Here is a 57,671-nt window from a genome sequence, read left to right as displayed (position 1 = left end):
TGCTTTGGAGTCTTTGTTTTGTGCCTTCTGAATAAGAAATACCATCAGAAAGGTAATGATTGTGGTTCCGGTATTGATGACAAGCTGCCAGGTTTCCGAATAATCAAAAAAAGGTCCTGAAACGGCCCACACCACTACCACGAGAACCGCCCCGCCAAAAGCATAGGCACTTCCTGTAAATTTGACAGCCCAGTTTGAAAATTTTTCAAAAAAATTATTTTTACTCCGACTCATAGCTAAGTTCTTTGTTATAATAAATGTATAAAATTAACCTGAACTGAACTAATAGAATCTTAAGATTAAAATTGAATCTGCAACACACAAGATCGTCATCTTATTCCAATGTACTTTTGAGATATTCTCGTCCCTACTCTATTTCATTTTCCTGAACCTGTGCCACCAGATCAGAAATCCTGTAATGGGCAAGGAACAACCAATAAGCGATATGATAAAGTAGAAAATAATACTTGGCAATCCCATAATTTCTCCCGTATGTAAAGGTTTTGCCAAAGCAGTAAACTGTTTGTTGAGAGGTTTATCTGAAAATACTTCTTTGGTCTTAAACACACCCGTTTTATCAAAAGTAACTTCATCGGGAAGCATCATTCCCAAAAGATTTTGAGTATTGGTTTTAATAACAACATATCGGGGATTATCTTTATTAGGCAGTTCAATACTGGTAACGGCGGAATAAGGCAAGTGCTCATCTGCAAGCTTTAAAATCTTATCAATAGATGCGGCTGTTGAATTTTTAAGATTTTTCTTTTCATCCTGCTTCTGGAGCATATCTTCCAAAAGTCCTCCGAAAGCATCATCACCGTTCTCTTTTTCTTTTGAAATTTGATCTATTGAAGATCCTCCGAGACTGATAATAAGAGCGTTTTTCACCCATGGATAGGTAATATACAGCCCCGTAACCGCAATAAAGAAAAGCATGAGAAAAGTATAAAAACCAAGGGTATTATGAAGGTCATGATTGACGCGTTGAAATTTCGCTTTCCACATAACAGTAAGTCCCTGTTTCAAAAACTTCAGCTTTTTGGGAAGCCAAAGAACAAAGCCAGAGATCAGCAATATGCAAAACATCAGTACCGATGCTCCGACAATTTGTCGTCCTGCATTTCCCATCATCAGGTTTCGGTGAAGATCGAGAACGATTTCAAAAAAACGGTTTGACCCAACTTCCGGCTGGCCGAGGATCTGCCCTGAGTACTGGTTATAGTAAACACTTTTATCCAACTGACGTTCCCGATATCCCAATACATAACTTCTGCTTTTCTCTACGGGAATAAGCAGCGAGGTAAGTTCTTTATTCTGCTGTAATAATTCAGATTGAATCTGATCGGGATTTTTGACCGTAGCAGATGACGGAGTAATATACACTTTATCTCTGTTGTTGAAATCCGTGATCTGGTTTTTAAAGGCATATAAACAACCCGTAACGCACATGATGAAGACGATGATACTTGATAAAAGCCCAAGCCAAAGATGCATGATCCACATCACATATTTGAGCAGGGTTTCGTTTTTTCTTCTTTTTCTGTAAAGGCTTCTCAACAGATTTCTCATACGTGTTATATAGCAAAAACATTAAGATCTTTTACGATCTTAATGTTCTTTAAATTAAAATTAATATGAATGTTTATAATTATTTTCTTCCTTTGAACTGAACATCTTTTACAATTTCTTCGAATTTTGTATAATGTTCCGGTGCCAGAGCTTTCTGAATAGCAGCTTTTCTCTGAGCATCAAATTTTTCCCAGTATTCTTTTGCTAAATCATTATTTCCGTGGTATACATCATGAGCATCATTGAATGCTTTTTCAAAGGCATCATTGGCAGCATTCACTACTTTGAATTCATCTTCTGAAAGCTGAGCTTCTGCCTTTATTCTTTCCAGTAATGCATTGTCATATCTTGGTCTTTTTCTTGAATTTTCATCAACAAATTTGTTGAATTTTTCCATTTGAGGACCATCCAGAACTTTTGCCATTTCAATAGACTGCTGGGCTCTCAGTTCTTCGTTTTTGATTCCCAATGCAACGCGGTCCATATTACCACCCTGTGCTTTCGCGGCCTGGAAATTCTGTTCCTGAAGATCCTGATATTTTTTGGTAATCTCATCAAAACTTTTGGTTTGATCAGGAGTAAGCTGAACTTCCGTTTTAAACTGGTTGTAATCTATTCCTTTCTTTTTATCTCCGGAACATGAGATGATAACCGCTCCAAGAGCAAATGCTAAGATGAATCCTTTTATGTTTTTCATAATACATGATTTTGTTGGTTAGAATTTATAGTTTACCTGTACGGCAAAGTTTCTTGGCTGGATCTGATCAATATATCCTCCTCTGAAGTAAGAGTTATATCCTACGGAATCAAAGATATTGTTAAAGAATCCTCTTAACCCTACTCCATTCTTGAAAGTATATCCTATCTGAGCATCTACCGTTGTATAATCCGGCATATTGAAAGGTCTTTCATCCGGCTGTGTTCCGTTAACGTGTCCATTATCTATTACAGTCTTCTGTTTGTAGTCATCTACCGGTCTTGTTCCTACATAGTAGATTCCTGCTCCAATATCGAATCCTTGAAGAACTCCGGTATTAAATTTATAATTCAACCATGCATTGGCAGAGTTTTTAGGGGTGTTGATTGGCGCTGAACCATTCACAAAGGAAGGACTGTCCTGATACTGCGCATCTACATAAGCCCAACCCGTCATTACCTGAAGGTTTGGAAGGATCTTACCAATTAATTCAATCTCCATTCCTTTTCTTTTCAGTTCTCCGGCTAAAGCGTATTTCCCTGTTCCCTGTCCGTTATTTCCAACAAGTTCATAAGAAAGGTTATCGGTATTAATACTGAAGAAAGTAACGTTAAATCTTAATCTCTCATTAAGCCAGTCTGATTTGATTCCAGCTTCCCACTGTTTGGTTGTAGAAGCTCCCACAGTTCCTCCGGATGCCAATGGGTTATTAGAACTTCTTAAAGCAGTAGTACTTGTATAAGATCCGAAAATATTCATGTTTTCAATAGGTGAAATCATAATTCCCAATGATGGATTCCATGCAAAGTCTCTTTCCTTATCAGAACCAATCAATCTACTGTAACGAAGTCCTAAGTGTGCTTTAAAATACTTATTGAAAGTAATAACATCCTGCGCCATTAATCCCATGGTAGGAGCTACGGCATTCACGGCACTTGCTGTGGATAAATCTATGTTCTTACCGACAGGAAGAATATTGTTGATGTCATTCAAAACATTGATCTGATCAACATCTACAGCTTTATATGAAGTTGTTGTTACATTAGACTCTTTCCAGTCGAAACCTACCTGGAATGTATGCTTCATAAATCCAGTCATTACATCAGATCCCATGAAGTCGAATTGAAATACTTTATTTAAATCTTCTCTATCGGATCTCGTTAATGTTCTGTTACGGAATTCTGTTGGGTTATCTCTCTTTAAAGGGGCCAGTGCTGCACCTACTATTTCAGATTGATATGAAGAACTCATAAAGGCAGCTCTCAACTTTAGTTTTTCCGTAAGTTTTCTGGTAGCTGTTGTTGAGAAATTGAAGGTTTCAATTTTCGCATTGTCTGTTGAAAAACCTAGGAATTTTCTTCCCGGCATATTATAGATTGCTTCAACATCACCTTTTGCCAGGTTTACTGTTCCTCTATCTGGAGTAGTATTGTTATGCATATAATCCATCTCCACAACAATTTCAGTTTTATCATCCGGACGAATAGCAATGGATGGATTTACATAAATACGGTCTGTATTCACAAATCTTCTGAAGCTGTTATTGCTCTGATAAGCTCCGTTTACTCTGATGGCAATTTTCCCCTGCGAATCTAAAACTCTCTGGAAATCTACAGTAGGTCTGTAAAAATCCCAGCTCCCGTATCTGAATCCTACATTGGTCTGATTGATAAATTTAGGAACTTTGGTCACCACATTGATCACTCCACCTGCAGATCCAAGCCCATCTCCAATACCTTGGGTAACGGCTGCAGAACCTTTAATCACCTGGATGCTTTCTACTCCCTGCATATCGGTAAGCATTGCTCCGGTACGGAAGTCAGAATCCATCTGAACTCCGTTTTTCAAAACAGGAACTCCTCTGTACCCTCTGATAGACATACTTTCTCTTATACCACCATAACTACCAAACTGAGTAACTCCCGGAACGTTTTTCGCAACGTCGGTTACTGTTAATCCTCCCAAATCCTCAATTACTTTGTAAGAAATTACTGAGATACTCTGGATCTGGTCTCTGGGTTTCAATGGCAGTCTTGTAATGGCTTCAAGACCTTCCGGCTGTTTCTTTCTTTCACCGAATAATTCCACTTCATCAATTTTTTTGTGCTTAATTGAGTCGTTTGTTTTCTGTGCGTTTGCAAGAACCCCACCTAATAACAGCAGAGAAAAGGATACTACTTTATTCATCTGATAATTTTTTGCAAAATTATTATTTTTATTAATTCTAAATAAATAATATAAGGTGACATATCTCACCTTATGTAGAACTATAATATCAGATTAAAAAGAGATCCCTGGATATGATTAAAGAAAATAATAATAATGTAAAGATCGTTATGGTAAAAGAACCAAAAGTGTTTTATGGGATTAAGATTAAAAACACAAAAAAAGCAGTTACTGAGACCTCCTTTTCTATTAATATCTAATCAATTTGGTAAGATCATTAGGATTGTTTGTTTTCTTCAAAAATTCTTGTACTCCTTGAGTGAGGCCTTTGAACTGCTCAATATAAGTAACTTTCGTTCCCAGCCTCGAGTACGAATACCATTCACTGTGAAACGCGGAATTTGTATGGACCTCCAGAAATACTGCTCTCCTTCGTCAACCAGGCAGTCAAATCCCTTTCCTCAAAATCAGGGGTCGCTTTTTGCAGTGTATATCCAAAGATTTCATATTTCCAGAATTTAACATGTTTGGGATTAACATTTTATTTTATCCGTACGATCATCTGTTGAATCCGTCTAGTATTGCAATTCATAAATAACACGATGGGTCTGCACATTGGCAATCACTCACAGCAGAATACATAATGCATATTTATAATAGTAGTATGCATTATATATATTATAGGCAAAAAAAAACCTCCCTGTAGAAAGGAGGAATACTATTGTATGTTATTTTCGTTAATGCAAAGGATACTTAACCACTTTATCAATTTCGATAGGATTGTTTTCTTTGAGCATCATTTTTCTTCTTTCGTCAGACATTCCTTTCAGCTGATCTATACTTTTTACCTGTACTCCTAAAACATAAAATGTATTGTCCGGATTGGTATTTGATTTAAATGCTTCTGCAATGTCATGTAAAGGATCGTTGTAGAGTTCCAGTTGTTTTTTTGCAATGATCTTCTCAGTCACAGGAATAGGCTTCTTTCCAAGAAAACTCTCTAAAAACGGGGTTTCATAGGTATTCGGAAACTTCATACTTTTTGCCAGTTTGAAAAGATAATTATTACGAGTATCTTCTATTTCAAAGATCAGCCCCGGAAGTCCACGGAACTTGTATGGTCCTTCGCTCAGATTGATGTCTTTGCAGAACCAAGCGATCCATATCCTCCCTCCAAAAGTGGTTGTTGCTTTCTGTAACTTATATTGTCCATCAACTTTTGTATCATTCAGAAGTGTCCAATTTATTTTATCTGTGGATTTTAAAGAAAAGAAATCATTCATCAAAATCAATGAAGTGTTTTCAAAAGAATTTTTCTTCCTGATAATGGCAGGAAGGTCATCATCCCATCTTACCCTTTTCTGGCCGCGAACAATATTCAGTGAATCAGTTTGAATATAAGAATAAGGGTAAAATTTGACATCATTGGGATTGACATCCAGGGCCATATTGGCTTTGGTAAAATCTTGAGCCAATGAATCTTTTTTATATTGAAATTGATAAATAAAACGATGTGTCTGGGCACTGAATAGTAAAGGAAATAATAAAAGGATCAGTTTATTCATGAAATTAGTTTATCCAAAAGTATCAATAAAGTTTGGATCTGCCCCCATATATTCATCCTTTTCTGAAAAACTAAAAAAAAATCCGCCCCAAAAAGGGGCGGATTGTATAATCATTGCAAAGTATGCAGTTATCACACTTTAATTTCAACGTCTACTCCTGAAGGAAGCTCTAATTTCATTAGGGCATCAACAGTTTTAGAAGAAGAAGAGTAGATATCCATTAGTCTCTTGTGAGCTGATAATTGGAACTGCTCTCTTGCTTTCTTGTTTACGTGCGGAGATCTCAACACTGTGAAGATTCTCTTATTCGTTGGCAATGGAATTGGACCGTTTACAACAGCACCAGTAGCCTTTACCGTTTTTACGATCTTCTCAGCAGACTTGTCTACCAAGTTGTAATCGTAAGATTTTAGTTTTATTCTGATTCTTTGTGACATTTCTTTAATTTAAAAATTAACCTTTTGCTTTAGCTATGATTTCTTCAGCAACGTTTTGTGGAGTAGCTTGGTACTTCTCTAATTCCATAGAAGAAGTAGCTCTTCCTGATGAAAGTGTTCTTAGAGTAGTTACATATCCAAACATTTCAGAAAGTGGAACAGAACCTTTGATTACAACAGCTCCATTTTTCTCTTCCTGACCACTGATAGTACCTCTTCTCTTGTTAAGGTCACCAATGATGTTACCCATATATTCTTCTGGAGTTACAACTTCCAGTTTCATAATAGGCTCCATAATTACTGGTTTAGCAGCACGTCCCGCTTCTTTAAATCCTAATTTAGCAGCCATTTCGAAAGAAAGTGCATCAGAATCCACCGCGTGGAAAGATCCGTCTTTAAGAATAACTTTAATACCTTCAACTTCGAAACCAGCCAAAGGACCGTTCTTCATTGCAGCTTTAAATCCTTTTTCAATTGCAGGAACAAATTCTCTAGGAACGTTACCACCTTTGATCTCATTGATGAATTCTAAACCAATTTTACCTTCGTCTGCAGGTCCTAGTTCAAATACAATGTCAGCAAATTTACCTTTACCACCAGATTGTTTTTTGTAAACTTCTCTGTGTTGAGCAACTTTTGTTAAGTTTTCTTTGTACTCTACCTGAGGTTGTCCTTGGTTTACTTCAACCTTGAATTCTCTCTTCATACGGTCTACAATGATATCTAAGTGAAGCTCACCCATACCAGAGATGATCGTTTGTCCAGAAGCCTCGTCAGTTCTTACCGTAAACGTTGGATCTTCTTCAGCCAATTTAGCTAGAGCGTTACCCATTTTATCCTGGTCAGCTTTAGTTTTTGGCTCAACAGCAATACCAATTACCGGATCAGGGAAAACCATCGATTCAAGAACGATTGGGTTTTTCTCGTCACACATAGTATCACCAGTTTTGATAGATTTGAATCCTACCGCTGCACCAATATCACCAGCTTCAATATATTCTACTGGGTTTTGTTTGTTAGCGTGCATCTGATAGATTCTAGAGATTCTTTCTTTATCTCCTGAACGAGTGTTCAAGATATAAGAACCTGCATCTAGTCTTCCAGAGTAAGCTCTGAAGAATGCTAATCTTCCCACGAATGGGTCAGTAGCGATCTTAAATGCTAATGCAGAGAAAGGCTCATCTACAGATGGTTTTCTTGTGATTTCAGCATCAGTTCTTGGGTCAGTACCTTTGATATCATCTTTATCCAATGGAGATGGCAAGTATTTACATACTGCATCTAGCATGAACTGTACTCCTTTATTTTTGAATGAAGAACCACAAGTCATTGGGATAATAGATAAATCGATAGTAGCAGCTCTCAATGCAGCATTGATTTCCTCTTCTGTAATTGAATCTGGATCTTCGAAGAATTTCTCCATCAAAGTTTCGTCATACTCAGAAACAGCTTCTACTAATTTCTCTCTATATTCAAGAACTTCATCCTTCATATCTTCCGGAATTGGAACTACCTCGAAAGTAGCACCTTGTCCAGCCTCATCCCAGATGATCGCTCTGTTTTTAATTAAGTCAACAACACCTTTGAAATCTTCTTCAGCACCGATTGGTAAAACGATTGGAACTGCGTTAGATCCTAACATATCTTTAACCTGGTTTACCACGTTAAGGAAGTCAGCACCTTGTCTGTCCATTTTGTTTACAAATCCCATTCTTGCAACTTTGTAGTTGTCAGCAAGTCTCCAGTTTGTTTCAGACTGAGGCTCTACTCCATCTACAGCAGAGAATAAGAATACCAATCCATCCAATACTCTTAAAGATCTGTTTACTTCTACAGTGAAGTCAACGTGTCCCGGTGTATCGATGATGTTGAAGTGATAAGGTTTAGTGTCTGCAACAGGTTTTCCTTGATCAGTTGGAAAGTTCCAAGAACAAGTAGTTGCAGCAGAAGTAATAGTAATACCTCTTTCTGCTTCCTGCTCCATCCAGTCCATTGTAGAAGCACCATCGTGAACTTCTCCGATTTTGTGGTTTACCCCTGTATAGAATAAGATTCTTTCTGTAGTAGTAGTCTTACCAGCATCAATGTGAGCGGCAATACCAATATTTCTTGTAAATTTAAGATCTCTACTCATTTCTAATTAGAATTTAAAGTGTGAGAAAGCTTTGTTAGCTTCCGCCATTTTGTGAGTATCAGATTTCTTTTTGAAAGCAGCACCTTCTTCTCTTGAAGCAGCTACAACTTCATTAGCTAATTTCAAAGCCATAGACTTATCATTTCTCTTTTTAGAGTAGCTAATTAACCATTTCATTGCCATAGAAATCTTTCTATCAGCTCTGATTGGCATAGGAATCTGGAAGTTAGCTCCACCTACTCTTCTAGAACGTACTTCTACGTGAGGCATTACATTTGTAAGTGCATCTTTCCAGATTTCAAGTGCAGTTTTTTCACTGTCTCCTTTTTTAGTTTCTACGATATCTAATGCATCATAGAAAATTTTGAATGCGATAGACTTCTTACCGTCTAGCATTAGGTTATTAACAAATCTTGTTACCAATTGATCATTAAACTTCGGATCTGGTAACAACGGTCTTTTTTTCGCTTTTGTCTTTCTCATTGCTTTTGTACCTTATTTAATGATTATTTTTTCTTTCCTTTTGCAGGAGCTGCAGCAGCTTGTCCTGGTTTAGGTCTCTTAGCTCCGTACTTAGATCTTCTCTGTGTTCTTCCGTTTACACCTGCAGTGTCTAATGCACCTCTTACGATGTGGTAACGTACTCCCGGTAGGTCTTTCACCCTTCCGCCTCTTACCAATACTATCGAGTGCTCTTGAAGATTATGTCCTTCGCCCGGGATGTAGGCGTTAACTTCTTTACCGTTAGAAAGTCTTACCCTTGCTACTTTTCTAAGTGCAGAGTTAGGTTTCTTAGGTGTAGTAGTATATACTCTCGTACATACACCACGTCTTTGTGGACAAGAATCAAGGGCAGCCGATTTGCTCTTCTTGGCAAGCGTGGCTCTTCCTTTTCTTACTAATTGTTGAATAGTAGGCATTTAATTGCTTTTTATTTTAGGGTGCAAAAATAAGAATATTTTTTTAATCTGCAAACACTTATATAAAAATTAAAATCAAACACTTACATCTCAAAAACGATCTCTTGGCATTGTAGAATGAAAGAATACAATACAGATGCGGAATTGTTCATCGAAGACATTATATTTTACAGCTTAAAATTTGAATATTAAATATTTATGAAATTCAAAAAAAATAAAAATAGGTACTGTTTAAATTGGCTCTAACTTCTTTTCTATACTTCCAAACTATTTTAAAAAAGTTTTCCATAGTTATCATCTATCAATAAAGCAGGGAGTTCGGCACGATATTTCGTAACTTTGAGATACACAAAAGATCAACTTATAAGATTGCCTTTACAAACCCTCAACAGCAAAGCACTACAATATGGCAATTGTAAACGACCTTAAAAAATAAATATATACATATGAAAAACGCTAGTATTATCGGACTAAAAGAAGCCGACTGCAAAAAAATCTCAGAAAAACTCAATGTACTTTTAGCAAACTATTCTATCTTCTATCAGAATACAAGAGGTTCACATTGGAACATCAAAGGAGAACAGTTTTTCACACTTCACCCGAAGTTTGAAGAACTTTATAACAGCCTTGTTCTGAAGATAGATGAAATTGCGGAAAGAATTCTTACTCTAGGAGCGATACCAGCCCACAACTATTCTGATTATCTAAAGGTAGCCACAATTAAAGAAAGTAAAGAAGTAACGGATGGCACAAAAAGTGTGGAACAAATCCTAAGTTCATTCAAAGTAGTGATTGATCTTCAAAGAGAATTATTGGATGTTACCGATGAAGCAGGAGACGAAGGTACCAACTCTCAAATGAGCGACTATATTACAGAACAGGAGAAAGAAGTTTGGATGTACAACTCTTACCTTGGAAAATAACTCAACAAAAGCATTGAAATATTTCAAAAAAATCGCCTTACATTTAGGCGATTTTTATTTTTTATTTTTATATTTGCGTTAAAATTACACATATCATGAACAACGTAAGACTGAACTCAATACTAGACAACGATTTCTATAAAATAACCATGCAGAATGCTGTGGTAAAATTATTTCCAAGTTCTATTGTAAAATACGAATTTATCAACCGGGGAAAACATCACTTTCCGGAAGGTTTTGATGTCGCGCTAAGAGAAGCCGTTAACAAAATGGCAGAGCTTAAACTTACAAAAGACGAGAAAAAATTCATGGCCAGAACCTGTCCTTATATAGATCTTCCTTATCTGGATTTTTTAGAAGGATATCATTATGATCCGTCTGAAGTAAAGATTCATCAGGAAGGAGGTGATCTTTCTGTGAGTGTGGAAGGACTTTGGTACAGAACAATACTTTGGGAAGTTCCGCTATTAGCACTTATCAGCGAACTGCATTATGAAATGAATCATATGGAAAGAGATTCTAATGAGGTCGTAATGAGTAAAACGATTGAGAAAGCAGATTCATTAGGCCGTTTGGGAGTTAATTTTGCAGAATTCGGAACCAGAAGAAGACATTCTTATAAGGTACAGAATCTGGTAATGGAAGCTTTAACACAGAAAAAAGATTCAACGTTTATCGGAAGCTCAAATGTACATTTCGCCATGAAATACGGAGTAAAACCAATAGGAACCCACGCTCATGAATGGTTTATGTTCCATGCTGCAGAATATGGATTCAAAATGGCCAACGAAATGGCTCTGGAACACTGGGTAGATGTATATAGGGGTGATTTGGGAGTAGCTCTTTCTGATACATATACTACGGATGTTTTCTTCCAGCAGTTTGATAAAAAATTCGCTAAACTTTTTGACGGTGTTCGTCATGACAGCGGAGATCCGTTAGAATTTGCAGACAAAACGATTGCTCATTACCAAAATAATGGCATCAACCCAATGTTTAAATATATCATTTTCTCAGATGCCCTTAATCTTGAAAAGGTAGAAGAAATTACCAACTATTGCAGAGGGAAAATAGGAATCTCTTTCGGAATAGGCACCAATCTTACCAACGATGTAGGTTTGAAGCCAATGAATATCGTTATGAAACTGATCGGAGTACAGGCACCTAATAAAGAATGGATACCAACCGTAAAATTATCTGATGAACATGGCAAATATACCGGTGATCCAAAAATGATAGAACTCGCTAAAGAATTTTTAAGAATAAAAGATTAACACCAAAACCGATGAAAAAATTAATAATGCTTTGCACAATCCCTCTTTCTCTTGTCTCATGTGTTGTTTACCAGAAAGGTGAAGATGGTAAACCTGGTACTCCTGGAAAAAATGCAGTCTCGGAAACCTCATCAAAGACGGCTGAAGTAAAAAACAGTACACAATCAAAAGCTGGCTGATTCTGTAGGCGCAGATCAGTATGGTATGAAGGCTTATACTATTGTTGTGCTCACAACAGGAGCAACAAAAATTAAATATAAAACCAAAATGAATGCTCTCATAAAAGGTCAGTTAGAGTATATCGGAAAATTGGCTGATGAAGGAAAGCCTTTAAACACGGTTTAACTCTACCTGTTCAACCCCTAATAAAGCAGCACCTCTTAAAAATTCCAAAAACGCTAAATATTATTTAAAACTAATCTAAAATAGACAAATTATTGACCATCAAATCGATTTTTCCTTATTAATTTGGCCATAACGAAGAATATTATTATATTGGTAAAATAAAAACTTTACCTTATGAAAAAATTACTATTCTTGAGCTCAATGGTACTCGCTACTATGGGCAGCGCACAAATTTTAGTCAATGAGAGTTTTGAAAATGCAACCTATCCCGGCTTTGTAATCAGCGGTGGTTATACTGATCTATCAGGGGGCACAGCAGGAACTTACATTGGCAGCACATGTGATGGAAATGTATTTATTGGTGCAGAGTCATATGGCTCCAGTGTTTCAAACAGAACAATCAATCTGGTGTATACCAAACCTGCCGGCATTACTGCTAACGGAAAAAAAATTGATGTTTCTTTTGTTTATACTACCCAGGCTTATGATGCAAACAGTCTTATTGGAGGTACTATTACTGTTGCCTATTCTAAAGATGGTGGTACTACTTATACCACAGTAGGCTCTCCTATTACTTTAACAAGTGCAGCACAAACCTGTGTTCCATTTGCAGGAACGATCCCTGAAAGTGATAACGTTAACGGAAATTTCATGCTAAGAATACAGACCGTGGGAACAACCGGTACTAATTATGATTTCTACAGCTTTATCGATAATGTTAAAATTAAACAGGAAGTAACAGCAATACCAACCTGCGCCACAATAAGCAGCCCGACAACCGGAACAACCGGAGCTTCAGTACGCCAACAGATTACCTGGGCAGCTGTTCCTGGTGCAGAATCTTATAAAGTTAAAATCGGAACAACTTCAGGAGCTTCAAACGTTTATTCCGGAAATACCTATAATACCTTCTATGTTCCTACATCGTCAAGTGCTTTCCCTGCAAACGCTACTCTTTACGCAACAATTACTCCAACAAATGCATTAGGAGATGCAACAGGATGCCAGGAAATATCTTTCACTACAGGAGCTAATCCTTATACTCCATATTGTGGACCACTTCTTTCGAAATTGGGAACATATCCTATCTCCAATGTTGTTTTCAGTGATATGACCAATTCATCTAGTGCAGTAATCACTACGGCACCTACAGACGGTCAGGAAATTTTCACCAATAAAGTGGCAAACGTTGTAAGAGGAACAGCTTATCCTATCACATTAACAGGAACTTCTGTAGGAACCAACAACCGTTTCGGATTTACTGTATTTATCGACTGGAATCAGAATGGAAGTTTTGCCGATGCAGGTGAATCTTACTTTGTAACTTCAGATTTTGCAGGAGGTACAGGTACTCCATTAACAGTTAATAAGAGCATTACAGTGCCTGCTACTGCAGCATTAGGAAATACAAGAATGAGAATTAAATATCATTTCAATAGTTCAACTACTTCGGTAAGAGCAGAGTTATCTGATCCTTGTGCTGATCTTAACCAAGGGCAGGCTGAAGATTATACGATTAATGTTCAAAGTACATTGGGCACATCCGATGTAGAGCTGAATAAGAAAGCGAATATCTCTATTTACCCTAATCCGTTCAAAGATATCCTTACTATTTCCGATATTAAAGGTGTGAAATCTATCATAGTAAGTGACGTTTCAGGAAGACAGTTAAAAACACTGAAAGCGAGCAATGAACTTAACCTTTCTGATCTGAACTCAGGTCTTTACCTAATCAATCTTCATATGGAAGATGGTAGTGTAAAATCACTGAAAGCAGTTAAGAAATAATATATTTTACATACATTTGATCTTTGATATTAAAGCGGTAGTTCCTTGACTACCGCTTTTGTTATATATTTAAGGTAAAAATAGCTTAATTCATATCATGAAAATCCTGCCATCTTTACTAATTATTCTTTTACTCACTATCGTAAGCTGTGGTAACCAACAGAATAAATTCAATATTGAAACAATTAAGAAGGATAAAGATGTCACCGAAGACATAGAACAGTTAAAAAAGCTATACACTCCTGGACTTTTATATACTGATAAAAATTATGAAGTATGGAAAAGCTGTTCTGGAGAATGGGGCGGAACAGTTTATTTTAAAAGTAAGGAATCAGGAAAAATTTACTACTCCAAAGCAGATTGTCCTATTTCTATAAACAAAATTGGTCATAAATATTATATCTCTACCTCTACGGCAGATGAATTGGGAGGGTCAAACATTTTGGAAATAGATGATCCAAGCAAGATGGAGGTAACTTATAAAATACCCGTGTATCATCCTGGAGTTATTACCAGAGAATATGAAGCTCACACATTAAAAGGGACAAAAAAAATAGTTGACTCTACTGGAATTTCGATAATGTCAAGTTTTGTTTATGATGAACAACTGTACTCTTTTGTACACGATTATAAGACGGGACAAAACATGATTTCGGAAGTGAGAAATCATAAATTTCATACAATACAGAAAATCGATAGTGACTTGTTCTCTCACGACCCTATCATAATACAGGAATCAGATCATCAGAAAATATTCCTACAGCATCCAAAACCTATAATTCTTGAAGTCATTGGTAAGACAATCAAGGTTAATTTATTTAAAGAGAAAAGACAAAATCTATAAGTCATCATACAACATTCTATATACCAAATATTTACATACATAATTTCAGTAAAAATATCAGTCAAAAGAATTATTTTAATTATCTTAGCATAAACAAACTTATACAATTCATTATAAGCAAGTTACAACACCATAATTAAAATTAATACTATGAAAAAAAACATTGAAAAACTTTCAAGAACAGACTTGAAGAATGTATTCGGAGGAACCCTTTATCCGGCAGAATGTCCCGGAGGATGCCATGGTGAAGGCATGATCAGATGTCCGGACGGCACCACTACAATGACTAATTTTATATGCATGGGAGGAAGCTGCCAACCGGCGGCAATGTGCAAACCATTGGTTCTTGAACCTTTTCCAGATCCGATTATAATCACTCCATAATCTGATGAATAACAAATAAAGTGAGCCTTCCAGCTCACTTTTTCAATACCTTTAAGTAAACAAAAACCATCATGAAAACTATTGAAGCTGTCTTGAAAAGGCTGGATGAAATTATCCTTTGGTGTAAGGAAAATAAAAGTCCCGCAGGCTATTTCGCATGTACTTACAGGATCATGACCGAACAGGTACTGAAAGGTATTCAGCAAAAGAAATTTGAAGACAACCCAAGAATGACTATACTTGATATTGCTTTTGCCCAACGGTATCTTCAGGCTTGGGAAAACTATAACAAAGGGATAAAATGTACCAATTCATGGTATATCGCCTTCGAGACAGCGAAAAACAAAAACGTACTGATCCTTCAACACCTATTTCTGGGCATGAATGCGCATATTAATCTGGATCTTGGAGTTTCTGCCGCCTCTATCATGCCCTACCGGAAAATAAATCCATTGAAAAAAGATTTTGAAAACATTAATAACATTATCGCCTCTATCAATCAAAGTGTACAGGATTCTCTGAACAAAATCTGCTATCCTGTGGATCTGATCGATCAGCTCTCGAATGGCAATGATAATGCAATATTGGATTTTGCAATCTCCAAAGCGAGAGACACTTCCTGGACAACCGCCGTCATCACCTCCAATACTCCTATTTTCTTGAGAGACTCCGTTATTGGCATTGTAGATTATGCTGCCGCAAAGGTAGCAAGCCAAATAGCAAATCCTAAAATTCTCACTCTTACCCTTTTAAAAGAGCTTAAAAAATGCGAAAGCAGTGACGTCGTGAAAAATATCGAAACATTAGAAGCTACAAAAAAGGCTTAATATAAAAAGGCCGGGATCTTCCTCACGGATCCCGGCCTCATAATGAACAAAATAAAAGAAACTATAAGGTTTCCTTATGCTTTTTTACGATAGGCATAATGGAAAACAATTGGTAATATTGTAAAAGACAACAACATACAGATGATTAATCCTCCTACAATCATAATGGCTAATGGTTTTTGAATTTCCGAGCCCATTCCGTTGGACATTGCCGCAGGAAGAAGCCCCATAGATCCCATCAGAGCAATCATCACAACCGGACGAATTCTACTTCGTACTCCCTCAGCGATAGATTCTTTAAGAGACAGCCTGTTTTGCAGATTTTCTTTCATAACCCCTATCAGAACGATACCATCAATTGTTGCTACTCCAAAGAGGATAATAAAACCGATCCCCGCAGAAATCCCGAAAATGGTTCCTGTGAACCAAAGGGATATAAACCCTCCAATAAATGCAAATGCTAATGTTATAGAAGAGATCAGCGTATCTTTCACATTTCCGAAGTTGAAATACAGCAGCATCAGAATAAGAACCAGGGAAATAGGTACTACCATGGCCAATTGTTTTGCCGCTCTTTCTTTACTTTCAAACTCTCCTGCCCATGTCATTTTGTGGCTTTTTGGGAGTTTTACCTCTCTATCTACTTTTTCTTTCGCTTCTTTGATGGTGCTTCCCAGATCTCGTCCTTCTATATTGAATCCTACTCCAATGTATCGGCTATTACCTTCGCGATAAATAAACGAGGGACCTGTATGATAATCAATAGTTGCAATTTCTTTCAATGGTACTTTTTTATTATCCTGGGTTGGGATCAGAATATTGCCCATTTTTTCAGGAGTGTCGCGGTATTGCTTTTCAAATCTAAGCATGACATCAAACATTCTTTCTTCTTCATAAAACTTGGTCGCCGCCTGGCCACCGATGGTCATTTCAATCACCGCCTGAGCATCTGCCATAGAAACACCATATTTTGCCATTTTGGAATCATGGAGCTGAATTCTCAGTTCCGGAAGTCCTATATTTTTAAAGACATTCACATCTGAAATTCCCGGTACTGTTCTTATCGAATTGGCTACCTGATTGGCATAATTTTCAAGTTCAAAAAGATTATTTCCAAAAATCTTGATTACCAAAGGCGCTTTTACTCCTGCCACATATTCTTCCACATTATCCTGTATTGGCTGGCTGAACCCAAAGTTGATTCCCGGATATTTTTCCAGAGAGACTCTCATCTCTTCAAGAAGCTCTTCTTTGGATATTTTTTTCTTCCATTCGTTTTCCGGTTTCAGCTGAATATTGAATTCGATGTTAAAGAAACCTGTAGGGTCTGTTCCATCATTGGGACGGCCTGTTTGAGTCATGACAAATTTTACTTCATCATATTTCATTAAGATCTCCTTCATTTCTTTGGTAAGCCGAACCGATTCATCCAGATTGACACTGTTAGGAAGTGTAGCACGTACATAGATCGCTCCTTCGTTCAGCTTTGGTAAAAATTCTGATCCGTAATTGGAAAATCTCCATCCGCAGATTGCCAGCAATGCTACAAAGCCAATGATAAATCCTTTTTTATGACGGTCACTGAATTCATAAATTCTATAAATATTGACTCTGAAAAATCTTGAAATAAAGTTTTCTTTTTCCTCAATATTTTTGGTCAGCAACAGTTTACACATAGCCGGCACATAGGTAAGACTTAAAATCAATGAACCTAGTAATGCATATCCCAATGTAAATGCCAGAGGAGAGAACATTTTTCCTTCAACCTTCTGGAAAGAGAAAATTGGCATCAGGGCAACAATAAGAATCAGTAAGGCAAAGAAAATGTAACTCGCTACACTTCCTGCGCTTTTCTTAATGATTCCCAGCTTTGATATTTTATTAAATCTCTGTAGTCCTATTTTTTTCGCTTTAATCTCGAGGGCGACAAATACATGTTCTACAATAACAAGCGTTCCTTCCAGGAGAAGACCAAAGTCCAGAGCTCCCATAGAGATCAGGTTGGCCGGCAATCCCTGAATTTTAAGCATAATAATAGCAAAAAGAAAAGCTAAAGGAATAACGGATGCCACAATAAATGTAGTCCTCCAGTTATAAAGGAAAATAAATACAATGATTGAAACCAGTATTACTCCTTCAATAAGGTTTTTGGAAACGGTATGAACGGTTGTATTCACCAGTTCTGTACGGTCAATAATCGGTACAATCTGAACATCTCCCGGAAGTTCTCCCCCATTAAGTTCTTCAATCCTGTCTTTCAGTCTTGCAATTACTTCACTTGGGTTTTCACCACGAAGCATGATCACAATTCCTTCTACGACATCATTTTCTTTGTTGTATCCTACCTGTCCCAGTCTAGGTTTAGCAGAGACTTTCACTTCAGCAACGTGCTTCACCAAAATCGGGGTGGAACCTTTTACTTCAATCTGAATGTTCTCAATATCTTCTTTTTTCTCTAAAAGACCAATCCCCCTCACTACATAAGCCTGATCACCTTTTGCTACTACATCACCTCCTACATTAATATTACTCTTCGAAACCGCTTCATACACATCCAGGGGGGAAAGGTCGTAATTGTGTAATTCTGTAGGGTTAATTTTTATTTCATAAGTTTTTTCTTCACCTCCAAAGCTCACTACGTCTGCTACTCCGGGAACGGCAAGCAACTCTCTTTCTACCACCCAATCCTGAATGGAGGTCACTTCCTTGATTGGTAATTTGCTTTTAATAATATATCGGTAAATTTCTCCTGTAGCACCGGACGGAGGTTCTATACTGTATTCTGCTCCATTGGGGAGACTTACATTTCCTAATTTATTGGCCGCATATTGCTGGGCATAAAAATCATTGACATGATCATCAAAAATCACTGTAACCACCGAAAGTCCAAATAAGGAGATAGATCTCACCGACGTTTTGTTCGGAATCGAATTCATCTCTTTAGAGATCGGTAATGTGACAAATTTTTCTATTTCTTCGGCACTTCTCCCCGGCCACTGGGTAATTACCCTTACTCTTGTATTGGTAACATCCGGAAATGCTTCAATGGGAGTGTGAATATAAGAGTAGATTCCTCCGGCCAACAAAAGAAAAGTTCCCAGAAGAACAATCAATGAGTTTTTTAGAGAGAAGGAAACTATATTCTGAACAAACTTTCGCATTACTTCTTGGCGTTATTTAATTGATTTTTCAGATTCTCATAGATCAGTAATCCGTTGGATGCAATAACATTTTCACCTGCTTTCAGATTCCCTTCTACATAAATATGCTGGCTGTTGGATGCAATTTCCGTTACTGGTCTTATCTCAAGTTCACAGTCTTTTTTGTACACCACAACATAGCTTTGATTGTTATCAAAGATCATTGCTTTGGCAGGAATGGCAAGAGCGGTTTTATTTTGTGAATTGATAGGCAGCACTACATCGGCAGACATTCCCGGTCTTAGCTTCATTCCATTATTATCCATGATAATTTTGGCTTTCAAAACCCTTTCATTTTCATTGAACACCTGCGAAATATTATTGATTTTTCCTGAAAAACTTTCATCCGGATAAGCAAGCGTTTTCACCACTACAGGCTGATCTACATAAACGTTTCTCATATTGGTAGCATATACATTCGCCATCACCCATACTTTCTCCAGGTTGGAAATAGTAAAAAGCTGATCACCTCCGGCCGTAACAGGCATTCCTTTGGAAACATTCTTAGAGATGACATAACCGTCTGCTGGGGCTTTAATCTGAATGGTACTTCCTCCCGCCGAATACAGCTGCATATTTTTATGGGTTTTGGAAATATTAGACTGCAAAATGGTAACTTCTGAGCGGGCTTCCTGAAGGTCCTTCTGAGAAGCAATATCATCTTTATACATAGCCTCTACAGAAGCCAATTTTCTTTTTGCTACTGCCAACTGAGCCTGCAATGTCTGTGTATCATCCTGCATTTCGTTGACAGCGGTACTTTTTACAGTAGCCAACACCTGTCCTTTTTTCACATAGTCTCCCAAAGAAAAATAGGTATCGGTTACCACTCCATCCACAAGACTTACGAAAGGAACCGTTTTATCCGAATTACTTTCCACCTCTCCTGTAAGGGTGATGCTTTCTTCAATGGGAAGCATTTCCGCTTTTACGAGTTTAATATCTTTTTTGAGTTCTTTGCTGATGCAGTAGCCCTTTTCCGTTGGGTTATTCTGTTCTTTCTCTTTACAACCTGTAAGAGCCATCAAAGCAGAGAAATAAATTACAGCAATGTATCGGGTAGTATTTTTGTTCATATCTTATAAATCTTGTCCTACAACATACTGCAGGTTTTCATAGTATTGATTGAGTTCTTTCTTAGTATCGAGGATGATCATTTTATTTCCGATGTAAGTATCCAGGAAGTCCATATATTCCAGCATACTGAGGTTTCTCAGTCTGAAGTTCTTCTCATGGCTAATCAGTAAATTATCCAGCGTAGATTCATAATTTTCATCTATATCTTCTGAAACCTTCTGGGTTCTGATATAGTTTCTAAAGACAGAAATAATTTCATTTTCCGACTTCAGCATATTTTTTCGGGTTTCATTTTTGCTTTTCTCTATTTCGAGCTTTGCATCCTGAATATTTCCTTTATTGCGGTCAAAAATGGGAAGATCAAGAGAAACTCCAAGCCCGACGAAATCTTTCATAATGTTTCCACCGCGATCATATCCTATTGAAAAGGCAAGATCCGGAGTCTTCATAGCATTCTGAATTTCCAGGTTTTTGGCAGCATGCTTTTCTTTGTTTTTGGAGATCAGGATGTCCGGACGATTTTCTTTAGCTTTCTCCAGCCATTGAGTAAGTTCTACCTCTGAAAGTTGCTTTTCCGGCATTACAAGAGGATCGGAAATTACAAGATATGCGTTAGAAGGAATCATCAGCAATGATTTCAGCTCTGCTTGTTGGTCTTCGATTTCCTGTTTTAAGGAAACCAGTTTCTTCTTGAATTCAATTTCCTGAGCTTTCAATCGAACATATTCTGCCTTACTTATATTTCCAAGGTTTAATTGATTTTGGTAAGATTTCGTCAGTTTCTCAATAGAAGCAATCTGTCCCTGGTAGATCTTCTGCTGTTCCTGGTTGTAAACAATCTCAGTTATTGTGTTTCTTAAGGTCTTTTTGAGCTCTCGCAGCACTTCCTGTAATTCATACTTTTCTCCTTCTACTTCAATCTTCTGCAGTTCGATATTTTTTCTTCTTTTTCCTGCCGTCTGAATAACCTGTTCAATTTCGGCTGAGACTTGGGTATTCTTTCCCCAGTTTCCAATGAGGGCGGGTTGTTCTTCAATATCATAGGTTCGCCAAAGATTGACTTCACTGATGCTTAATTTAGGATTAGGCCAGTATTTTGCCTGAACCGCTCTTGCCTCGGCTTGAGAAATCTCAATTTTTTGGGCAATAATATCCAGGTTTTTAGCCAAGAAAACTGCCTCAGCCTCTTGTCTGCTGATTTTCAACGTATCGGAAATCTGTGCAGAAAAGAAGCTAAAGCAATGGATATAAAAAAGGGTAAAAAAAATCTTCTTCAAGGTCTATTATTTAAGACCACAAAGCTATTTTTCTAATATTAGAGGTAATTTCGAATGAAATTAGAATTCAATTAGCCCAACATTAGAGTTTGATTAGAACTTTTCAAAATGTTCAAACCGCTCATATTTTCGCTAACGATGAAAAGTCTAAGAATGAGGTGGAAACACGAGAGTAACTGTCGTACCTTTATTTACAACAGAATCAATGGTCATGACAATATTATGGTGATCAAAAATACTTTTGGATAATGAAAGACCTATCCCACTTCCTTTGATATTATCCACATTTTTTCCCCTGTAAAAGGTTTCCGAAATTTTGATAAGATCGTCCGCAGGTATTCCTCTCCCCTCGTCTTTTACCTCAATCTGTAATTGATTGGCGTTTTCCGACAACGTAAGAATGGTTGGTGTATTGTAAGAATACTTAATGGCGTTTTCTACAATATTATATAGTGCGAGGTACAAAAGGGTTTCATTTCCAGGAAATTCAAGAAGAGAAGGTTTCGTAACCTGTAGCTGTATTTTGATCGTGGAATGTTTTTCTTTTGCTTTCGGTTCCAGCTTTTCATAAATTTTCCATATCAGCTCATCTACTCTCATCTGTTGATGGGAAGATTCAAGCTTTGTCATTCCGGACATCAGAAGAAGATTGTTGAGAATGTTTTCAATCTCATATACGTTTTCCAATGATTCTTTGGCGACTTCTTTATATTCTTGAGGAGTTCTGTCTTTTTGAGCAAATACTTCAAGATTCCCGGAAATAGCAGCCAAAGGTGTTTTAAATTCATGAGAAACATAATTGATAAAATTCTGCTGTAACAAGACATTTTCAGAAATTCTGCTTAAAAGTTTGTTATAGGATTTGATCAGATCTTCTATCTCATCATTGGTGTTGGTGGAAGTAATAGCCGTCGATATATTATTATAATCTACTTTACTGATTCTCTCCACAACATTGGAAATAGGTTTATAAACAATTTTTGAAAGATACCGGCTTAAGAAGAAGATCGCCAACAGACCAATAATCAGTACCGAAAGCATAATAATGGAAAGCCGCAGAATCTGCGACTGAAAAGAATCGTTGGGAGATTTTACAAAGACAACGAAGTCTCCCTGATTATCCGGATAAAAAATCCCATAATAGAATTGGTTACCTGCCATAAACTGGATTCCTTTATTATTCCGAACCGACTGTAAATGAAAAGGTTTAATATTTTCATCATGTAGATTATGCCCAAACGTCACCTCATTATTCTGATTATAAACGGCCACTCTGTTATTCTGAATAAGATGATTGTATTCTTTTTTTATTTGAGCGTGCCTGTCTTTGGGAAGTTCATCTTTTTCGAGATAATAAATAGCAGAAATAAGAGCGGTATTCCTTAACTTTTCAAAGTAAAAAATCTTTGTACTGTCATAATAAGCAAAGAAGATCACCGCCGATGTGACGATGGATACAATGCCAAATGAAAGGCTAGAGATAAGGGTAAACCTGTTTCTGAGGGTCATTATCAGTCTTTAATTAAATATCCGGTTCCTTTTACAGTATGAATAAATTTGTGTTCGGTTTCGTCAATCTTATTACGAACATAGGAAATGTAGACATCCACAACATTGGTGGAATTATCAAAATCTATCCCCCATACTTTGTGTAGAATCTGTGTTCTGCTCAGTACTTTATTCTTATTCTCCATCAGAAAGGTGAAAAGTTTATATTCTGTGGGAGAAAATTCAATCTCTTTATTATTTTGAGTTACTTTATGAAGATCTGTATCAATAACAATATTGGCACAGGAAAGAAACTGATCATCTTTTTGATAACTCAGCTTATTGCGTCTCGTTAATGCTTTAATTCTTGAAATCAGCTCTTCGAAATGAAAGGGTTTCGACAGATAATCATCTGCTCCCAGATCCAGCATTTTTATTTTATCATCCGGACTGTTCAAAGCGCTTAAGACCAGAATCGGAGTATAATTTCCTTTAAACCTTATGATCTGAGTAAGCTGCATACCATCTAACCCCGGAAGCATAATATCCATTAAAATAATATCAAAATCGTAGGTATGAAGAAGCTCTCGCGCTTTTTCACCAGAATCGGCAAGGGTCATATTGTAACCGGCTTCGGAAAGCCCTTTTATCAGAAAATTGCTGATTCTTTGATCATCTTCTACCAACAAAATATTCATATATTCCTGAAATTTCCGATAAATATAAGTATTCTAATTCAGAAAGGTTATGGAAGGATAAAAAGTTAAAAGAATATCACTACCCTAAAAACAATCACTTCCTGGCTTTACTGATTTTTTAGGCTTATCAATTCAACTTGTATGATAACTATTAAAACACGTTATTTCAACTGGAGAAATTAATTGTTCCATACAAACTTCCCGCTTTTTTCATAATTTTGGAAGATGGAGATGATATATTTACTTACTGGATGTATTGCCGGCGGATTACTGGGGGCGGTTATTTTATATTTTGCCTTAAAATCCTCAATGGTTTCAAGAAACAGGTATGACGAGCTGAACAGCTTCTTTATTAAAAACAAATCTGATCTGGAGAATGCAAACCTGAAAATACAGGAACTTACTCAAAATCTCACCAAAGAAAAAGAATCCAATCTTCTTCAGCAGGATTTGTTTGACGATCTTAAAAACGAGTTTTCTAAAATCTCTGCTGAATATTCTTCTATGAACCTCCAGTTTCAGGAGTTAAAACAAAACAATCAAAGACAATCCTCACAAATTGATAATCACATTATTGAAAAACAGGGACTTTTTGCTAAAAATTCAGAATTATCTGCAAAAAATGACAATTTACAGAAATCTTTAGATACCCAAAAAGAAGAGATCATCAAAATACAGGAGGAATCAAAACTTCAATTTGAAAACCTTGCCAATAAAATACTGGAAGAGAAAACAGAAAAGTTTACTACTTTAAATCAAAATAACTTAAAAAATATTCTGGAGCCTTTTCAGGAGAAAATAGCCGATCTCAAGAACAAGGTCAACGAAGCATATGAGAAAGAAAACAAAGAACGTTTCTCTCTGGCTGAAAAAGTAAAAGAACTCGCGGAACTCAATCAGCAGATTTCTGATGATGCCAAAAAGCTAACTCGTGCCTTAAAAGGAGAAAGTAAAACACAAGGAAACTGGGGAGAAATGATCCTCGAAAGTATTCTTGAAAAATCCGGACTGGTAAAGGGAAGAGAATATTTTCTGGAACACGAACTTCGTGATGAGGATAACAATGCTTTGTTCTCAGAATTTTCCGGTAAAAAAATGCGTCCGGATGCTGTAATAAAATATCCTGATGAAAGAAATGTGATTATCGATTCCAAAGTATCTCTTACTGCCTTTACAGATTTGGTAGATGAAACAGATCCTGATGTATATGCTATAAAACTGAGTCAACATCTGGGATCTATCAAAAACCATATTTCACAGCTAAGCCAAAAGGCTTATGATGATTATGATAAATCGATGGATTTTGTTATGATGTTTATTCCAAGCGAACCAGCCTATATTGCAGCGATGCAGGCAGACCCTAATCTTTGGAACTTCGCTTATGAAAAAAGAATTCTGCTACTGAATCCAAGTAATCTCATCACTTCCCTGAAACTGATTGCCGATTTGTGGAAGCGGGAATACCAGAACAGAAATTCAATGGAAATTGCTGACAGAGGGGCAAAGCTGTATGATAAGTTTGTTGGTTTTGTAGAAAATCTCGAAAAAGTAGGACGAAATTTAGATCAGGCAAAGAATGTATACAATGATGCCTTCAAGCAACTTCATACAGGGAATGATAATCTTGTGATACAGACTCAAAAATTAAAGTCTTTGGGAATTAAGAATAAGAAAGATTTACCACAGAGCCTTATCGACAGTTCTCAGAATACACTGGAAACCTTCAATGAATAAAAAATATGATTCAGGCCCGATATCGGGACTGAGTCATATTTTAAAATAGTTAATTTGTCTTTTTATTTTTTAATAAACTTAACTGATCTTCCATTTTCAAGTTTCAGAACATATACTCCGGAAACTAAATAATGAACATCAATTTTTCCATTTTCGGAAATATTCCCTTCGTTCGCCTGGTTGCCTGCAACAGTATAAATAATATACTTTTGCGTTTTCTCTACGCCAGCAACCTGAATGAAATCAGTAGCGGGATTAGGATATACAGACAATTCTTTTTGCTTCGCTTTTGCCTCCTGTGTTCCTAATGTTCCTGCAAAAAAGCTAACCGGAGCACTAAAATTCTGCACCCCTTGTCCGCTCGCTTGAGCTGTTCTCCAGCTTATGGTATAAGGTCCAGCATTGGAAGGATTTTTAATAAGTCCTGAAATCACAACCTTAATTTGCGCTCCCGCCGGAATTGACAAACCTGGAGAAGCACCATCTACAGATAGCTGCACTCCTCCGTCCCAGCTTCCTCCCAATTTAAAAGAAGTAGAGCATGGATATGTTACGCCATTCACTTTAAAAGTAACGTAAGGATCTAGATTGTTGGATCCAGACACTACTAAAACCTGTGGAAACCCCGGAGGAAGTGCACAGTAAAATACGTTAGGTGTTGTAGTTCCTTTTCCAATAGCCACTGTAGTTGTGTAATCAAATGTGTACACTGCTGATTGCCCCACTCCTGTATCACTCACCGTTACTGTTTGTGCTTTTGAAAGTGACATACCAAATAGCAGATTAATCATTGCAAAGTAGAAAAATTTCTTCATAAATTCTTTTTTTAAAAGTTGATTGTATAATAAAAGGCTATTAGTTTCTATAATTATTTTTCATCATTCAATGTTATTGAAATAAGATCTCGTCTTATTACATCATTAATGTGTTGTTTAGAATCTGAAAGAACAAAGGCGCACTTCATGCAAACGCCCACTGTCATTATGTTTCTGCAAAATTATACTTTATATAGATTCGTATATTCTGTCCTAAAATCATATTAAAAAAATGATTTAAAGTGATGTATTATACTGTATTTTAATTCCTTAAATCAGTCATTTTATGAAAATGATTAACAATATTTTTTCGGACAAAATCCAAACGCCTTTCTGTAAAAATTTAATCTAATTATTTTATTTTGTATAAAAAAATTTACAGACTATATTTGCCGCTTCTAAATAATGAATAAAAGCTGAAGGCCTGCTGCGATGAGAATTACTCAATATTACAACAACAGAATACATACGTTAAAGAAACAGCTTATTGAGACCTATTTATTCATTTTACTTATTTTTCATATTATCTCTATTTATATTTATCTGTTCTGGCTGAAGAATACTTTTCCTATTTATTATTTCGCTGCTGCACTGGTATTTTATATTTATTCTTACATATTAATAAGAAGGAATTTTAATATTTCGAGAATTGTCATTGCTTATCTTCACTTCAGTTCTCTGCATATTTCCCTTATCATTCTCAATTTTATTGACGATTCCATCGTAGGATTCATGTGGCTGATTCCAATGCCGGTATGTGCTTATGTTTTTCTGAAAAGAAAAATGGTTGTTTATTTCATGTTTTATACCATCATCCTTATGTTGTTTATTATGGTATATGCTAAATATTTTGACCATCATTTCTACAATTACGACAGAAAATATCTTAGACCGACCAATGCTGCAACTGTGATTGCCAATTTTTCTCTTATCTGTCTGTTTATATTCTACAAACTGAAAATAAGCCATTTAGAAACCACGGCTTTTGAATATAGCATCAAAAGAAAGATGAAAGAAAAGCACAATTTGAAACCTATTGCCATCGGAAATCATGAATATCCCGCTGAGCTTTCTGGCAGGAGTAAAAACGAATTGATGATAGATCATCATAAGCTTGAAAATCTATTTATGGAACTGGACCGGTATATTATGTATAATAACTACTTCACAAATCCCTCTATAAAAATTTCCAGTTTGTGCTCTGATTTGAATACCAATGTCAACTATTTATCCAGAGCAATAGACCATAAAGGGTATAAAAACTTCAACCAATACATCAATTCATTGCGAATCGATTACGTAAAAAATCTTATAGAAAAATCAGATTTGACGAAGGTGACTTTAATGTATATTTATACTGAGGCCGGGTTTACAAGCCAGGCAACTTTCAACAGAGTTTTTAAACAGTTTGAAGGTACAACGCCCAGCGATTACATTACGAGCCTGATACCTTCTCATCAATAATGAATTTTCATAGAAACTTTGTTCTAAAAGAAAGTCTGTTTAATCGGTAATTTTATCTAATTTTATAGAAATTGGTAACAATATATCCAACTATATTCAGATGGCACTTTTTCCTTTCCTGTCTTATTCTTATCCAAAATCGGAATCCTTTAGAGAAATTTTTATTTCGTCTTTAGGTGCGGGTATTGCAGTCTATTTATTTCTAATTATTTTTCAACCTTTCGGTACGGAAAACTTTCATCATCCTTATAAATATTCTTTACTTTTTCCTTATTGTATTATTTTTACTTTTCTTTTTTTTGTTGTCAGTATTTTTACTTCTCGTTTCAATTATTGGAATATTGGCACTGAACTTTTAAAGATAATTACCGTTCTGTTTTTAGGTTCTGTATTATCTTATTTCTACAATTCTCTATTTGTCAGCCATGTTGAATTCAGTCTTGGCAATTATTTTTATATGCTTCTCTATTCTCTAGCCCTAGGAATTCCTGTTTCTGCTATATATATTCTTGCACGTTATATTTATTTAAAAAATTTACATGAAAATACGGCCAGAAAGATTTCTCAGCAACTTACCACCGAAACCAATGTACCACCAGTAAGACTTCTGAAAGTATACAATAATACAACTGAACTCATCATTGGCGAAAGCGATTTTTTATGTGCAGTGTCTATGGAAAACTATTGTAATCTTTATTTTTTAGAGAACGGTAAAATACAAAAGCAACTTATTAGAATAAGTTTATCCAATATTTTAAAACAGATTGAAACAGATTCAATTAAAAAGTGTCACCGTTCTCATATTGTAAACCTCAGAAAAGTAAAGAATCTGAATGGAAATGCGCAGGGATATAAATTAATTCTTCCAGAAATTGACTTTAAGATTCCTGTTTCAAGAAGTTTTATACCTGATATCATTCCTCAATTGCAACAGAAAAAATATTAAAACTTGCCATTCGTCACTATTCTTTGCCATTGATCACTTTACATCAAATTCATTGATTTAAAGCTACATTTTTGCACAAAAATATTTGATATGCACAAAAACGTACGCTTCTTCACCATTTTTATTCTGGGATTTATTACCTACTACCTTTTTGATCTTTTTTGCTTCAAAAGTATACAAACCTTCGTCAGAGAATCATTACACAGCAAAGCTCTAGCACATGTTGCAGCGTACTCAGTCACAATGATTCCGTTGATCATTACTTTAAAAATTTTATTTCCAAAGAAGGAAATTGTCGTTCTTTTTTCATTAGATCAGTCTATTATAAAAGGGCTCACAATCTCTTTTATAGGGACACTTCCTATGCTTATTGGATATTCAATATTTTCAAATCTCGCGGAAAAATTTGATTTTGAATCATTGTTCATTAACACCCTATCTTCGGCTTTTTTTGAAGAGCTTATCTTCAGGGCATTTCTTATTGGTATACTCCTTCGATATACAAAATTGGGGTTCATTTCTTCGTTACTTTTCGCTTCACTATTATTTGCTCAGGCTCATCTTTACCAAAGCCATAATATAAAAGAAGCTCTTGAAATACTTACAATTACCTTTTTAGGATCTGTATTATTTGCCTGGGTGTACACAGAGTGGAACTTTACGATATGGGTTTCTATATTTTTACATTTTTTCATGAATCTTTATTGGAATATTTTCGATATATCAGATAATGCAGCAGGAAATACCCTTGGAAATATTTTCAGATTTTCGTCGGTTATTCTTATCATTTTAATGACTATTTATTATAAAAAAAGAAAAAACATCCCATTTCGGGTCACCTGGAAAAGCCTTTTTATAAAATCCGGAGAAGTACAATCATAAATTTTGCATAATTTTGCGGCATGTTGATAGAAAGTTTTCAAAACGATAAGATAAAAAATGTCACTAAGCTTCTTACTGATAACAGATTCCGTAAAAAATCTAAGGTTTTCGTAGTAGAAGGACAACAAGAAAATGAAAGAGCTCTGCATTACGATTTCATACCGGTAGAATTCTTTATCTGTGAAAATATCTTTAAAGGAAATATTCCTGATGGAAGAATTCATTATGTGAGTGATAAAGTATACGAAAAAATTGCTTACAGAGGAAGTTCAGAAGGTATTATCGGAATATATGAAGCTAAAGAAACTCTACTTTCTTCCTTTACTCCTAAAAACAATTCTACCGTTATCATTGTAGAAGGTGTTGAAAAACCTGGAAATCTTGGTGCTATTTTAAGAAGTTGTGAAGCATTCGGGATAGATGCCCTTATTGTAGCTGATGGCAAAACAGATTTTTACAATCCTAATGTAATCCGATCCAGTGTAGGCTGCCTTTTCGGAATGGAAGTTTATCAGGCTGAAAATGAAGAGACACTTAAATTTCTTCAGGATAACCATTTCAATATCTACACAACATTGATGGATGAGACGGCGGAAGATCTTTACAAAAGAGATTTTACACAGCGCTCGGCGGTATTATTTGGTACAGAACATTCAGGATTGAGTGATTTTTGGATTGGAAAAGGGAAAAACACCCTTATTCCTATGGCCGGAAGTATAGATTCTTTAAACCTAAGCAATGCTGTAGCCATTACATGCTATGAATCTTTAAAACAAAAGAAAGGATAAATTCTTTTCATAAGTATAAAAAATCCCCGAAGTAGATATATTACTTCGGGGATTTTATTTTAAAAAGGACTTTCTTAAAGATAAGACCTAAAAAAACCGTTTCACTGGGTGAAACGGTTCCTTTATTTTTAAGCTTAAGCTAAAATTATTTCTTAGCAGCATCTTTAGCAGCATCAGCAGCTCCTTTAGCAGCATCAGCAGCTCCTTTAGCAGCGTCAGCAGCTCCTTTAGCAGCATCTTTAGCAACTTCAGCACCAGCAGCAGTTGTAGCAGCAGCAGCATCTTTAGTAGCACCTACAGCAGCAGTTGCAGCAGAATCAACAACTTTAGCAGCAGAATCTGTAACTACAGCAGCAGAATCAGCTACAGTAGCAGCAGCAGAATCAGTTGTACCTTCAGTAGCTGTAGCTTCAGTTTTTTTACAAGCAACTAGAGAGATTGCAGCGATAGCAGCTACGAATAATGACTTTTTCATAATAAATTAAATTTAATTTTGTTAATATTGTTTTATAAAATTTTATTCTGTTCTGTTATTTGAACAAGACAAAGGTAGAGCAGTTAGAAAATTTGTTTATGAAAAATAATTGTAATACCTTTGTAAAATAGTTTTACAAAAAAACATAGCTGATAATCAATAATTTAATTATTTTTTGAAAAATTGACAGATTTAGATCTATTACACTTTGAGCAGTTAAAAAAGGATGTTCAGGGTCAATACTTAAAAGAATATACCCCATCACAGGATGATATTTCCAAGTGGAAGGGTATAGACATCATCTATTTTCAGGAGGACCTTCGAAAAAAAGCGAAAGGGAACATCAGTGAAAAGTCTTTTTACACCTACTTCAAAACTTCACCCGTTACCAAATTGCCAAGAATTGACATGCTCAATTTATTGAGTATTTATGCGGGATACGACTCTTGGTACGAATTCAAAAAGCAGCATCTTTTTGCCGGAGAATTACTTCAGGAAAGTGAAAATCTTGAAGAGGAAGAAATCAATGAATTGGAAAAAACAGTTGCGTCAGCTCCTGAACTTCCAAAAAAGGAGATTCAGCCACAAAAAACAGACTTGAACCCTCAGGAAAACACTGATTTACAAAAAACAAACCCTGAAAATCAACCAGTTAAAGAAAAAAACAAACCAACTCATGAGATTGAAATTTCGACGGCTGTTCCAAAGAAAAATTTCTTTAAAAAGAATGCCTGGGCATTTGTTACTTCTGTTCTGATTGCGATAACAGGTTTATTAGGATTTAAGGATGTACTTTTTTCAAAAACGTATAAATATTGTTTTATAGATAAAGACAGAGGGGTTTCTGTCATTAATACATTAGAAATAATGGTTGTTAAAGAAAATGAATCTCCATTAATGTATAAAATAAAGCCTGGAGAGTGTTTTTATTATTCCACCAAGGACAAAATTTTAAAAATGAGGATCAGCGCTCCTTTCTACGAACCACTGGAAGTGAACCGAAATCTTGAAAACGCCCCTGAGGAAGAGAAAATAGAACTTAAACCTGATGATTATAAGATGGCAGCCTATTATTTCTCCATTAAAGACATCAAAGGTGGAAACAATGAAGAACAGATTGCTCTGATCAAACAGAAAAGGAATCAGCTTGAAAACCTAATCAGCAACAATGCTATCATCTATCAGGTTTATGACAACAATACTTATGGTATCGAAAGACTGGACAAACAGAAATACATCACACTCGTAACAACTCCTACAACTTCATTAAAGAATCTGAGCGTAATAGAAATGAAAAAGGATGTTAAAGGTAAAATCGTCTCTATCAAATTTAAAATTGCCTCCACAGATGAAAAGAATAAATAATTTTTTAATTTTCACGGTTATTCTGGCATTATTTGTTGCCTGTAATAATAAAAAGACAGAAGCCAGCGATATTGAAAAGCTACGCAATAATAATAACACTAAAAGTTATCCTGCTGTACAGATGGACAGCATGCAGGCCATCAACTCTATTACTAAACAGAAAGTACAGGAACTTCTGGACCTCTCAACCCTCTATATAACGGGTAACAGAAACACAGAGGTTGATTCTTTTATTTATTCCCAAATGGAAAGCTATTTCCACAAACCAGATTCTATGACCTTCAGGAGAATGTTCAAGGAACTGGATAGTTTGAAAGTGAAAACGGCAAAAGTAAACGACCTTAATGTATATAAGGAATTTTATAAGAAAGACACCCTGGATTTTGCCAAATTCAATGTAGAATATTTTGACGATAAGAATAAATCGCTGGGAAGTTTTGAAAAGAATGCACAGTATATTCTACTATCAACGTCCAAGCTTAAAAGGGAATTTAAGTTTTATTTTCTAGATTTTTATTCCAAACCATTAAAGAAAGACAGTACTTCTACGGGAGTAACCAAATAGTCCAGCGGAATATCATTTTCCCAGACATCATCAACATATTCATCGGGGTCAAAGTAATTGACTCCGATTTTTTTTGTTTCCAGCGGCACATTTTGAAAAAGACTATCGTAAAAACCTTTTCCGTACCCTACTCTATTGCCTCTCATATCACAATACAGCAAAGGAGTGATCACATACTGGAAGGCATTTTCACCCGAATCTTCATTAGAAACCGGTTCTAAAATCCCCCAACTGTTTACTTCATACTCGGTATTTTCAAAAACTTCGATACTTATTAAATGATTTTCAACAATTTTAGGGACAAAGACCCTGATTTTTTGCGTTAAAAAATAGTGGATGAAGATTTGTGTGTCAATTTCCTTAAACTTTTTAATAGGAATAAAAACATGCACTTTATCGCCTTCCTGAGGTTGAAAATAAGAAAGAAAATTGCTGAAAATCTTTTCAGATAACAAGAAAGCCTCATCTACTGACAAGGCTTTTCTTTTTTGAGTATATATTTTCCTAAGTTCAGCTTTTAACATCACAAATAGGTTTGGGTAACTTATATAATTTTATAGATTTTATCAGATAAGCGAACTCTGAACGGAAGTTCAAAAGTAATCTGATCTCCAGGTTTTGCGGTTTCACAAGGACCTCCGTTTGCATAAATTTCAGTAATCGTAACTTCCTGTTCTCCGGTAGTAGGTCCTGAAATCAAAACTCTATCTCCTACAGAAAGTTCATTATTTTCAATTAAAAACTGTGCAATTTTTGATTTTGAGAAATAATGCTCTGCTTTCCCCAAGAATGTCTTTTTAACCGCAATTTTCTGACGGATATTTTTGTTTTCAGCTTTTGCAAGAGTCTTTGTGGATAAATCTCCGGAGTTTTTAAATTTCAAAGCCTCAGATTTTCCTTTTCTGAAAACTTTATTTCCAACCTGCAATCCTTTTCTTAATTCCACCTGTTCTTCCCAAGGCAAATGAATAGTATCAAGACATTCTGTAGAACAACAGTTTTCCATTGCTGCCTTACATTCATCACACTGGATGAAGAGTAAATGACAGGCGTCATTTGCACAATTGGTATGATTATCACAAGGTTTTCCACACTGGTGACACTGCGATATAATATCATCCGTAATTCTTTCACCTAATCTATGATCGAACACGAAGTTTTTACCAATAAACTTACTTTCAATACCTTCTTCCTTTATCTGTCTGGTATATTCAATGATTCCTCCTTCCAGCTGATACACATTTTTGAAGCCTTGATGTTTGAAATAAGCGCTCGCCTTTTCACAACGAATTCCACCTGTACAATACATCAAAAGGTTTTTATCTTCTTTGAAATCCTGTAACTGATCGTTGATAATTGGTAAACTCTCTCTGAAGTTTTCCACATCCGGAGTAATAGCCCCTTCAAAATGCCCTACTTCACTTTCATAGTGATTTCTGAAATCTACAACAATCGTATTAGGATCTTCAAGCATATTGTTGAACTCCTGAGCTTTTAAATGGATTCCTTTATTAGTCACATCAAAAGTTTCGTCATTCAGTCCGTCAGCTACTATTTTATTTCTGACTTTAATGGTCAGTTTTAAAAAGGAGTAATTGTCCTGGTCTACCGCTACATTTAAGCGGATTCCTTTCATAAAGTCATATACTTCAAGCGTATTGCGGAAAGCCTCAAACTGATCCGCAGGAACACTCATCTGAGCATTAATACCTTCATGAGCAACATAAATACGGCCAAGGGCATCAAGGGCATTCCAGGCTATAAATAAGTCGTCGCGAAATTTTTTGGGATCTTCAATTTTGGCATACGCATAGAAAGACAATGTAAGACGGTCCTTACCAGCTTCATCAATAAGTTGAGCTCTTTCTTCTGCGCTTAATGTGTTATACAGTTGCATGCTATAAACGTTTTAAGTGAGAAAAATTTTTGCAAAGATAAGAATTTTTCAATTAAGTATATTTATAAGGAGAATTGGCATGAAGATACACCAACCAAATCCCTATTTTATTTCGAAAGAAAAAGTAAGATTACAAAGTAAATTATTGCACAATGACATGACAAAAACAGGAGAGTGGCATTGTATTTTCTATATTATAAACTTATATTTCAAAGACAAAAAGTGACAAATTTGCTTTAAGTTTTTTTTAAGTTTTGTTAACGCTGCCATTAACAATTATGACATAATGCATAAATTGACACAATAGCAGTTAAATTTTAGTTAAAATTGAAACATAGCATACTAATTGCTTACTTATTTAACATTAAATTTGTTTACTCAAAAACATAAATAAAATAATTAATAAAAAAGAAAGATATACAATGAAGAGTACTTTAAAAAAACTATTACCATTTGCAGTAGTGGGAGTTGTCTCAGGAGCTACTACCGTTGGAGCTATACAATATTTCGGACATACCTCCAACAACGGAGATCAATCTTATTTCACAGCCGCTGCTCCTACAGCATCATTTGTAGGAATGAACACAGGCGCAGTAGGTGATGATTTTGTAAAAGCAGCCAAAACAACCGTTCCGGCTGTAGTTACCATCAAAAATTACCAAAGCAGAACAGCAAGCAGAGCTTCTGAACAGGATCTGTTTGACTTTTTCTTCGGAGATCCTTTTGGAGGTAGAGGTCAGCAAAGGCAAAAACAGCAGCAGCAGCAGCAGACACCTGACAATATGCCTTCGGGAATGGGTTCAGGGGTTATTATTTCTCCGGACGGATATATTATTTCCAACAATCACGTCGTAGCTGGAGCTAATAAGCTGGAGGTTGTATTAAGCAACAAAAAATCATATATCGCAACATTGGTAGGTACTGACCCTAACACGGACATTTCACTATTAAAGATTGAAGAAAAAGGCCTTCCTTATCTGAATTTTGCCAACTCAGACAATATTGAAGTAGGACAATGGGTGCTTGCAGTAGGAAATCCGCTGGGATTGAATTCTACGGTTACAGCAGGTATTGTTTCTGCCAAAGGAAGAGGAATCGGAATTTTAGGAAGCCAGGGTAAAGCGGCTAACCCAATTGAAAGCTTTATTCAGACCGATGCAGCCATCAATCCAGGTAACTCTGGAGGAGCATTGGTAAATACGGCTGGAGACCTTATTGGTATCAACTCAGCGATTCAGTCTACGACAGGTTATTATCAGGGATATGGATTTGCTGTTCCTGCCAATTTAGCCAGAAAAATTGTAGAAGATATCAAGAAATTCGGAATCGTACAAAGAGGTTTCCTAGGGGTTCAGTCTTTAGACCTATCTAATGATCAATTAGTAGCATCTTACAACAAACAGTATAAGACTAATCTTAAAGTTGGATCCGGAGTATATGTTACAGGATTTGGAGAGAAAAGCGGAGCTGAAGATGCAGGCTTGAAAAAAGGAGATATCATCACCAAGATAGACAACTACTCAATCACAGACTTTGCGGATCTTTCTATGTCTATTGGAAGCAAACGTCCTGGTGACAAAGTTCAGGTGAGCTATTTAAGAGATGGAAAAGAATCTACAACAACCGTTACTCTTAAAGACCAAAAAGGTGGAACTTCTACCAAAACAAAAGCTGACCTTACTGTAACAGAAAAAATAGGTGCTGAATTTGATCCTCTTACGGAGCGATTCAAAACAGAATACGGTCTAACGAGTGGTGTAGTTGCCAAAAACGTTTCTGAAGGTGGCGAAATGGCCAAAATTGGAATTGTAGATAACTATATCATCATCGAGGTAAACGGCAAACCTGTCAACTCACAGAAAGATGTTGAAAAAGCATTGGACAGATACCAAGGAAATGTACAGGTGAAATTTGTAGATGACTACGGAAGAATTTATACTAAAGGATTTAAAATGCCTTAATCAAAAAGAAACAAAATTAGTTTTCATATCAACAAAAAAAGCGCTGCAGAATTCTGCAGCGCTTTTTTTGTATTTTCTATTTAGATTTATTCATTTTTTCAGCGATTCTTTTCTTCTTATTCCGCTCATAAATTATTTCTACAATTTTACCTCCAATCCAGGAAAATGGAAAGAAAGTAAGGAAAATAGAAATCTTATAGAATGTAGGATGATAAGGAAAAATAATCACATCCAGCATTGCTATAAAAAGCATAATAAAACCGATAAGAATGGCATAGGCTACTTTGGCATATTTAACGATGATCGCTGTTGCCACACCACCAATGGTAGTTCCTAATCCGGAAATAAACAACAAAAATCCGAAGAATGCCTTATCATCTTTCATACTGAAGAGAAATCTCTGCCAGTGCTCAAACGGGGCAAAAGCTTCAAAAGTAACCCATTGCGGAAAAACCCTTATACCAAGAGTAATAATAAGCCCAGCAATACCAAGGCCCATCAACACCGCAATTGTATTTCTTATAAAGTTCATTAATCCTGATGTGCAATCATAGAAATTTCAATATCCACATTTTTAGGCAGGCAAGAAACCTGAACGGTTTCACGTGCAGGATAGCTGTCGGCATCCAGATAAGAAGCATAAATATCATTCATCACTGCGAAATCATCCATACTCTTAAGGAAGATGGTAGCTTTTACCACATTTTTAAAAGTCATTCCCGCTTCAGTAAGGATAGCCTCCAGGTTTTTCATTACCTGGTGCGTTTCTTTTTCAATTCCCTCTACCAGTTTACCAGTTGCAGGATCTACAGGAATCTGCCCGGAAATATACAAAACTCCGTTTGCCATATTAGCTTGTGAATAAGGCCCGATTGCTGCAGGTGCATTAACTGTGTTGATTATTTGTTTCATTAATTAGATTTTATTTTGGTTGCAAATATAAAATTTATATTCTCAAATCCCAATCTGATATTAGAAAGGTGCGTTAGGCTGCGTAAAACTTCTGTCTTTGTACTTCAATGCGTCACTTAAGATATTGGCTTTGATACCAATAAAGAAGTCATATACTTTATATTGCCCGAACGGAACCCAGTTGAAATTGATCGTAAAACTTCGCTGATCTCTTGAGAAACCAATTCTTGTATAGGCAAGCTCTTTGGTAACCATATCAAAGTGTGTACTTCCATTGATGTTCCAGTAAGGGGTCAATTTAATACTTCCATCTAACCCTACAGAAGCAATTTTGTTGGCAAACCTGCTGAGACCTTTTGAGTAAGCATAGTTTGCACTGATGTTCAATGTCCATGTCTGATCAAAGTGAGCATAATTATCATCATCAAAATAATAACTTTCATTCCTTACTTCTCCTTTCTTGGTATATTTCTTAGCATAATCTGTTTTCTCTCCAAAGATCTCGCTGCTTAAAGGATAAGATAGCTGTACGTTGAATCCCTGTACGCTAAAGTGCCCAAACTGCTCTGTTCTGACACCGGTATCCTGCCCCGGAGTAAATGCAATCTTATAAGGTTCAAGAGCAAGGCTGGTATTTACAGTAAGTTTGCTATTAAAGAAAGAGGACTGTCCGTTGATGCTGAGCACAGACCAAGGGTGATCTTTCGCTGCAAAGTTATAACTTCCCGAAAGTCCTAATGATTCAAAAATTTTGATTTTCTTCACACCTGTAGAATCACTCTTAGACTTTACTTTCATTTCAATATTGTTTCCGACATTGAAGGTTAAAGCTCCCACTACTCCACTTGATGGGCTTCCAACAATACCTTTTTCAAAGATAGAATAAGGTGTTAGTGCGCCAGTGGCATTATAATAGTTTCTATAATATCCAAAACCTGGGCTTGAGAAATCCGGAGAATAAGTAAATCCAATACTTGGAGTCATCATGTGTCTCACCGCTTCTATTGCAGATCCTTTTTTAAATTTCATCATCCCGTACAACGTTGTCTGAAGACTCGCCGTAGTAGAGAATGTTGAATATCCTGCAAAGTTCTTATCAATCTCGTCTACTGTAACGTTCTTTACCGGATCGTAGAATCGGTTCAGTGTTTTTGTTGTTAAGGCGTTATCAATATTAGCACTCAAACTGAATGTAAAATATTTTGCCAGCGTTGTATTGGTTGCCAGAGCAATATTATTTTTAAGCCCGGTCTGCATCTTATCCCACATCTCTTTTTTAAACAACTCATTTTCCTGAGTATTCACAAAGTTGGTAAGATTAATCCCTGTATTCACTGTAATGTTTTCAATAAGCCCTTCTCTGATTCCTGTTTTAGATTTAAACAGATAGAACTGATTAATGGCAACGTTCATCTGTGGAAGACGAAGATCTGCCAATCCTGTTGCAAAGTTCTGAGAATACGATGCCGTCCCCGTAATGGTTACAGGTAATTTCAGGAATCTTTTGGTAAGAGTAACCGTGGAATTCTGCTGTGTGTTCAGAACGTTCTGGTTGAAAATATAGTTGTTGTTCAGTGGGTTATTATAAAACTTCGTACTCACAACATCTACGGAAGCACTGAATGTAAGGAAAGGGTTTGCTTTAGCATCCTGAGAATGTGTCCAGTTGATTCTGTAAGTGCTGTTTTTTGTATAGTCATCCAGCCCTTTAATTCCTCTTACCATTGTACCGATATCTGCATTGAAGTTTCCGGAATAACGGTATTTTTTCTGATAACTTATTTGAGGCCTTAAGTTCCAGCTTCCTTTGGTATAGATATCTGCAAGGACTTTAAGATCAAAATGCTCCCCAATAGGCTGGTAATATCCTATTCCATTCAGGAAAAACCCTACATCTTCTCTTTCCCCAAAACTCGGAATCAAAATACCGGCTGCTCTTTTATCCGAGAACGGCAAAACAGCAAATGGAAGATAAAGAGGGGTAGGAACCTGTTCTATAAACATCTGAATAGGTCCGGTAACAATCTGCGATTTGTTTTTTGTTTTGATAAGCTTAATATTATAAGCTCTCATAAAATAATCCGCAGCAGTATCTTTTTTCTTAATAAAATAATCATCCGTCGTATAATCCGCTCTTACCATGGCGAATACGGAATCATTATATTTTTTGGTTTTCTGAGCAATAATTACCCCTTCACTTTCCTCCGTTCTGGCATTAAAAGCAATAGCCTGTTTTGTTTTGGTATTATAGCTGAATTCGTTGGTTTCGTATTTTTTACCGGCCTGGGTTGTAATTACAGGCTGAATAATCTTTCCTAAAGAATCTTGTTTTCCTCGTGCGTAGATCAGATTTTTATTATCGTCAATCGAAATATAGTCGGCATCAATCTGCATATCCTGATACTTTACCTGTGCATTTTTGTTCAGGAAAGTCATTTTTTTAGGGACATCTCTTCTCTGGTCGTCAGCTTTTGTACGAAGAATATCATCCAAAGCTTCTTTTTTTACAACTATGGTATCCTTTTTGGAAATAGTATCATTAACCGCATTTTTAGGCAATTTTTCAGGAGTTTTCTGTGCTAAAAAATTGTTAAAAATTAGGATAATTAAAATTTGTAATATATTTTTGAGGACGGTTTTGGCCAATTTTATTCTATATAATTAAGGCCCAAAATTAATATAATTTTTATAACTGTAAGATGTACAAACAAAATTTTAAAATAATTTTATCATTTCTCCTTATCCTTATCAGCAACTTTGTTTTCTCTCAAAAGAAGTTTACAATCGTTCTGGACGCGGGACACGGGGGAAGTGATCATGGGGCAAACCGAACTTATTCTGACATCGGAAGAATTGCCGAAAAAGACATTACACTCGCTATTACTCTAAAAGTGGGAGCAATGCTTGAAAAAAACAAAGACTTCAAGGTAATCTATACCCGTAAGATTGATGAATACCCTTCTTTATCGGACAGAACAAACCTTGCCAACAGAAGTAAAGCAGACTTATTCGTGTCTATCCACTGTAACTCTGCTCAAAGACCTACAGCATATGGAACCGAAACTTATGTTCAAGGGCCTAACCAAAATAATGAAAATCTGGAGGTTGCGAAACGAGAAAATGACGTAATCTTTCTTGATGAAAAAGATAAACAAACGTTTGGATCTTATAACCCTGATTCTCCGGAATCTTTAATAGCCCTGAAACTTCAGCAGAGCAAATATCTGGAATCAAGTCTTCTTTTGGGAGGACTGGTTGAAGATAACTTTGTAAATAAAGACAAAAGATTCTCCAGAGGTGTCTTCCAGAAAAACCTTCACGTTCTTCGTATGAATGCCATGCCTTCTGTACTGATTGAAACCGGGTTTATCAACCATCCTGAAGAAAGCCACTATATCGCTTCTGAAAAAGGTCAGGAAGAAATTGCGGAAAGTATCTACAATGCCATCATTGATTATAAAAAAGCCGTAGACAGAAAATCAGGAGGATCTATCGCCATCAAAAAACAAGAACCTGAAAAACCGGCGGAAGTTCCTCTGAAAAATGATTTCAGAATATTACTGATGAGTTCTCCTACAAAATTCAATGAGGATGATCCTGCACTTAAAGGGTTAAATTATATTCTTACTCTTAAAGAAAACGGTCAGTACAAATATTACTATGCCGTTACCAATATGGCATCTGTGAAGGATATCAACCTTAAAACAGCTAAAGATGCCGGATTCAGAAATGCTTTTGCAGTCGGGTTCATGCCTAACCAAAGAATCAGCATGGGATATTATACTATAGAAGTATATTCCGGGGAAAAACTGAACGGAAACTCCTACATTCTTCAAAACCTGAAAGACGTGGAAAGAGAAAAAGACAGTGGAACCTTCTATTATACGTATGGAAAAGTTTATACACTAGAAGATGCCGTGAAGCTTCAGAAAGATATTGAAGCTAAAGGAATCAAAAACACGGTGATACAGAAAATCTATAAATAATTTAAATAAATAATTTTGAGGTTCAAAAGTTAATTTCTATTTTTGCAACCTCAAAATAAGGCCTATTCGTCTAGTGGTCAGGACTCAAGATTTTCATTCTTGCAACAGGGGTTCGATTCCCCTATAGGCTACTTAAAAAACCTTTAACTCTTCGAAGTTGAAGGTTTTTTTATGGAGATTCACTATTTAAATTGCAACACAAAAATAGAAAGTTCATTGAGTTCAAAAGAAACAAATCAAATTTTCGATCTTAATACAGTTCAAAAAGCCTTTCTAAAACTTTATTTTTTAGTCCCGACTGAATTTTATAAAAAATTGATCATTTTCTTCATTTTTTTATACTCCTGATAGACTGATACTTATTATTATCAGGATAAAAATATCACTACTTTTACGTCAAAAACGCATTCAATTGACATAATATCTCGTAAAAGCATTATATTTGCAAAAATTTTTAATAATTTTATCCATAATTGGTTATCCAAATATGGGAACACAGATGAAAAATGTTATTGATAAACCATTGTTTGTAGTTGACTACAAACTATCAAATTTTATATCATGCCGGATTTAAAAATACAAGAAGCAAAATTGCTTTTTAAGAAAATCCACTCTAACCCAAAAAGTTATGATTTACAAATCAATGAAGACGGGATTACAGGCAGAGATGATAAAATCAGTTTCAGACTTTACAGGACTGGAGAAAGGGTTGCTTTTGAAGTAACAATTGATGGACTATCTTTCACCAATACCACTGGAGAATGGAACAACGCATTGATCATGCTAGGAAATACGATCAAAAAAATAGAAAAAGAACAGGAAAATTTAAAAATAGAACAAGCAATAGATAAGCTTAGAAAGTACCTTTCAGAAGAAAATTAAAATTTTCGAAAATAAATTTGGTAGTTTAAAAAAAAGTTTATAGTTTTGCACTCACATTTAAACGATATGGCAAATCATAAATCAGCACTAAAAAGAATCAGACAAAACGAAACTAGAAGACTTCGTAACAGATATTACCACAAGACTGCTAGAACAGCTTTAAAAGCTTTAAGAAATGAAGAAAACAAAGCTGCTGCTACAGAACAATTGCCAAAAGTTATCGCTTTATTGGATAAATTAGCTAAGAAAAATATTATCCACAAAAACAAAGCAGCTAACTTAAAAAGCAAATTAACAAAGCACGTTAATAAATTAGCGTAACAATATAGCTGGCCCGTTCGTCTATCGGTTAGGACCTCAGATTTTCATTCTGGTAAGAGGGGTTCGATTCCCCTACGGGCTACTTACATCTTATAAAGCCACTGTAACAACGGTGGTTTTATAAAGATCACAGTAGAAAAAAGCTATATTCAAATAAATCTAACCGGCCCGTTCGTCTATCGGTTAGGACCTCAGATTTTCATTCTGGTAAGAGGGGTTCGATTCCCCTACGGGCTACAAGATTAAGAGTTGATACTTATAAAAACAAAAACTAACACATTACTTTGGTAATGGAAGATAGAGGGCCCGTTCGTCTATCGGTTAGGACCTCAGATTTTCATTCTGGTAAGAGGGGTTCGATTCCCCTACGGGCTACAAAAGGACTTTTTTCAAAAGTCCTTTTTTTGTTTCTATACAATAATTTTTATCCTTAGTCCTTGAAGACATCTAATTCAAAAAGACAACAGTTAGGTTCTTTTTGGTAGTGAGCAGGCAGTGTTTCTGTATTAATCAGTTTTACCATTCCTAGAAAATTGAATCCGGCAGATGTATAATGTTCAATTAGCTTTGTATTATTTCCCAATGTATCAAGGCGAACAAAACGCTTTCCATTCTGCCTGGCATATTCCCTGGACCAACTTACAATATTATCAATAGATCTATTTCCTCTCAGATTGGGGTTGGTGCAGATTCTATGAATATAAATACTGTCATTCCTGTCTCGTTCTCCCCAAATCTCTTTGTCTTCGAATGCAATGGCCCAATTACAAACAATTGTTTCTTCATTTGTTATTTTCCATTGCTTATTTTCTTTTATTTCTTTTTTGAGAAATCCTTCTTCAAAATAAGGCCAGACAACCATTTGCCTTTCAATCTGCAGCGCTCTTGCAGCTTCATAAAGTGACAGGATATCGTTTACGTCGGATATCAAACAATTACTGATTTTCATATCTATCTATTTTTCGCAATTTCGAGTTTATTCACTTGGTATAAAATCCAAATCTTGCTGAAATTCGCCTTTTTATTTATGTTCGAGGATATGCTTCAATCCTCATCTACAAAACCTTCTTTTGATATTCTTTAAACTCAAAGAATCTCCTATTAATAGGCGTTATAAAAAAAATCACCAAAAATGGAAATATTATTTCTTACTTTTCCTTTTAATTCATAAATTTGAATAAAACTATTCATTCTAAAATAAGATAACATGAAATTTAATTTACTTTTGGGAAATAGATTCTCTTTTAAAGCTGGATTAATGGCTTTATTTTTATGTTCTGCAAGCACCATGTCATTTGGTCAAAGCAGAATTTATGCTCACGCACAAAGTTCGGGTGTATTTGGGGTAGCTTGTTTGGGATGCCGTGTAGACAATCCTCTTAATGCTATTGGAGATAATGAAGATGATTATTCTACAATGGTATTGGGAACAGCTTTATTAGGAGGAATCCAACAAACTTTACAGTTTCCCGACCTTAGAGCTGACACAAGACTTGTTGTTGGGATCGGTACAGACAATATTCCGTTATCTGTACAACTGCTAAGCGGTGTGTCGCTGGAAACAATGAATGGCGGAACTTCTAATGAAGACCGTAGAACTATTGACGTAAGCCTTTTAAAACTGGGAGCAACGCCCAACAGAGGTACTGTAGAATTTAAGCCAACAAAACCTTATGACGGAATAAGAATTGGACTAACCGGAGGGGTTCTTAGTCTTGGTGGTGGATTCAGAATTTATTATGCTTATCAAGATCCATTGGTCAACATTATGGCACACAGCCAAAGTGGACAGATCACTCTTGACGCCAATGTTCAGTTGGAAGGATCTGAAGTCGCTCTTGTTAATACATCAGGAAAAGAAGTGTATCGTACTACTTTAAAATCTAAGACGTTCAATTCTAATCAGCCTGAAGGTGTTTATTTTATGACAGTTCAGACAAAAGATGGAAAAACTTACTCAAAGAAAATTATTGTTAAATAAATGATACCCTAAGCCGGCAGATTAAGAAGTCTGCCGGTTTTTTTATGTCTTATATAGACTAAACAAGGCAAGCTTCAATATTAACTAAAAATTAATAAATATCTTTTATATAATACAAATATTTAAATATCACATAAAATTGAAATAAAATAACTAACATAATCATTTTATATGTAAATTTACAAAAAGCTAAAAATCTTAAAATTAAACATATGAAAAACAATTTATTAGTGAGAAAGCATGCTATGAAAGCTGCCGTTTCAGCCCTATTTCTATTCCTGATGAGTTCAATGTCATTTGCTCAGATTACAAAAATTTATGCAAACAATCAAATTAGTCAGGTATATGGCGTATGCTTAGGTTGTGGAGTATTAAATCCTTTGAATGCTTTAGGAAGTAATGAAGACGATTATTCTACGATACAGGTTTCTGTAGGATTACTTGCAAGAACTGAGCAAACCCTTATTTTCCCTAGCAGTAATATCAACAACAATACCAATAAACTTGTTATTGGAATTGGCTCTAACGGAACCCCTCTTTCCGCACAGGTTTTAGGAGGCGTATCTATTGAAACGTTCAACGGTGATGTTTCCAACAACGATTATCAAAATCTGAACAGCAATATTCTTCAACTTGGAGCAGGTGATCCAAGCAAGGGAGACATTGAACTGACTATGAATATTCCTTTTGACCGCGTTAAGATTAATGTAAACTCAGGATTGCTTAATTTAGGTGGTGAACTTAGAGTATATTATGCTTACCAGTATAAAGATCCATTTATCAATTTTATGGCTCATAATCAGAATGGGCAGTTTACACTTGATAAAAATATTGCAGCAGAAGGCTCGGAAATCACTTTGACCAATACTTCAGGAAAAGAAGTTTTCCGCTCAAAACTGAATTCGAATACATTTGAAACCAAACAGCCAGGAGGAGTTTACATTATGACTCTTCAGACAAAAGAAGGAAAATCTTATACTCGTAAGATTATTATTAAATAAATGATAAAGCAAAACCGGCAGACCTTAAAGACCTGTCGGTTTTATTTTATAACCTTGCTGAACTGATCAGAGTTAAATGCCAATATTCACAAAAAGGCTGAATCTCGACTTTGCTTCAATATCTCCACCCGCAAGATTGGTGTATACAGGAAGCATAATCTCGCTTCCCAAACTGAACTTTTTATAAGATGCTTCAAAACCCAGTTTTCCATACAAAGCACTTCCTGCAGTTTTGGGTAAACCTTCGCCAAACTGTTTATTTTGAGCATAAACTTCACCCTGAAGTCCTGTTTTTGCAGAAAATATCATTCTTTCGCTACCTGCGATCTGATAAAAGCCCGTTGCGGCATAATTCCATTGATTTCCGAAACGGTAGTTCTTTTTGTTTTCGGTTTTAACAGTATAGTCTGTGTTGACCAAAACGGCGATTTTGTTTTTTTGAAATTTATAATTCAAAACAGCCTGATAATCCCAACTTCCTGTTCCTAACTGAAAGCTTGGATTGACACCTGATATTCCCTTTTCATCAAATTTACCAAAGGGAACTTTTACTCCCAATCCTCCATTTAACTGATGGAAATTATTTTTAGAACTGAGTAACTGATAGATTCCCATCAGATTTAAATCCCCAATACCATTGATTTTTATATCTCCCTGTAAAGTCTTTTTTTCATGAAAATGAAAAGGGAGACTCGCATATACACTCAGCTTCTTAGTAACCGGAACTTTAGCCCACAACTGTAAAGTATTAAAATACTGATCCTGGGTCAGATCTTTCACAAATAAATTTTCTTTCGCTTTATAGTGCTGAGCAAAATATTTGATCCCTATAAATTGTGGATTGAGTAAAGATTCGAATCCTGACGATCCGTTTCCGGCACCACATCCACAAGCATCGCAATCGTCATCGAAATTGAACCTGCTAAAATCTTCCTGAGGAATATAAATACTATCTCTGAAGGTTCCGGCCTGGCTGAAACCAAATACAGACAAACTGATAATGACTATAATCTTCTTCATGTTTTCTTTAAATTATTCTGCAAATTTTGGATTGGAAATAAAACCTTTATCTGAAAGCGTTTTCAGAAAAGAAATGATAAACTGCTTTTCCTGAGTATTCATTGCAATTCCTATATGCCCGTTCTGTTTGAGCTGTGGATCGAGATTCGCATTGTCCTCCATCTGGTCTGAATAGAAATTGAGAACAGCATCCAGGGTATAAAATCGTCCGTCATGCATATAGGGAGCCGTATATTCTACATTTCTAAGGCTTGGAACGCGGAATTTCATCCAGTCATTCTGATCAAGTGTTACCCGATAGAGACCCGCATCTTTAAACTCCGAATTGTAATACATGCCGGTATTTCTGAAGCTTTCATCTGTGAACAGTTCACCACTGTGGCACGATGCACACTTTTGATTGAAAAGAGCCATTCCTTTAGACTCGTCTGAGGTTAGCTGCTCTCTTCCCTGTCGAAATCTGTCATACTTTGAATCCGACGAAATCAGAGAAACCATAAACTGGGACAATGCTTTTAAAATTCTTTCTCCTGTAATAGTTTCATCTCCATAAGCAGCCATGAAGAGCTTTTTATATTTCTGATCGTCTTTAATTTTAGAAATAACTTCCGGAATAGAGCTATCCATTTCATTCACATCTGTAATGGGGCTGATGGGCTGCTCATTCAGGTTATGAATGACCCCATCCCACATATATCTTTTCAGAAAAGCCATATTCTGAATGGGAGGAGCATTTCGGATTCCCAGTCTGTCGTCTACTCCATGGCTTACCGTATGACCGTGATGGGTAAACGCATTTTCCTGAATATGGCAAAAACCGCATGAAATAGTATTATTTCTTGAGAGCCTTCCTTCATAAAATAATTTGCGCCCCAGCTCAACCCCATTTTTTGTAACAGGGTTGCCGGTTTTATCAAAAGTCATTTCCGGAAAATAAGAGGGAAACTGAAGATTATAGGCCTCATCTTTTTCCAAAGGCTGAATAACATCATCTGAACAGGCTATACAGCTTAGAGAAAAGATCAATGCTACGAATCCTGTCTTAAGCAAAAAATTAATCATTATGAACGTGATCTACTTTAAACATTTTGGTAAGATTGTTTGTAACGTCTACAAGATGCTGGCTTGATCCCATCATCATATCATTCGCTGATGTAAGGGTAAGAGCTTTGTCTCCGCTTAAAAACTGGTTCAAATCTGCCAGAATATGAATAGAAGGTCTGATCTGCCCGTTCACTCTTGCTGTTGTTGGAAGGTCAAGAGTAATTTCTCTATAAAGATCAGGAGTATTATTTGCCGTGGTATTCCCCATATTCCCGGTATGGTTCATAAATTCTTTAGTAGGAGAATCGGTTCCGTATTTTCCTTCAAGTTTAACAAAAACATAACCTGCTGCCCAAGACCAGGACATTCCCTTCTGTTTAGCTTTGGTCCAGAATTCTGCCTGCCCGTCCTGACCAAGCAGATACGCCTTTTGGCTGACTCCTAACCCAAATTTTATTTTCTTATAATTATTTTTCGGAATACCATCAAGATTCAGGTATACAATTCCTGCAACGGCATCGGCCTGATCTACAATAAAGGCTCCTTTATCAGGATTGTTTTCATTATATTTAAATTCATTTCCGCTTTCATCAATCAGTGCAATATTACTGATGACATATTTTAAAGCTGAGAAATTATGTTTCTGACCTTGAGAAGAAGTCTGCATCGTTTGGTTCAAAACGATATCGCCAACATTATTGAACCCATTTTCAAATTTGATCTGAAGACTTCCCGGAGTAGTATCCTGCGGGTTCTCATCGTCTCTGCTGCTGCAAGAAGAAATAGTAAATAAAGTAAAGGCAATAAAGAATAGGGATAAAAATTTATAAATTTTCATTGTTGATTTTTTAAGTTGAATACATTTTTTTCGAATGTGAAAACATTCTTGTTTATTACAAAAGGCACAAGAGTTCTTCACACTTAGAAATTCTAAGTGAAAATATAGATACAGGATAAGAGTACTTAAGCTGTATTAAAAATCAAAGATTTACAACTTATGCGCCTTTTGCTGTTGAATAGTGATTGTGATAACTTAAAAAATCGGTGGTTTGAAAATGTGTTTCAGAAACAGAAAAGAATATGCTGTTTCATAAAGAAAATGAAGATTGAAAAAAGGAAATTTTTCAGTAGTGGAGATCTCTGCAACTGCAGGCAAAATATAAATATCCAGAACTTTCTGTCCGGCATTTTTAGATTTCTGTAAAGGTGAAGATTCAGAATCGTTTGTCTTTGCCAATTCTTTGCTCAGATAGCATTTTCCGTTACAGTGGATTTCCGGCCTGGACTTATTAATACAGAGAACTTTTGCGATATAATCATAATTTACGGCATACTCTACCAAGGGGATCAGGGGCCTGAACACCATATAAAAAGTGAAGAGTATACCGTAAAATAGTTTCATAAAATTATTTTTTGCTTATAGCAGCATCATATCTTTTGCTCACTTCTTTCCAGTTCAGCACATTCCAAATAGCAGAAAGATAATCTGCTCTCTTGTTCTGATACTTAAGATAGTAAGCGTGTTCCCAAACATCGATTCCTAAAATTGGAGTTCCTCTCTCTTCTACGATATCCATCAAAGGGTTATCCTGGTTGGGTGTAGAAGACACGAAAAGTTTACCTCCTTTAGACACAGAAAGCCACGCCCATCCGGATCCGAAACGGTCTGCCCCTGCTTTGCTTATTTTTTCTTTAAAAGCGTCCATACTTCCGAAAGCTTCATTGATTGCTTTCGCCAACTGTGGAGATGGCTGGGTATTTTTTTCCGGTGTAAGAATCGTCCAGAAAAGCTCGTGGTTGTAGTGGCCACCGGCATTGTTTCTTATTGCGGGACTTACTTTGGATGTTTCAGAAAGAATCTGAATCAAAGTTTGTTTTTCCTGTGGAGTTCCTGCGATGGCTTTATTCAAATTAGCGGCATACGCTGCACCATGTTTTGAATAATGAATCTCCATTGTCTGAGCGTCTATAGATCCCTCTAATGCATTATAAGCATAAGGCAGAGGAGTCTGCTTAAATTGCGCCATCGTAAACTGAGCGGCAAAAACTGCACTTACAGCAGCTATTTTCAAAATCTTCATAACGTTTTGTTTTATGGTTAAACAATATTTTTTATACGTGAAAAGAAAGGATTGAAATATGAAACAGTAATACTTGGCTCTATTTCCTCCTTATTTCAACAATTTTTTGATGTCTTCAATCAGAATTTCTCTGTCGGGATGATATTTCCCGTTCAGCCTTGGATTTTTACCTTCAGGGTCATCATAGTTTAATCCTGAATAATATAAAATCGGCATATTATCTTTATTGTAGCGGCATCGAATATTACCTTCCTGATCTACCAAGGCAATCATCCCGCTATGATTCAGGCTTTCTCCTTCATTTTCTTTATCCCCTACATAGATATTAAATTTATCTGCAAGATCACCAATATATGTTCTGTCTCCGGTTAAAAAATGCCAGTTTGGAGATTTTGCTCCAATTCTTTTGGCGTGTTCTTTTAAAGCTTCCGGAGTATCATTTTCAGGATCTATACTGATGGAGATAATTCCAAAATTGGGATCGTTCACCTGATTCTGAATGGCTTTCATATTGGTATTCATCACAGGACAAATCGTAGGACATTTGCTGAAGAAAAATTCTACCAGATATACTTTTCCCAGCATATCTTTATTGGTAATTTTCTTACTGTTTTGATCGGTAAGCTCAAAATCAGGAACTTTCATCACCGTATACAGGTTCTTTTTAAAGTACCCCATCCCTACTCCAATTCCAAGGAAAAGCAAAGCAATAACTGCAATAGGTATGATGACCTTGCTCTTATTGTTGGTTTTATTATTTTTTGGCATACTTTTCAGGATTTTGCTTGAATTCATCTTTGCAGTAAGCACTGCAAAAACCATACGTTTTATTTTTATACACAGCAGTATCTTTCAGAAACTCGCCGGTTTTCATATGACATACAGGGTCTTCTTCGTTAACTACCTGTATATTTTTTAAATTTTCTTTGGAAGAGCTCATGTTGCTTTTATGCTTTACCTGCGGCGTGTCTTTTGCACACGAAATAATTGAAACCAGCAGCACAGCAGCCAAAATAATGGAGGATTTCATTTTAATGTTAAATTGAAATTAATACTATTGAATTAAATTATCATCCTAAGTCTCAGCTTAGAAATTCAGTAAAGATGTTTTACGAAAAATGACAGGGGGTTACAAAAGCCTATAAAGAAAGCTAAAGTACCTTAGATGACGTAATACATCTTAATAAAAGGGTCAAATATTGCATGGGAGAAAAAGCGTCAACCATAGGTTTTTATTTGAATCTTTCAAACGGTTCTGATATAAAACTAAAAATATAGTCTAACTGAAATTACACTAATGGAGGATGGAAAATCCTTGAAAAATATTCTGAAGAATGGGAATTGAAGTAACTTGGATCTGGTTTCTCAGTAGAAAGTCCAACGTCTGCATGATTGGCAAAGGAAAGAATTTCATTGGAAAGAAAAACATCCAAACCGGGTATTTTTACTGTTTGAGAACTGTTGGATTGTTTCTCTGTTTTTGCCAGTTCTTTTTCAACATAGCATTTCCCTTTACAGGTTGACTGTGGTACGTTTCTATTCTCGCAAAGGTTTTTTACAATATAATCATAATTCACTGCGTAATTTACCAATGGCAACACGGGACGTATTGCAACGGTAAAAATGATGAATATGGAAATTAATAACCTCAACGATTCAGTTTTCTGCTGCAAATATACTACTTCGAAAGTATTTTACGATTCATTTATGATGAATGTCATTATGGTTATATACTGTTACCTTCAAAAATCATAAAACTGTGCCTGTTTCCAATATTATTTTATTCCGAACTTTGATTTAAAATTTTGTGCTTTATATAAAATTTTAATCTTGTTAATAAAAGCTTTACCAATGTCTAGGTAAAGCTTTTTATGTTTTGTTGGTTTCTTTGGGAAACGCAAAGATGCATTTTTTTTAAATGTTTACCGTTTTAAGGCGCAAGGATTTTATCTCCGATAAAATGTAAAACTAATAATAGTAAGAATGGATATTAAGAACTTTACTTGTTGAAAATCTTTGATTTTCTTGTCCTTAAAAACGGTACAAATTTTATCTTCTTTGCGCCTTTGCGTTCCTCCAACAAAATAAATAACAGGCATTACATATGTTTTTTTAAACAAAAGCCCTACTAATATTAGCAGAGCTTTTGTTAAATATAATTTAGATAAGTTGATTATTAATTATTTGTCTAATCTTTCTTCTTTAAAACCTCATCCTCTGAATTCTCACAGCATTTAAAATTGCAAGCAACGCAACTCCTACATCAGCAAATACCGCTTCCCACATGGTTGCAAGACCTCCGGCACCAAGGATCAGAACCACAGCTTTTACGGCAAAGGCTAAAATAATATTTTGCCAAACAATCTTTTTCGTTTGTTTTCCGATATTAATCGCCATCGGGATTTTACTAGGTTTATCATCCTGAATGACAACGTCTGCTGTTTCAATGGTAGCGTCGCTTCCCAGACCTCCCATCGCAATTCCGACATCACTTAAAGCGACTACTGGTGCGTCATTTACTCCATCACCCACAAAAGCTACGGTCTGGTTGGCCGTTTTGATGGCTTTCACTTTATTGACTTTATCTTCAGGTAACAGATCACCGAAAGCACTATCTATACCCAACTGATCTGCCACATATTTTACAACCGTACTTTTATCACCACTCAGCATAGTGGCTTGTACTCCCATTTTATGAAGCTTCTCAACCGTTTCTTTAGCATCTTCTTTTATGCTGTCTGCAATGGTAATATATCCGACAAATCTTCTATCGTAGGCTACAGCGATTACTGTATAAACAATATTACCGTGTTTGACATCGTAACTGATATTGAATTTATCCATCAGCTTAAAATTACCCACAAGAAGGTCTTTCCCGTTCACAGTTGCTTTTAATCCATGCCCTGCAATTTCTTCTACGTTTTCCAGTGGAATAGAATGGTTGATCTCTCCCACATAATTATGAATAGCGGTGGCAACCGGATGTGTACTTTTACTTTCCAGTGCATTTACCATCTGAAGAACTTCATCTTTATTAAAATCGGAGCTGATGCTTACTTCCTGAACTTTGAAGACTCCTTCTGTCATCGTTCCCGTTTTATCCATCACCACATTTTGAATCTGGGCAATACTATCCAGAAAATTACTTCCTTTAAATAAAATTCCGTTTCGGCTTGCAGCGCCTATTCCACCAAAGTATCCTAACGGTATAGAGATTACCAAAGCACACGGACATGAAATAACAAGGAAAATCAAGGCTCTGTACAGCCAGTCTCTGAACTGATAATCGTCCACAATGAAGTAAGGAAGAAGACAGATTCCTATGGCGAGAAATACCACAATTGGAGTATAAACTTTAGCAAACTTTCTTATGAAAAGTTCTGTAGGGGCCTTTTGAGCTGTCGCATTCTGAACAAGTTCCAATATTTTACTCAGCTTACTGTCTTCATAAGCGGTGGTTACTTTCACTAAGGCAATACTGTTCATATTGATCATCCCTGCCAGCACTACTTCGCCTTTATTTTTAGTATCCGGTTTGCTTTCTCCTGTTAAAGCTGCTGTATTGAATGAAGCCGCCTCTGAAAAAAGCTCTCCATCAAGAGCCAGTTTTTCACCTGGTTTCAATTGAATCATGTTTCCAACTTTGGCTTCTTTAGCTTTAATGGTCTTCGGTTGATCCTCTTCAATAACAGTTACTTCATCAGGCCGCTGATCCAACAATGCTTTTATGTTTCCTTTTGCTCTGGTTACAGCCATAGACTGAAATACTTCTCCTACAGCATAAAACAGCATCACAGCTACCCCTTCAGGATATTCTCCAATTGAAAAAGCTCCAATGGTTGCAATACTCATCAGAAAAAATTCTGAAAATACATCTCCTTTAATGATGCTTCTCCATGCATCTTTCAATACAGGAAACCCTACAGGAATATATGCTACCAGATACCACACTAAGCGTATCCAGCCCGTAAACCAAGTCGGTTTAACATAATTATCAAAGGCTATTCCTATTAATAAAATAATAAATGATATAATCGCCGGAAGAAACATCTGAAATACGGTTTGATCACCGGAATCATGCGAATGGTCATGCCCGTCATGATCATGTCCGTCTCCATCTGAATGGTTGTGTTGATGTCCTTTCGTATTAGTTTTTTCGGGTGTTGTACTACAGCATTTTTCCATAACTGATATTTTTATACAAATGTAAAGATGAGACCAATGCAATGCTATTGCAAACTTTCCAGGCAGTTTTCGCAGATTCCTTTGGCAAAGAGTCTTATTTCATCTATCCTGAAATTGGTCTGTATGTTTTCGGGAAAAGAAATATCTTCTTTGCAGGTGGTTTGTTTACATATTTTACAATAAAAATGCAGATGCCAGTCTTTATGTGTTTTTTCATCACAGTCATCATCACATAGTTTGTATTTTGTGGTAGTATTTTCCTGTATACTGTGAACAATTCCTTTTTCTTCAAAGGTTTTTAAGGTTCGGTAAATGGTAATTCGATCTGCATTGTCAAAGTGATTTTCTATCTCAGAAAGGGACAGCGCCGCTTCCTGGGAGCTTAAAAAATCATATACCAGAATCCTCATGCTTGTAGGCTTGGTATTTTTATCGATGAGTTTGTTTTCTATATCTTTTTTCATGTTTTAAAAATTAAATTTTACAGATGTACTTCTTTCTCCTCATATCCTTCTTCCTCGATCTGGAAAGTCGTATGACTGATTTTAAAATTATTAACTGTAGTTTCCGTCAGAGTTTTTAATAACTGATTCTGAGAAACATCTTTATTCTTCACGATATGTGCACTCATGGCATTGACGCTTGATGTAAGTGACCACACATGCAGATCATGAACATTGTTGACCCCCGGAGTTTGTTCCAAAACTTTACGCAGTTCATGAATATCTACATCTTTGGGAGTACCTTCCAGCAAAACATTGATCGCTTCTTTCAATAATCTCCATGTTCTTGGAAAGATTAAAAGTCCTATTGCAGCAGAAATTAAAGGATCGGCATAATACCAACCTGTTGTTAGCATAATCACTCCGGCAATCATTACTCCCACTGAAGTAAGCATGTCTGAAAGAACCTCAAAGTAAGCTCCTTTCATATTCAAACTTCCTTCTGAGTCTTTTCTCAGAATCATCATCCCTATGATATTGACTACCAATCCTATTCCCGCAACAATAAGCATTGATTTGCTCTGTACTTCCGGCGGATTCTGAAACCTCTGATAGGCTTCAAATAAAACATATACTGAAATTCCCAATAGAACTACTGCATTGACTACCGCAGCAAGAATTTCGGTTCGATAGTACCCATAAGTTCTGGAAGGATCAGCTTTTTTTTCTCCTATTTTGATGGCGATAAAAGCCAATAGCAATCCTACCACATCTGTAAGCATATGAGCTGCATCTGCAAGCAAAGCAAGGCTATTGGTCATGATCCCACCTATCACCTCAGCAATAAGATAGGTTCCACTGAGAGCCAGAACAATCAGAAGGCTTTTTTTATGCTGGCTTGCTGCAGAGCGTGCTTGTGTTGGTGTATTTTCCATATTTACGGATGGTTTTTATTACATTTCGTAGTAGGATGTATTTTCTTTTTTCATTGAAATGTTCTGCTCTCCGATCATCTGCCTGATATTGATCTCAATCGTTTGGGCCAAGGAAGTCATTGGCGTGTCTACCGGACTGTTTTCAAAAGGATCCTGCATAATGATAGACGTTTTTTCTATGGCAATAAACACCATCGGAATCAGGAAAGTGATCATCACCTCAACAACCAGCTGCGAATCGTCAAGCCCAAAAGGAAGCAATATGGCAAACACATAGATCAAAATGTGTACAAGAACACTGTATGATCTGGGGAAAACCGTATTTTTCAGTCTTTCACATTTGCCCATACTGTCACAAAGCCTTGTTAAGATTTCATTCAGTTGCATTTGTTGAAAATCTGTAAGTTCTTTAGAAACTGATACGTCTTTAAGCTGTTTTGAATGAGCATCCAGAAGTGCATTAGGAATATTGACCGCATCGATTTTATTTTCATCCAGGTATTTCCGCACTTTCTCTGAAAATGGAAGCCTCCTTAGCGACTCCCCAAGAGCATAGGTCCAGATGATCTGCCGTTCTGCAAATTTCTGAATCGTCTTTTCTTCTCCTAAAGGCATAAACTGAATAACCAATCTCACAAAAGTTCTGGAATCATTTACAACAGCTCCCCAAACGGTTCTCGCCTCCCACCATCTTTCATAAGATTGTGAGGTTCTGAAGGCCAGCAATAACGAAACTGCCGTTCCAAGAAGTGCTGGAATATTCAAAGGCAGGCTAATTTTTCTGAACCATGGCAGCATATCTAAAAGACCGACTGCTACAGCAAATATTCCGATGAATAGAATTTGAGATTTTATTTCACTGATGAAATACCAGACTGATATTTTTTTGTTTAATAGCATAATAAGTCATGTATTAAATAGGGTAAGATAATCTTTACTTCAGCCGGTTTTATACTTCAAAAAAGCAATTCCGTAAACAGCTCTAATATAAGGATAAAAATCGACATTTCACTGATTCTGATGGGTTTCATTAATGTTCGTGTTCTCCGGAATTCACCAATTTAGCGTTTACGAAAAATGCAGCTTTTACTACAATTTTTGCTTTATCCGGAATGTTTCCCACTGGTGTAATGGCCGTGTAGCCCATATCTGTTGCGCCTTTCACCACTTCTATTTTTTCAAAATTTAATGTCTTAGGATGTGGCTTTCCTTTTTCCTCATGTTCTTCTTCCACCTTTTTGTCAGTTTGTATAAAAACATAATATTTACCGTCTGCTTCTACAATGGCTTCAGTAGGAACAGCGGGTGTGGTACTTTTGTCGAGACTTACAATTCCGGTGATATTCATCCCGTCAATCAAGCCGGATTTGTTTCCTATAACTTCGCAATGCATGGATATGGTTTTACTTTCGTTTTCAAAAGAGGATCCTATGCTGTAGATCTTTGCGTCGTATTCTGTTTCGGGGTTGTTGGTAAGCTTAAAGTGAACGATCTGCCCTACTCTCATTTTAGGGAGATCTTTTTCAAAAACCTGAAGATCCAGATGGATAGATCCGTTATCAATAACCGTTGCTACTGGAGAAGAGATATCTACATAACTCCCGATTTGCGCAGTAATGCTGCTGATTGTCCCACTGATTGGCGATGTAATCACTAGACCGGATCTCATATTTCCATTATGTACCTTCTCTGGGCTTATTCCCATCATCTGAAGCTGCTTCAAAAGGGATGCTCTTTTAGTTCTTAAGGTTTTAAGTTCAGCATCGGCACTCTGAAGATTTTTCTTGGCTCCTGCGTCGTTATCAAAAAGCTCTCTCTGTCTTTTGTACTCCTGTTCGGCATAGGTAATTCTGCTGTTTGTGGTCAGATAATCTTCCTGCAGCTGAATGTATTCGGGATTGGCAATCGTAGCAATCACCTGTCCTTTTTTCACAATGCTTCCCACCTGAATATTGATGGTTTTGATGATTCCTCCATACAAGGAAGTAATGGTTGCCTTATTGCTGTTGGGAACACTCAATAGTCCGTTTGCTTTAATGGTAGAAGTCAGTTCTTTCATTTCTACATTTCCCAGGGCTACTCCTACCGATTTCATCTGATCTTCCGTTAATGATGCTATGGTTTGCGGCGCTTCTTCATGGGCATGCTCTTTCTGTTCAGTTTTTTCCGGAGCCTTTTGCTCGGGAACTTCTTTCTTTCCACAGCTTATGATCAACAAAGAGATCAGCATGAACGTTATGATATGATATTGGGATTTCATAGGTAAGTATTTATTTTTTCTAAAGTCACTTGATGATCGTTTTACGGTGAACTTTCTTAAAAGCGATTTCATATTATTTATTAATGATTGAATTGATAGTTACTACAGACTGATT

Annotated in this window: 56 protein-coding genes and 4 tRNA genes (2 of these 60 cut by a window edge); 24 read left to right on the top strand and 36 right to left on the bottom strand. The window is 36.1% G+C overall.

What is annotated here, in order from left to right; translation table 11 throughout:
• The 9 genes from ACQ76T_RS16160 to rpsL all read right to left on the bottom strand — a co-directional run.
• On the bottom strand, nucleotides 1-234 hold the beginning of the coding sequence (locus ACQ76T_RS16160; protein WP_431344315.1) for a low affinity iron permease family protein. Its footprint begins 258 nt before the window's first position; 234 of the gene's 492 nt are visible here — the first part of the coding sequence; the start codon lies at nucleotides 232-234; its stop codon lies beyond the left edge, outside the window.
• 138 nt (nucleotides 235-372) lie between these two features.
• Nucleotides 373-1,569, bottom strand: a complete 1,197-nt coding sequence (locus ACQ76T_RS16155; protein WP_431344314.1) for a PepSY-associated TM helix domain-containing protein — start codon at nucleotides 1,567-1,569, stop codon at nucleotides 373-375.
• A gap of 79 nt (nucleotides 1,570-1,648) precedes the next feature.
• Nucleotides 1,649-2,266, bottom strand: a complete 618-nt coding sequence (locus ACQ76T_RS16150; RefSeq protein ID WP_431344313.1) for a hypothetical protein — start codon at nucleotides 2,264-2,266, stop codon at nucleotides 1,649-1,651.
• Between the two features lie 18 nt (nucleotides 2,267-2,284).
• Nucleotides 2,285-4,453 (bottom strand): TonB-dependent siderophore receptor, encoded by a 2,169-nt coding sequence (locus ACQ76T_RS16145; RefSeq protein ID WP_431344312.1) that lies wholly within the window; start codon nucleotides 4,451-4,453, stop codon nucleotides 2,285-2,287.
• A gap of 716 nt (nucleotides 4,454-5,169) precedes the next feature.
• Nucleotides 5,170-5,997, bottom strand: a complete 828-nt coding sequence (locus ACQ76T_RS16140) for a GLPGLI family protein (RefSeq protein WP_431344311.1) — start codon at nucleotides 5,995-5,997, stop codon at nucleotides 5,170-5,172.
• Nucleotides 5,998-6,128: 131 nt separating this feature from the next.
• Nucleotides 6,129-6,434, bottom strand: a complete 306-nt coding sequence (gene rpsJ, locus ACQ76T_RS16135) for a 30S ribosomal protein S10 (RefSeq protein ID WP_002661363.1) — start codon at nucleotides 6,432-6,434, stop codon at nucleotides 6,129-6,131.
• A 16-nt stretch (nucleotides 6,435-6,450) separates the two neighbouring features.
• Nucleotides 6,451-8,568 carry an elongation factor G gene (gene fusA / locus ACQ76T_RS16130; protein WP_431344310.1) on the bottom strand — a complete coding sequence of 706 codons (2,118 nt, stop codon included), beginning with the start codon at nucleotides 8,566-8,568 and terminating at the stop codon, nucleotides 6,451-6,453.
• A gap of 6 nt (nucleotides 8,569-8,574) precedes the next feature.
• Nucleotides 8,575-9,051, bottom strand: coding sequence for a 30S ribosomal protein S7 (gene rpsG / locus ACQ76T_RS16125; RefSeq protein ID WP_431344309.1), 477 nt, complete (start codon nucleotides 9,049-9,051; stop codon nucleotides 8,575-8,577).
• A 23-nt stretch (nucleotides 9,052-9,074) separates the two neighbouring features.
• On the bottom strand, nucleotides 9,075-9,488 hold the full coding sequence (gene rpsL, locus ACQ76T_RS16120) for a 30S ribosomal protein S12 (protein ID WP_002983146.1): 414 nt from the start codon (nucleotides 9,486-9,488) through the stop codon (nucleotides 9,075-9,077).
• A 446-nt stretch (nucleotides 9,489-9,934) separates the two neighbouring features.
• Between rpsL and ACQ76T_RS16115 the strand changes: the two genes are divergently transcribed.
• From ACQ76T_RS16115 to ACQ76T_RS16085, 7 genes are all read left to right on the top strand, one after another.
• Complete coding sequence (locus tag ACQ76T_RS16115; protein ID WP_431344308.1) at nucleotides 9,935-10,411, top strand: Dps family protein; 477 nt, start codon at nucleotides 9,935-9,937, stop codon at nucleotides 10,409-10,411.
• A 95-nt stretch (nucleotides 10,412-10,506) separates the two neighbouring features.
• The gene (pncB, locus tag ACQ76T_RS16110) at nucleotides 10,507-11,685 is read left to right on the top strand and encodes a nicotinate phosphoribosyltransferase (protein ID WP_431344307.1); all 1,179 of its coding nucleotides are present in this window, start codon (nucleotides 10,507-10,509) and stop codon (nucleotides 11,683-11,685) included.
• Between the two features lie 26 nt (nucleotides 11,686-11,711).
• On the top strand, nucleotides 11,712-11,864 hold the full coding sequence (locus tag ACQ76T_RS16105) for a hypothetical protein (protein WP_431344306.1): 153 nt from the start codon (nucleotides 11,712-11,714) through the stop codon (nucleotides 11,862-11,864).
• Between the two features lie 340 nt (nucleotides 11,865-12,204).
• Nucleotides 12,205-13,818 carry a GEVED domain-containing protein gene (locus ACQ76T_RS16100; RefSeq protein WP_431344305.1) on the top strand — a complete coding sequence of 538 codons (1,614 nt, stop codon included), beginning with the start codon at nucleotides 12,205-12,207 and terminating at the stop codon, nucleotides 13,816-13,818.
• A 97-nt stretch (nucleotides 13,819-13,915) separates the two neighbouring features.
• Entirely contained in the window at nucleotides 13,916-14,662 is a 747-nt protein-coding gene (locus tag ACQ76T_RS16095; RefSeq protein WP_431344304.1) for a hypothetical protein, read from the top strand.
• Nucleotides 14,663-14,812: 150 nt separating this feature from the next.
• Nucleotides 14,813-15,046: a hypothetical protein gene (locus tag ACQ76T_RS16090; RefSeq protein WP_422694551.1), complete on the top strand. Its 234-nt coding sequence runs from the start codon at nucleotides 14,813-14,815 to the stop codon at nucleotides 15,044-15,046.
• Between the two features lie 71 nt (nucleotides 15,047-15,117).
• Complete coding sequence (locus ACQ76T_RS16085; RefSeq protein WP_431344303.1) at nucleotides 15,118-15,873, top strand: DUF5995 family protein; 756 nt, start codon at nucleotides 15,118-15,120, stop codon at nucleotides 15,871-15,873.
• A gap of 74 nt (nucleotides 15,874-15,947) precedes the next feature.
• Here ACQ76T_RS16085 and ACQ76T_RS16080 read toward each other — a convergent pair whose 3' ends face one another.
• From ACQ76T_RS16080 to ACQ76T_RS16060, 5 genes are all read right to left on the bottom strand, one after another.
• A complete protein-coding gene (locus ACQ76T_RS16080) occupies nucleotides 15,948-19,034 on the bottom strand; it encodes an efflux RND transporter permease subunit (RefSeq protein WP_431344302.1) in 3,087 nt (1,028 codons plus the stop codon).
• Nucleotides 19,034-20,149 carry an efflux RND transporter periplasmic adaptor subunit gene (locus tag ACQ76T_RS16075; RefSeq protein ID WP_431344301.1) on the bottom strand — a complete coding sequence of 372 codons (1,116 nt, stop codon included), beginning with the start codon at nucleotides 20,147-20,149 and terminating at the stop codon, nucleotides 19,034-19,036. The genes ACQ76T_RS16080 and ACQ76T_RS16075 overlap by 1 nt, the downstream gene beginning before the upstream one ends.
• Nucleotides 20,150-20,152: 3 nt before the next feature.
• Nucleotides 20,153-21,427: a TolC family protein gene (locus ACQ76T_RS16070; RefSeq protein ID WP_431344300.1), complete on the bottom strand. Its 1,275-nt coding sequence runs from the start codon at nucleotides 21,425-21,427 to the stop codon at nucleotides 20,153-20,155.
• 147 nt (nucleotides 21,428-21,574) lie between these two features.
• Nucleotides 21,575-22,936, bottom strand: a complete 1,362-nt coding sequence (locus ACQ76T_RS16065) for an ATP-binding protein (protein WP_431344299.1) — start codon at nucleotides 22,934-22,936, stop codon at nucleotides 21,575-21,577.
• A gap of 2 nt (nucleotides 22,937-22,938) precedes the next feature.
• On the bottom strand, nucleotides 22,939-23,613 hold the full coding sequence (locus ACQ76T_RS16060) for a response regulator transcription factor (RefSeq protein WP_422694545.1): 675 nt from the start codon (nucleotides 23,611-23,613) through the stop codon (nucleotides 22,939-22,941).
• A 225-nt stretch (nucleotides 23,614-23,838) separates the two neighbouring features.
• On the opposite strand from ACQ76T_RS16060, the gene rmuC reads away from it, so the two are divergent.
• The gene (rmuC, locus tag ACQ76T_RS16055) at nucleotides 23,839-25,347 is read left to right on the top strand and encodes a DNA recombination protein RmuC (protein WP_431344298.1); all 1,509 of its coding nucleotides are present in this window, start codon (nucleotides 23,839-23,841) and stop codon (nucleotides 25,345-25,347) included.
• A 62-nt stretch (nucleotides 25,348-25,409) separates the two neighbouring features.
• Here the strand turns inward: rmuC and ACQ76T_RS16050 are convergent, their stop codons facing one another.
• Nucleotides 25,410-26,162 (bottom strand): T9SS type A sorting domain-containing protein, encoded by a 753-nt coding sequence (locus ACQ76T_RS16050; RefSeq protein WP_431344297.1) that lies wholly within the window; start codon nucleotides 26,160-26,162, stop codon nucleotides 25,410-25,412.
• A gap of 432 nt (nucleotides 26,163-26,594) precedes the next feature.
• Here ACQ76T_RS16050 and ACQ76T_RS16045 point away from each other — a divergent pair, with 432 nt between their 5' ends.
• From ACQ76T_RS16045 to ACQ76T_RS16030, 4 genes are all read left to right on the top strand, one after another.
• The gene (locus ACQ76T_RS16045) at nucleotides 26,595-27,626 is read left to right on the top strand and encodes a helix-turn-helix domain-containing protein (protein ID WP_431344296.1); all 1,032 of its coding nucleotides are present in this window, start codon (nucleotides 26,595-26,597) and stop codon (nucleotides 27,624-27,626) included.
• A gap of 100 nt (nucleotides 27,627-27,726) precedes the next feature.
• A complete protein-coding gene (locus tag ACQ76T_RS16040; protein WP_431344295.1) occupies nucleotides 27,727-28,572 on the top strand; it encodes a LytTR family transcriptional regulator DNA-binding domain-containing protein in 846 nt (281 codons plus the stop codon).
• Between the two features lie 90 nt (nucleotides 28,573-28,662).
• Nucleotides 28,663-29,454, top strand: coding sequence for a CPBP family intramembrane glutamic endopeptidase (locus ACQ76T_RS16035; protein ID WP_431344294.1), 792 nt, complete (start codon nucleotides 28,663-28,665; stop codon nucleotides 29,452-29,454).
• 20 nt (nucleotides 29,455-29,474) lie between these two features.
• Complete coding sequence (locus ACQ76T_RS16030; protein WP_431344293.1) at nucleotides 29,475-30,242, top strand: TrmH family RNA methyltransferase; 768 nt, start codon at nucleotides 29,475-29,477, stop codon at nucleotides 30,240-30,242.
• Between the two features lie 145 nt (nucleotides 30,243-30,387).
• On the opposite strand, the gene ACQ76T_RS16025 is transcribed toward ACQ76T_RS16030, so the two are convergent.
• Nucleotides 30,388-30,717, bottom strand: a complete 330-nt coding sequence (locus tag ACQ76T_RS16025; protein ID WP_422694538.1) for a hypothetical protein — start codon at nucleotides 30,715-30,717, stop codon at nucleotides 30,388-30,390.
• A 183-nt stretch (nucleotides 30,718-30,900) separates the two neighbouring features.
• On the opposite strand from ACQ76T_RS16025, the gene ACQ76T_RS16020 reads away from it, so the two are divergent.
• On the top strand, nucleotides 30,901-32,082 hold the full coding sequence (locus ACQ76T_RS16020) for a hypothetical protein (RefSeq protein ID WP_431344292.1): 1,182 nt from the start codon (nucleotides 30,901-30,903) through the stop codon (nucleotides 32,080-32,082).
• Nucleotides 32,066-32,647 carry a hypothetical protein gene (locus tag ACQ76T_RS16015; RefSeq protein ID WP_431344291.1) on the top strand — a complete coding sequence of 194 codons (582 nt, stop codon included), beginning with the start codon at nucleotides 32,066-32,068 and terminating at the stop codon, nucleotides 32,645-32,647. The genes ACQ76T_RS16020 and ACQ76T_RS16015 overlap by 17 nt, the downstream gene beginning before the upstream one ends.
• Here the strand turns inward: ACQ76T_RS16015 and ACQ76T_RS16010 are convergent.
• Nucleotides 32,596-33,171, bottom strand: coding sequence for a 5-formyltetrahydrofolate cyclo-ligase (locus ACQ76T_RS16010; RefSeq protein ID WP_431344290.1), 576 nt, complete (start codon nucleotides 33,169-33,171; stop codon nucleotides 32,596-32,598). The two genes, ACQ76T_RS16015 and ACQ76T_RS16010, sit on opposite strands and share 52 nt — an antisense overlap.
• 20 nt (nucleotides 33,172-33,191) lie before the next feature.
• Entirely contained in the window at nucleotides 33,192-34,544 is a 1,353-nt protein-coding gene (locus tag ACQ76T_RS16005; RefSeq protein ID WP_431344289.1) for a rhodanese-related sulfurtransferase, read from the bottom strand.
• Nucleotides 34,545-34,966: 422 nt separating this feature from the next.
• Between ACQ76T_RS16005 and ACQ76T_RS16000 the strand changes: the two genes are divergently transcribed.
• Nucleotides 34,967-36,505 carry a trypsin-like peptidase domain-containing protein gene (locus ACQ76T_RS16000; RefSeq protein WP_431344288.1) on the top strand — a complete coding sequence of 513 codons (1,539 nt, stop codon included), beginning with the start codon at nucleotides 34,967-34,969 and terminating at the stop codon, nucleotides 36,503-36,505.
• A 76-nt stretch (nucleotides 36,506-36,581) separates the two neighbouring features.
• Here the strand turns inward: ACQ76T_RS16000 and ACQ76T_RS15995 are convergent, their stop codons facing one another.
• From ACQ76T_RS15995 to ACQ76T_RS15985, 3 genes are read right to left on the bottom strand one after another with little or no spacing between them, the layout of a single operon-like run.
• Nucleotides 36,582-37,037 (bottom strand): hypothetical protein, encoded by a 456-nt coding sequence (locus ACQ76T_RS15995; protein ID WP_431344287.1) that lies wholly within the window; start codon nucleotides 37,035-37,037, stop codon nucleotides 36,582-36,584.
• On the bottom strand, nucleotides 37,037-37,417 hold the full coding sequence (locus tag ACQ76T_RS15990) for a RidA family protein (protein WP_062700765.1): 381 nt from the start codon (nucleotides 37,415-37,417) through the stop codon (nucleotides 37,037-37,039). Before ACQ76T_RS15990 ends, ACQ76T_RS15995 begins: the two co-directional genes overlap by 1 nt.
• A gap of 60 nt (nucleotides 37,418-37,477) precedes the next feature.
• Complete coding sequence (locus ACQ76T_RS15985) at nucleotides 37,478-40,063, bottom strand: putative LPS assembly protein LptD (protein ID WP_431344286.1); 2,586 nt, start codon at nucleotides 40,061-40,063, stop codon at nucleotides 37,478-37,480.
• 53 nt (nucleotides 40,064-40,116) lie between these two features.
• On the opposite strand from ACQ76T_RS15985, the gene ACQ76T_RS15980 reads away from it, so the two are divergent.
• The 7 genes from ACQ76T_RS15980 to ACQ76T_RS15950 all read left to right on the top strand — a co-directional run bounded on the left by ACQ76T_RS15980 (nucleotide 40,117) and on the right by ACQ76T_RS15950 (nucleotide 42,981).
• Nucleotides 40,117-41,403, top strand: coding sequence for an N-acetylmuramoyl-L-alanine amidase family protein (locus tag ACQ76T_RS15980; RefSeq protein ID WP_431344285.1), 1,287 nt, complete (start codon nucleotides 40,117-40,119; stop codon nucleotides 41,401-41,403).
• A 59-nt stretch (nucleotides 41,404-41,462) separates the two neighbouring features.
• Nucleotides 41,463-41,534: transfer RNA gene (locus ACQ76T_RS15975), tRNA-Glu, on the top strand.
• A 430-nt stretch (nucleotides 41,535-41,964) separates the two neighbouring features.
• Nucleotides 41,965-42,285 carry a hypothetical protein gene (locus ACQ76T_RS15970; protein ID WP_431344284.1) on the top strand — a complete coding sequence of 107 codons (321 nt, stop codon included), beginning with the start codon at nucleotides 41,965-41,967 and terminating at the stop codon, nucleotides 42,283-42,285.
• Between the two features lie 66 nt (nucleotides 42,286-42,351).
• The gene (rpsT, locus tag ACQ76T_RS15965) at nucleotides 42,352-42,606 is read left to right on the top strand and encodes a 30S ribosomal protein S20 (protein WP_002983073.1); all 255 of its coding nucleotides are present in this window, start codon (nucleotides 42,352-42,354) and stop codon (nucleotides 42,604-42,606) included.
• A gap of 10 nt (nucleotides 42,607-42,616) precedes the next feature.
• Nucleotides 42,617-42,688, top strand: a tRNA-Glu gene (locus ACQ76T_RS15960).
• Nucleotides 42,689-42,771: 83 nt separating this feature from the next.
• Nucleotides 42,772-42,843 (top strand) — tRNA-Glu (locus ACQ76T_RS15955).
• A 66-nt stretch (nucleotides 42,844-42,909) separates the two neighbouring features.
• Nucleotides 42,910-42,981: transfer RNA gene (locus tag ACQ76T_RS15950), tRNA-Glu, on the top strand.
• Between the two features lie 55 nt (nucleotides 42,982-43,036).
• On the opposite strand, the gene ACQ76T_RS15945 is transcribed toward ACQ76T_RS15950, so the two are convergent.
• On the bottom strand, nucleotides 43,037-43,555 hold the full coding sequence (locus ACQ76T_RS15945) for a GNAT family N-acetyltransferase (RefSeq protein ID WP_431344283.1): 519 nt from the start codon (nucleotides 43,553-43,555) through the stop codon (nucleotides 43,037-43,039).
• Nucleotides 43,556-43,813: 258 nt separating this feature from the next.
• On the opposite strand from ACQ76T_RS15945, the gene ACQ76T_RS15940 reads away from it, so the two are divergent.
• Nucleotides 43,814-44,587, top strand: a complete 774-nt coding sequence (locus ACQ76T_RS15940; protein ID WP_431344282.1) for a T9SS type A sorting domain-containing protein — start codon at nucleotides 43,814-43,816, stop codon at nucleotides 44,585-44,587.
• Nucleotides 44,588-44,799: 212 nt separating this feature from the next.
• On the top strand, nucleotides 44,800-45,588 hold the full coding sequence (locus ACQ76T_RS15935) for a T9SS type A sorting domain-containing protein (RefSeq protein WP_431344281.1): 789 nt from the start codon (nucleotides 44,800-44,802) through the stop codon (nucleotides 45,586-45,588).
• Between the two features lie 72 nt (nucleotides 45,589-45,660).
• Here ACQ76T_RS15935 and ACQ76T_RS15930 read toward each other — a convergent pair whose 3' ends face one another.
• From ACQ76T_RS15930 to ACQ76T_RS15865, 14 genes are all read right to left on the bottom strand, one after another.
• Entirely contained in the window at nucleotides 45,661-46,608 is a 948-nt protein-coding gene (locus tag ACQ76T_RS15930; protein WP_431344280.1) for a transporter, read from the bottom strand.
• A 12-nt stretch (nucleotides 46,609-46,620) separates the two neighbouring features.
• Complete coding sequence (locus ACQ76T_RS15925; protein WP_431344279.1) at nucleotides 46,621-47,670, bottom strand: cytochrome-c peroxidase; 1,050 nt, start codon at nucleotides 47,668-47,670, stop codon at nucleotides 46,621-46,623.
• Nucleotides 47,663-48,490, bottom strand: coding sequence for an MbnP family protein (locus tag ACQ76T_RS15920; RefSeq protein ID WP_431344278.1), 828 nt, complete (start codon nucleotides 48,488-48,490; stop codon nucleotides 47,663-47,665). Before ACQ76T_RS15920 ends, ACQ76T_RS15925 begins: the two co-directional genes overlap by 8 nt.
• A 195-nt stretch (nucleotides 48,491-48,685) precedes the next feature.
• Entirely contained in the window at nucleotides 48,686-49,054 is a 369-nt protein-coding gene (locus tag ACQ76T_RS15915) for a hypothetical protein (RefSeq protein ID WP_431344277.1), read from the bottom strand.
• A 4-nt stretch (nucleotides 49,055-49,058) separates the two neighbouring features.
• Nucleotides 49,059-49,733 (bottom strand): superoxide dismutase, encoded by a 675-nt coding sequence (locus tag ACQ76T_RS15910; protein WP_431344276.1) that lies wholly within the window; start codon nucleotides 49,731-49,733, stop codon nucleotides 49,059-49,061.
• A gap of 90 nt (nucleotides 49,734-49,823) precedes the next feature.
• Entirely contained in the window at nucleotides 49,824-50,501 is a 678-nt protein-coding gene (locus tag ACQ76T_RS15905; protein WP_431344275.1) for an SCO family protein, read from the bottom strand.
• Nucleotides 50,488-50,763, bottom strand: a complete 276-nt coding sequence (locus ACQ76T_RS15900) for a YHS domain-containing protein (RefSeq protein WP_431344274.1) — start codon at nucleotides 50,761-50,763, stop codon at nucleotides 50,488-50,490. The genes ACQ76T_RS15905 and ACQ76T_RS15900 overlap by 14 nt, the downstream gene beginning before the upstream one ends.
• A 259-nt stretch (nucleotides 50,764-51,022) precedes the next feature.
• A complete protein-coding gene (locus ACQ76T_RS15895; RefSeq protein WP_431344273.1) occupies nucleotides 51,023-51,385 on the bottom strand; it encodes a hypothetical protein in 363 nt (120 codons plus the stop codon).
• Between the two features lie 550 nt (nucleotides 51,386-51,935).
• Entirely contained in the window at nucleotides 51,936-53,918 is a 1,983-nt protein-coding gene (locus tag ACQ76T_RS15890) for a heavy metal translocating P-type ATPase (protein ID WP_431344272.1), read from the bottom strand.
• 44 nt (nucleotides 53,919-53,962) lie between these two features.
• Nucleotides 53,963-54,382, bottom strand: coding sequence for a Fur family transcriptional regulator (locus tag ACQ76T_RS15885; RefSeq protein ID WP_431344271.1), 420 nt, complete (start codon nucleotides 54,380-54,382; stop codon nucleotides 53,963-53,965).
• Nucleotides 54,383-54,399: 17 nt separating this feature from the next.
• Nucleotides 54,400-55,296, bottom strand: coding sequence for a cation diffusion facilitator family transporter (locus ACQ76T_RS15880; RefSeq protein WP_431344270.1), 897 nt, complete (start codon nucleotides 55,294-55,296; stop codon nucleotides 54,400-54,402).
• A gap of 18 nt (nucleotides 55,297-55,314) precedes the next feature.
• Nucleotides 55,315-56,196, bottom strand: a complete 882-nt coding sequence (locus ACQ76T_RS15875; protein ID WP_431344269.1) for a bestrophin family protein — start codon at nucleotides 56,194-56,196, stop codon at nucleotides 55,315-55,317.
• A gap of 130 nt (nucleotides 56,197-56,326) precedes the next feature.
• The gene (locus ACQ76T_RS15870) at nucleotides 56,327-57,556 is read right to left on the bottom strand and encodes an efflux RND transporter periplasmic adaptor subunit (RefSeq protein ID WP_431344268.1); all 1,230 of its coding nucleotides are present in this window, start codon (nucleotides 57,554-57,556) and stop codon (nucleotides 56,327-56,329) included.
• A gap of 73 nt (nucleotides 57,557-57,629) precedes the next feature.
• Nucleotides 57,630-57,671 carry the 3' end of a CusA/CzcA family heavy metal efflux RND transporter gene (locus ACQ76T_RS15865; RefSeq protein ID WP_431344267.1) on the bottom strand. The gene runs 4,320 nt beyond the window's last position, so 42 of the gene's 4,362 nt are visible here — the last part of the coding sequence; its start codon lies off the right edge, out of view; it ends in the stop codon at nucleotides 57,630-57,632.

Source organism: Chryseobacterium sp. JK1 (assembly GCF_050632815.1).
In the GTDB taxonomy this organism is placed as follows: domain Bacteria; phylum Bacteroidota; class Bacteroidia; order Flavobacteriales; family Weeksellaceae; genus Chryseobacterium.
The sequence above is the reverse complement of the archived record's forward strand: the minus strand, read 5'-3'. Positions and strand labels throughout refer to the sequence as shown.

What these genes read in the sequence shown, in the direction of transcription:
- ACQ76T_RS16155 (WP_431344314.1), bottom strand. Translation starts at nt 1,569, where the DNA reads ATGAGAAATCTGTTGAGAAGCCTTTACAGAAAAAGAAGAAAAAACGAA.
- ACQ76T_RS16150 (WP_431344313.1), bottom strand. Translation starts at nt 2,266, where the DNA reads ATGAAAAACATAAAAGGATTCATCTTAGCATTTGCTCTTGGAGCGGTT.
- ACQ76T_RS16145 (WP_431344312.1), bottom strand. Translation starts at nt 4,453, where the DNA reads ATGAATAAAGTAGTATCCTTTTCTCTGCTGTTATTAGGTGGGGTTCTT.
- ACQ76T_RS16140 (WP_431344311.1), bottom strand. Translation starts at nt 5,997, where the DNA reads ATGAATAAACTGATCCTTTTATTATTTCCTTTACTATTCAGTGCCCAG.
- rpsJ (WP_002661363.1), bottom strand. Translation starts at nt 6,434, where the DNA reads ATGTCACAAAGAATCAGAATAAAACTAAAATCTTACGATTACAACTTG.
- fusA (WP_431344310.1), bottom strand. Translation starts at nt 8,568, where the DNA reads ATGAGTAGAGATCTTAAATTTACAAGAAATATTGGTATTGCCGCTCAC.
- rpsG (WP_431344309.1), bottom strand. Translation starts at nt 9,051, where the DNA reads ATGAGAAAGACAAAAGCGAAAAAAAGACCGTTGTTACCAGATCCGAAG.
- rpsL (WP_002983146.1), bottom strand. Translation starts at nt 9,488, where the DNA reads ATGCCTACTATTCAACAATTAGTAAGAAAAGGAAGAGCCACGCTTGCC.
- ACQ76T_RS16115 (WP_431344308.1), top strand. Translation starts at nt 9,935, where the DNA reads ATGAAAAACGCTAGTATTATCGGACTAAAAGAAGCCGACTGCAAAAAA.
- pncB (WP_431344307.1), top strand. Translation starts at nt 10,507, where the DNA reads ATGAACAACGTAAGACTGAACTCAATACTAGACAACGATTTCTATAAA.
- ACQ76T_RS16105 (WP_431344306.1), top strand. Translation starts at nt 11,712, where the DNA reads ATGCTTTGCACAATCCCTCTTTCTCTTGTCTCATGTGTTGTTTACCAG.
- ACQ76T_RS16100 (WP_431344305.1), top strand. Translation starts at nt 12,205, where the DNA reads ATGAAAAAATTACTATTCTTGAGCTCAATGGTACTCGCTACTATGGGC.
- ACQ76T_RS16095 (WP_431344304.1), top strand. Translation starts at nt 13,916, where the DNA reads ATGAAAATCCTGCCATCTTTACTAATTATTCTTTTACTCACTATCGTA.
- ACQ76T_RS16090 (WP_422694551.1), top strand. Translation starts at nt 14,813, where the DNA reads ATGAAAAAAAACATTGAAAAACTTTCAAGAACAGACTTGAAGAATGTA.
- ACQ76T_RS16085 (WP_431344303.1), top strand. Translation starts at nt 15,118, where the DNA reads ATGAAAACTATTGAAGCTGTCTTGAAAAGGCTGGATGAAATTATCCTT.
- ACQ76T_RS16080 (WP_431344302.1), bottom strand. Translation starts at nt 19,034, where the DNA reads ATGCGAAAGTTTGTTCAGAATATAGTTTCCTTCTCTCTAAAAAACTCA.
- ACQ76T_RS16075 (WP_431344301.1), bottom strand. Translation starts at nt 20,149, where the DNA reads ATGAACAAAAATACTACCCGATACATTGCTGTAATTTATTTCTCTGCT.
- ACQ76T_RS16065 (WP_431344299.1), bottom strand. Translation starts at nt 22,936, where the DNA reads ATGACCCTCAGAAACAGGTTTACCCTTATCTCTAGCCTTTCATTTGGC.
- ACQ76T_RS16060 (WP_422694545.1), bottom strand. Translation starts at nt 23,613, where the DNA reads ATGAATATTTTGTTGGTAGAAGATGATCAAAGAATCAGCAATTTTCTG.
- rmuC (WP_431344298.1), top strand. Translation starts at nt 23,839, where the DNA reads ATGGAGATGATATATTTACTTACTGGATGTATTGCCGGCGGATTACTG.
- ACQ76T_RS16050 (WP_431344297.1), bottom strand. Translation starts at nt 26,162, where the DNA reads ATGAAGAAATTTTTCTACTTTGCAATGATTAATCTGCTATTTGGTATG.
- ACQ76T_RS16045 (WP_431344296.1), top strand. Translation starts at nt 26,595, where the DNA reads ATGAGAATTACTCAATATTACAACAACAGAATACATACGTTAAAGAAA.
- ACQ76T_RS16040 (WP_431344295.1), top strand. Translation starts at nt 27,727, where the DNA reads ATGGCACTTTTTCCTTTCCTGTCTTATTCTTATCCAAAATCGGAATCC.
- ACQ76T_RS16035 (WP_431344294.1), top strand. Translation starts at nt 28,663, where the DNA reads ATGCACAAAAACGTACGCTTCTTCACCATTTTTATTCTGGGATTTATT.
- ACQ76T_RS16030 (WP_431344293.1), top strand. Translation starts at nt 29,475, where the DNA reads ATGTTGATAGAAAGTTTTCAAAACGATAAGATAAAAAATGTCACTAAG.
- ACQ76T_RS16025 (WP_422694538.1), bottom strand. Translation starts at nt 30,717, where the DNA reads ATGAAAAAGTCATTATTCGTAGCTGCTATCGCTGCAATCTCTCTAGTT.
- ACQ76T_RS16015 (WP_431344291.1), top strand. Translation starts at nt 32,066, where the DNA reads ATGAAAAGAATAAATAATTTTTTAATTTTCACGGTTATTCTGGCATTA.
- ACQ76T_RS16010 (WP_431344290.1), bottom strand. Translation starts at nt 33,171, where the DNA reads ATGTTAAAAGCTGAACTTAGGAAAATATATACTCAAAAAAGAAAAGCC.
- ACQ76T_RS16005 (WP_431344289.1), bottom strand. Translation starts at nt 34,544, where the DNA reads ATGCAACTGTATAACACATTAAGCGCAGAAGAAAGAGCTCAACTTATT.
- ACQ76T_RS16000 (WP_431344288.1), top strand. Translation starts at nt 34,967, where the DNA reads ATGAAGAGTACTTTAAAAAAACTATTACCATTTGCAGTAGTGGGAGTT.
- ACQ76T_RS15995 (WP_431344287.1), bottom strand. Translation starts at nt 37,037, where the DNA reads ATGAACTTTATAAGAAATACAATTGCGGTGTTGATGGGCCTTGGTATT.
- ACQ76T_RS15990 (WP_062700765.1), bottom strand. Translation starts at nt 37,417, where the DNA reads ATGAAACAAATAATCAACACAGTTAATGCACCTGCAGCAATCGGGCCT.
- ACQ76T_RS15980 (WP_431344285.1), top strand. Translation starts at nt 40,117, where the DNA reads ATGTACAAACAAAATTTTAAAATAATTTTATCATTTCTCCTTATCCTT.
- ACQ76T_RS15970 (WP_431344284.1), top strand. Translation starts at nt 41,965, where the DNA reads ATGCCGGATTTAAAAATACAAGAAGCAAAATTGCTTTTTAAGAAAATC.
- rpsT (WP_002983073.1), top strand. Translation starts at nt 42,352, where the DNA reads ATGGCAAATCATAAATCAGCACTAAAAAGAATCAGACAAAACGAAACT.
- ACQ76T_RS15945 (WP_431344283.1), bottom strand. Translation starts at nt 43,555, where the DNA reads ATGAAAATCAGTAATTGTTTGATATCCGACGTAAACGATATCCTGTCA.
- ACQ76T_RS15940 (WP_431344282.1), top strand. Translation starts at nt 43,814, where the DNA reads ATGAAATTTAATTTACTTTTGGGAAATAGATTCTCTTTTAAAGCTGGA.
- ACQ76T_RS15935 (WP_431344281.1), top strand. Translation starts at nt 44,800, where the DNA reads ATGAAAAACAATTTATTAGTGAGAAAGCATGCTATGAAAGCTGCCGTT.
- ACQ76T_RS15930 (WP_431344280.1), bottom strand. Translation starts at nt 46,608, where the DNA reads ATGAAGAAGATTATAGTCATTATCAGTTTGTCTGTATTTGGTTTCAGC.
- ACQ76T_RS15925 (WP_431344279.1), bottom strand. Translation starts at nt 47,670, where the DNA reads ATGATTAATTTTTTGCTTAAGACAGGATTCGTAGCATTGATCTTTTCT.
- ACQ76T_RS15920 (WP_431344278.1), bottom strand. Translation starts at nt 48,490, where the DNA reads ATGAAAATTTATAAATTTTTATCCCTATTCTTTATTGCCTTTACTTTA.
- ACQ76T_RS15915 (WP_431344277.1), bottom strand. Translation starts at nt 49,054, where the DNA reads ATGAAACTATTTTACGGTATACTCTTCACTTTTTATATGGTGTTCAGG.
- ACQ76T_RS15910 (WP_431344276.1), bottom strand. Translation starts at nt 49,733, where the DNA reads ATGAAGATTTTGAAAATAGCTGCTGTAAGTGCAGTTTTTGCCGCTCAG.
- ACQ76T_RS15905 (WP_431344275.1), bottom strand. Translation starts at nt 50,501, where the DNA reads ATGCCAAAAAATAATAAAACCAACAATAAGAGCAAGGTCATCATACCT.
- ACQ76T_RS15900 (WP_431344274.1), bottom strand. Translation starts at nt 50,763, where the DNA reads ATGAAATCCTCCATTATTTTGGCTGCTGTGCTGCTGGTTTCAATTATT.
- ACQ76T_RS15890 (WP_431344272.1), bottom strand. Translation starts at nt 53,918, where the DNA reads ATGGAAAAATGCTGTAGTACAACACCCGAAAAAACTAATACGAAAGGA.
- ACQ76T_RS15885 (WP_431344271.1), bottom strand. Translation starts at nt 54,382, where the DNA reads ATGAAAAAAGATATAGAAAACAAACTCATCGATAAAAATACCAAGCCT.
- ACQ76T_RS15880 (WP_431344270.1), bottom strand. Translation starts at nt 55,296, where the DNA reads ATGGAAAATACACCAACACAAGCACGCTCTGCAGCAAGCCAGCATAAA.
- ACQ76T_RS15875 (WP_431344269.1), bottom strand. Translation starts at nt 56,196, where the DNA reads ATGCTATTAAACAAAAAAATATCAGTCTGGTATTTCATCAGTGAAATA.
- ACQ76T_RS15870 (WP_431344268.1), bottom strand. Translation starts at nt 57,556, where the DNA reads ATGAAATCCCAATATCATATCATAACGTTCATGCTGATCTCTTTGTTG.